This window comes from Ruegeria sp. A3M17 (genome assembly GCF_003318255.1).
GTDB lineage: Bacteria > Pseudomonadota > Alphaproteobacteria > Rhodobacterales > Rhodobacteraceae > Ruegeria.
The window spans coordinates 114,750-172,420 of record NZ_QOCF01000002.1 but is presented as its reverse complement, the minus strand read 5'-3'; the positions used below and the strand labels follow the sequence as shown (position 1 = coordinate 172,420).

Genomic DNA, 57,671 nt, shown 5'->3' with positions numbered 1-57,671 from the left:
GATGAAACAGGCGCACCCAGAGTTTCTGAAATCGCCACTTCGATACGTTGCCGGGCGGCCCCTGCATGATAGATTCGGGATTTGCGACTTGTCGCTTCGACTTTGACCGGCACATCGGGACGCAAAAAATCGGCCCAGGGAAATTTTCGAGCCCGTTTATCCAGTTGTGCCAAATGAACTGCGGGAAACCCGCCCAATCGCACCAGAACTTTGTTCGCGCCGCGCAGACACAGGTTCGCGCGCCAGACTTCAGGCCAGCCTCCGCGACAGGTGACGCCGCCGGGTCCGGACTTTGCATCTGCGAATCCCTGCTCGACTGCTTCGGCATGCAGCGGGGCTTCGAGGCCGGGCGTTGCCACCAGAAAAATCTCAAAATCGTTGTTTCGTTCCATCCCGGGTGCTTACACTGGAAGCGTTGCAGGTGCGATATGCAATTTCAACAGGCCCAAAATGCTGCCCTTCAAGTTAAATTGACAAAATTTCGGCAATTTAGGCGGCAACGGGTTTGCCTTTGGCACCATCCCCGCGTAAAGGGACCGTGATCAAAACGAAGCTTGGAATGAAAACAGGTGCCATGCGCCTTTTTTGCTCTCAGGCTCCCACATGCAGATCGTTTTGTGCCACTATGCTGTGGTGGGAACGATGTGTTGCAGGAAAGAGGCTTGGAAGACAGTAGCGACATGCAAACTTTCAAACTGAAAAAAGGGTTGGAGCTGCCGGTGCAAGGCGCGCCAGAGCAGACGATCCAACCGGGTCCTGAATTCAGGTCTGTCGGGGTTTTGGGGGCTGATTATCTGGGCCTGAAACCGCGCATGCTGGTTCAAGAGGGTGAAGAAGTTCAGCGGGGCACACCGTTGTTTTGCCACAAGGACGTGCCCGAGGCGATGATGGTCGCCCCGCTCAGCGGCAAGATCGTGGCCATCAACCGTGGTGCGCGTCGGGTGTTGCAGAGCGTCGTGATCGAAGTCTCGAACGTCAATGACACAGGGCTGGATTTTTCGGCAGTGGGCAACGCCGATACCGCCGAAGGCGTGACCGAACGTCTATGTGCGGCTGGCTTGTGGACAGCTTTCCGCACGCGGCCCTATTCCAAGATGCCCGCACCGGGTACCAAGCCCACGGCAATTTTCGTGACAGCGATGGATAGTGAGCCTCTGGCCGCTGATGCCGCGATCATTATCCAGGATGCAGGTGACGCCTTTGCTGTCGGCCTGAGCGCAGTTGCCAAGCTGACCGAGGGCAAGACGTATCTGTGCCAAAATGAGGGTGCAGCCCTACCGGGCGCCGACGTTCCGGGTGTTGAAGCCGCAGCATTTTCCGGACCGCACCCAGCAGGTCTGGCTGGAACACACATCCACTTCCTTGAGCCGCTGGGCGGCGAAAAGCAGGTTTGGACAATCGGCTATCAGGATGTCATCGCGATTGGCCGTCTGATGCAAACGGGCCATCTGAATCCGAACATCGTTGTTGCCCTTTCAGGCCCCGGCGCGCGTCAACCCCGCCTGATCCGCACTGTCATGGGGGCATCGACCGATGATCTGACCCGCGACGAAATCAATGTGGACGGGACTGCCCGCGTAATCTCGGGCTCGATCCTGTCGGGCCGTCATGCTGAGGGGCCGCAAGCCTATCTGGGACGTTTTGCGCGGCAGATCAGCATCATCCGCGAAGATCATGATCAGCATACGCTGGGTTGGATTCTTCCGATGCCGTCGAAGTATGCGGTTCAGCCGGTTCTGGGTTCGGCTTTTGCCAAGAAACTGTATGCATTCACGTCGAATCTGAATGGTGGACGTCGTGCGATGGTTCCGACCGGTACGTTCGAACAGTTGATGCCGCAGGACTATTTGCCGACGCAACTGCTGCGCGCATTGCTGGTGATGGACACGGATTCCGCACAGGCGCTGGGTGCGCTCGAGTTGGACGAAGAGGATTTGGGCCTTGTAGGCTTTGCCTGTCCGGCGAAATATGAATATGGGCTGGCGCTGCGCGACTGCCTTACAAAGATTGAAAAGGAGGGCTGATCCGAATGGGTTTGCGCAACTTCTTTGACCGGATCGAGCCGAACTTTACCAAAGGCGGCAGGTACGAGAAGTATTTCCCCATCTATGAGATGGTCGAAAGCTTCATCTACACTCCGAAAACCGTAACCTCCGTTGCACCCCATGCGCGGTCCTACGTGGATATGAAGCGGATCATGACCTATGTCGTGATCGCCACGATCCCCTGTATCCTGTGGGGAATGTACAATACCGGCTTTCAGGCAAATTCGGCCATTGTCGCGCTTGGACCCGATTCAGCCACCGGCTGGCGGATCGCCATCCTGCAGATGTTCGGCATCTCGCTGAACCCTGCCAGCATCTTTGCCAATGTGATGCACGGGATGATGTATTTCCTGCCGATTTACATCGTCACTCTGGTTGCGGGCGGTATCTTCGAGGTCATCTTTGCGACTGTTCGCGGCCATGAGGTGAACGAAGGTTTTCTTGTAACCTCAATGCTTTACACGCTGATCATGCCCGCATCCACACCGCTTTGGCAGGTTGCGTTGGGCATCATCTTCGGTGTGGTTATCGGCAAAGAGGTCTTTGGTGGCACAGGCAAGAACTTCCTGAACCCAGCGCTTGTCGGTCGTGCATTCCTGTACTTTGCCTATCCGGCGAACATGTCGGGTGACACGGTCTGGACTCCGGTTGATGGCTTTTCAGGCGCGACGGCGCTGTCGGTATCCGCCTCGGAAGGATATCAGGCGTTGGCCACCGAGGGGCTGACATGGTGGAATGCGTTTCTGGGTCAGATGCAGGGCAGCTTTGGTGAGACATCAACGCTGGCCTGTATGATCGGCCTGGCATTCCTGCTGACGACCCGCATCGCCAATTTCCGACTGATTGTCGGCTGTCTGGCTGGGACCATAGGTCTGACGCTGCTGTTCAACCTCATTGGGTCGGATACCAACCCGATGTTCGCGATGCCATGGTACTGGCACGTCGTCGTCGGCGGTTACGCTTTCGGTCTGGCCTTCATGGTGACCGAACCTGTTTCAGCCAGCCATACCAACATGGGCCGTTATATCTACGGTGCTCTGATCGGTATCATGGTTGTGTTGATCCGTGTGGTGAACCCCGCTTTCCCCGAAGGCATGATGCTGGCAATCCTGTTCGGTAACGTCTTTGCACCGCTGATCGACTACTTCGTCGTTCAGGCAAACATCAAACGGAGGGCGCGTCGCCATGTCTGATACGCAATCCCCAGAACCCAAGGGCGCGATTGCCAAGTTTCTGGCGGCCTCGCCAGACTCGGTCGGTAAAACGATCTTTATCGCCGTTGCCGTCTGTCTGGTGGCCTCGATGGTTGTATCCGCCGCAGCCGTTAGCCTGCGCCCGGTCCAGGAAGCCAACGCGCTGAAGGACAAGCAGATCAACGTTCTGCAGGTTGCTGGTGTTTATGAACCCGGCACCGACGTGTCTGAGGCGTTCGCCGCATTCGAGCCGCACGTTGTTGAACTTTCGACGGGTGAGTTCGTCGACGACCGGTTCGATCCCGCAACATTCGACGATCTGGCTGCCGCAAGCGATCCAGAGCTGAGTGTCGCGCTGGACGATGACCCGGCTGGTATCGGTCGCAAGGCGTTGTACCGTGTTGTCTACCTGCTGCGCGACGAATCCGGCGGGTTGGACAAGGTGATCCTGCCGCTGCACGGTTATGGTCTGTGGTCGACGCTCTATGGCTTTATCGCGCTGGAAAACAACGGCAACGACATCTACGGTCTGCAATTCTACCAGCACGGTGAAACCCCCGGTCTTGGCGCCGAGGTGGACAATCCGCGTTGGAAAGCGTTGTGGAGCGGCAAGAAGCTGCGGGACGATGCCGGTGATCTGCAGATCACAGTATCCAAGTTGCAACCCGCCGCAGGCCCCGACTTCTACGTAGATGCGCTGGCCGGTGCCACGCTGACTTCGGTTGGTGTTGATAACCTGGTGAAATTCTGGATGGGTGATGCGGGCTTCGCTCCGTTCCTGGCCAAACTGCAAGCAGGAGAGTTCTGATGTCCCAGACCAAGAGAGAGATGCTGATCGACCCGCTTGTCGACAACAACCCGATTACGCTGCAGGTGCTGGGTATCTGTTCGGCGCTGGCGGTAACCTCTTCGCTGCAGGTGTCCTTCGTGATGGCGCTGGCGGTTACCTTCGTGACCTCGTTCTCGTCCTTTTTCATCTCATGCCTGCGCAATCAGATCCCGGGCTCGATCCGGATCATCGTGCAGATGGTGATCATCGCCTCGCTGGTGATCCTCGTGGATCAAGTTCTCAAGGCTTACGCCTTCGAGATCTCGAAAACCCTGTCGGTTTTCGTTGGCCTGATCATCACCAACTGTATCGTGATGGGCCGCGCCGAAGCGTTTGCGATGAAGAACCCGCCCGTCGCGTCCTTCATTGACGGGCTCGGCAACGGAATGGGCTACGGTCTGATCCTGCTGCTGGTCGGTTTCATTCGTGAGCTGTTCGGCAATGGATCACTGTTCGGCGTCACCATTCTGGAGACCGTGAACAATGGTGGCTGGTACGTGCCCAACGGCATGCTGCTGTTGCCGCCGTCCGCGTTCTTTATCATCGGTCTAATCATCTGGGCCTTCCGCACATGGAAGCCGAACCAGGTCGAAGAACGTGAATACAAAATTCAGCAGGTAGAGGCCCACTGATGGAAGGTCTGATTTCACTGGCCGTAAAGGCCATCTTTGTTGAAAACCTCGCGCTCAGCTTCTTCCTCGGGATGTGTACATTCATCGCCGTGTCCAAGAAGATTTCGACCGCGCTGGGTCTGGGCATCTCGGTCATGGTCGTTCAGGCGATCACCGTTCCCACGAACAACCTGCTGCTCAGCTATCTGCTGAAGCCCGGCGCGTTGGCCTGGGCGGGTTTCCCTGATGTGGACCTGACCTTCCTTGGTCTGATCTCCTATATTGGTGTGATCGCGGCGATGGTGCAGATCCTTGAGATGGTTCTGGATAAGTATTTCCCGCCGCTTTACAACGCGCTTGGGATCTTCCTGCCGCTAATCACAGTGAACTGCGCCATTCTGGGTGGATCGCTGTTCATGGTCGAGCGTGACTATAACTTTGCCGAAGCAGCCACTTACGGTGTATCTTCGGGCTTTGGCTGGGCACTGGCGATCACCGCGATGGCGGGCGTTCGTGAAAAGCTGAAATACTCTGATATTCCGGATGGCTTGCAGGGTCTTGGCATCACCTTCATCACCGCGGGACTGATGGCGATGGCCTTCATGTCTTTCTCGGGCGTGAAGCTGTAAGGAGGGACGAATGGAAACTTTTAGCCTGGGCGTCGTCCTTTTCACCCTGATCGTTGTCGCTTTGGTGGCCCTCATCATGGCCGCCCGTTCGAGACTGGTATCGACCGGCGATGTGAACATCACAATCAACGGCGAAAAAACCATTTCTGTGCCCGCAGGAGGCAAATTGCTGCAGACTCTGGCGGCTGAAAAGCTGTTTGTGCCATCTGCTTGCGGCGGTGGTGGCACCTGTGCGCAGTGCCGCGTGCGTGTGCATTCCGGTGGTGGTTCAATTTTGCCGACGGAAGAAAGCCATATCACCAAGCGCGAAGCCTCTTGCGGCGACCGCCTGTCCTGTCAGGTTGCGGTCAAGCAGGACATGAACATCGAAGTTCCTGAAGAAGTCTTTGGTGTCAAGAAATGGGAATGCACGGTTCGCTCGAACGAAAACGTGGCAACCTTCATCAAAGCGCTGACGCTGGATCTGCCCGAGGGCGAGGATGTGAACTTCCGCGCTGGCGGATACATCCAAATCGAAGCCCCTGCGCATGCGTTGAAGTACACTGATTTCGACGTGGAAGAGGAATACCGCGAAGATTGGGACCGCTTCAATCTGTGGCAGTATGAATCGATTGTGAACGAACCGATCGAGCGCGCGTATTCAATGGCCAACTACCCGGACGAAAAAGGCATGATCATGCTGAACGTCCGCGTTGCCTCGCCACCTCCGGGTTCCGAGGGTATTCCAGCCGGTCAGATGTCGTCGTACATCTTCAACCTGAAACCGGGTGATAAGGTCACCATCTCGGGCCCGTTTGGTGAATTTTTTGCCCGCGATACCCAGAAAGAGATGGTCTTTATCGGCGGCGGCGCCGGTATGGCGCCCATGCGCAGCCACATCTTCGACCAGCTCAAGCGTCTGGAAAATCGCGACCGTAAAATTAGCTTCTGGTACGGCGCACGGTCCAAGAAAGAGATGTTCTTTGTTGAGGATTTCGACACTCTGGCCGGGGAATTCGACAACTTCGAATGGCACGTGGCCCTGTCGGATGCGCAGCCAGAGGACGATTGGAAAGGCTACACCGGCTTTATCCACAATGTTCTGTTCGAAGAATATCTCAAGAACCACCCCGCGCCTGAGGACTGTGAGTTCTATATGTGTGGCCCGCCAATCATGAACCAGTCGGTCATCAACATGCTGCTGGATATGGGCGTGGACCGCGAAGACATTATGCTCGACGATTTCGGCGGGTAAGAATCAAAGAACCGGCGCTTATAGCGCCGGTTTTCTTTTGGGCTCAAAGACGAAGGTCGCTGGCCTCTATCGGTAGGACCGACTTGACGTCGAAGACCACACTTGTGTCTTTTCCGTACGCTCTGATTTGCGCGGGTTTGACATCCAGAAATTCCCGATGTGCGACGGCTAAAACGACGCCGTCATAGGCGCGTTCCTTGGGGGCGGCAACAAGGGAAATGCCATACTCGACCTGTGCTTCGGAGGCATCGGCGTGCGGGTCATGCACATCGACCTCAATACCGTAATCCTTCAGTTCGTCTATGATGTCGACGACCCTGGTGTTGCGCAGATCGGGACAGTTTTCCTTGAATGTCAGCCCCATGACCAGCACACGCGCCGATCCGACGTCAATCCCGACGCGGGTCATCCGCTTTACCAGTTGCGACACAACATAGCCGCCCATGCTGTCGTTCAGGCGTCGCCCGGCCAGAATGATCTGTGGATGATGGCCGACCGCCTCTGCCTTATGTGTCAGGTAATAGGGGTCGACGCCGATGCAGTGTCCGCCGACCAGGCCAGGACGGAAGGGCAAAAAATTCCACTTGGTGCCAGCTGCGCGCAGAACGGCATCGGTATCAATGCCCAGGCGTCCAAAAATCATCGCCAATTCATTGACCAGCGCGATGTTCAGGTCGCGTTGTGTGTTCTCGATAACTTTCGCGGCTTCGGCTACGCGGATGCTTTCCGCTTTGTGCGTACCTGCCGCGATAATCCGGCCATAAAGCGCGTCTACCAGATCGGAAACTTCGGGTGTCGAGCCCGAGGTCACTTTGCATATGTCAGAAATCCGATGAGCCTTGTCACCGGGATTGATCCGCTCTGGGCTGTATCCAGCAAAGAAATCCGTGTTGAATGTAAGTCCTGAAACCCGCTCGAGGACCGGCACACAGTCTTCCTCGGTTGCGCCGGGATAGACCGTGGACTCGTAAACCACCAAGTCACCCTTCTTCAAAACACGTCCGACCGTCTCGGACGCACGCAGCAAGGGCGACAAATCCGGTTGTTTGCCCGCCGTGATTGGCGTTGGAACCGTCACGATAAAGGTATCACATCCCGCCAGATCGGAAGGTTCCGAAGTAAAGGTCAAACCTGTCGCGGCGGTCAGATCTTTAGGTTCAACTTCCTGAGTGTTGTCACGCCCCTCGCGCAACGCGTCAATGCGTTTGGCATTGATATCAAACCCAACTACCGGGCCTACCCCGGCAAACGCCACAGCCAGTGGCAGGCCGACATATCCCAAGCCGATGACGGCAATTTTACGGGAATTGGGGTTTGTTTCGAACATTCGGGAAATCAGCTCATTTTCCGTGATAATCGCGGAACCATTCCACGAACTGGGCAATCCCGACTTTGAAATCGGTTTGTGGACGATACCCGGTTAACCGCTGCAACAGATCGGTATCGGCCCAAGTGGCCGGGACATCGCCCATCTGTATGGGCATATAGTTTCTGATTGCTTTCTTGCCGACAGCTTCTTCGATCGCCTCGACGAAATCCAACAGACGCACTTTGTCGCCATTTCCGATATTGACCACGCGCCAGGGCGCTACGGGCGAAAGGCTGTCGCCTTCTTCGATGTCATCTTTGCTGTCGGGGCGCACGGGCGGACTGTCGATCAACAGCCGGATTCCGCGGACAAGATCATCCACATTGGTAAAATCGCGATACATGTCGCCATGATTGTAGATATCGATCGGACGGTCATCCAGAATGGCATCCACAAACTTGTACAGCGCCAGGTCGGGCCGCCCCCAAGTGCCATAGACGGTAAAAAACCGAAACATCGTTGTGGGCAGGTTCCAAAGATGCGCGTAGGAATGACCCATGGCTTCGTTGGCTTTTTTGGTAGCTGAATAGATGGTCAGAGGCGTGTCGGCCTTTTCGACCTCGGTGAAGGGCATCACCTCATTTGCGCCATAGACCGACGAGGTGGACGCCATCAACAGGTGTTCAACCTTATGTTCGCGGGCAACCTCCATCACGTTGAATGTGCCCACAATATTCGAGTCGATATAGCTGCGCGGATCCTCCAGGCTGTAACGCACGCCCGCCTGACCGGCGAGGTGCACAATCACATCAGGCTGAAACTCATCACCAACCTGTTTGAGCTTTTCGTGATTTTCCAACAAATCCTCGGTGACGGAAAACCCAGGGTTTTGCAGCAGCATCTGATGCCGGCGGTTTTTTAGTGCGACATCATAGTAATCGGTCATCCCGTCATAGCCGTGCACCCGGTACCCTTCCGAAAGCAACAGTTTTGCAAGATGGAACCCGATGAATCCCGCTGTACCTGTTACCAGAACGCGCTTCATTTTACCCTCGACCTATAACCGAACCAATTTTGGCATCAAGGATACTGTCAGTCAGCCAAGGTCAAGGGATTTCTGCCGGAAGGATCAGCCTACGATCATTTGTTTCATACGTAACGCTTCATACTCTAGCTCTTTCAGCCGGAAATGAACAACGTCACCGATTGTGACGACGCCGCGCAGTTTGCCGTCGCCAACAACGGGCATGTGGCGAAAACGTCCTTCGGTCATGGTTTTTAGGACATCATTTAACAGATCGTCTGGTGAACATGTCTTGACCTCGCGCGTCATCAGATCCTCGACGGATTGTGGCAAGGTCTGGCCGGGCGTGTCAGCCATGCGTCGGACGATGTCGCGTTCGGACAGAATACCCTGAAGGGTGCCGTTCTGGTCAGTCACGACCACGGCACCAATCCGCTTTTCACTGAGGGTATTCACGACCGAATGGATCGTGTCATTTGGGCGCACCGCAAATACAGCATCTCCTTTACCCGCAAGCAATTTTGCCACCGTCGTCTGCGAGTGCGAAAGATTGGATTCAACCGATTGGCTGTGCGTGCTTGTATCGGTCTTGTCGCCGCGGGTAGGGGGCTGATATGAGGTTGGGGCCATTGGCAATCTCCTCTTATTTTTGAGATGGCTTCGCTTACACCTTACCGCAGCAATGCGGTCTGTATAGGGTGCAAATGCCCAAACCGGGGAAAACTGCCGCTAAACAAGGATATCCCGCCTGTTGTCTGACCTGTACCTTACCCCACCCGTCGCAGTGCTGATTTTTTTTGCTGTGGTCGTGTGCGGGCATAACTTTAGAATGGCCTGGAAACAGCAGGCGGTTGGTTGGCAAAAGAAAGCCTGGTTGTTCGGTGTGCCTGCCGGCATCGGGCTGCTTATGTTGGGCTTCCTGCCGCTAAAGCTGTGAAGTCGGTTTGACTCTGCAGGGGGCCGCTGGCATATGCCGGGCACGGTTTTCCTCTGGAGGTCTCTCGATGCGCCTTTTGCCTGTTCTGGCTGTTGCAACACTTGTTTCCGGATGTCTCTTTGACAAAGAACCCGAGGTTGTACGCCTGTCCGGTGAGACCATGGGTACCACATTCAACATCACCGCTATCGGCACGGATGTGGATGAGACTGCATTGGGCTCTGCCGTCGAAGAGACGCTGGCAGACGTGAACGCCAAGATGTCCAACTGGGACCCCAACTCAGAGGTTTCGACATTTTCGGCGTCGTCCAGCACGGAACCCACCGAGGTTTCCGAAGAATTTGCGTTGGTTTTAGGTGCAGCGAATGACGTGCACGATAAATCGGGCGGCACGTTCGACGTAACGCTTGCCCCGCTGATCGAACTGTGGGGCTTTGGTCCGCGCAAGCCAGAAGATCCGGTGCCAACAGATGCCGAGATTCGGGCGGCGTTGGAAAGCGTTGGCCAGGAACGCCTGCTGACGTTGGACAGCGACAACGGAACATTGGCCAAATCAGATGCTGGCGTGGGCATCAACCTGTCAGCAATCGCCAAAGGATATGGCATCGACGCGGTGGCTGCGACGCTGCGCGACGCTGGGATCAAAAACTATATGGTCGAGATCGGCGGTGATTTGGTTACCATGGGCCAGAACGACAAGGGTGAGGCCTGGAGGATCGGTATCGAAAAGCCCGAAGCAGGGGCCCAAAACCTGCAGTTGGTAGTTCAGTTGGACGACCTCGGTATGGCCACGTCGGGCGACTACAAGAATTTCTTTGAACAGGACGGCGTGCGGTATTCGCATATCATCGACCCAACAACAGGTCGTCCGATCACGCATCGCACGACCTCGGTCACAGTTCTGGCCGAAAATGCGATGATGGCGGATGCCTGGGCGACGGCAATGCTGGCGCTGGGTCAGGAAAAGGGCCTGGAACTTGCCGAAGAACATAAACTTGCCGTGTATTTCATCTCGCGGGATGTGACAGGCGGCGATGATGCCTATATTACGGTCCACAGCACTGCGTTCAAAGACGCACTGGGCACCAACTGACAGGTAGGAACCGGGATGAGCACCTTTATCATAGCCTTTTTTCTGCTTTTGATCATCGTGGTCGGCATGTCGCTGGGTGTCATGCTGATGGGCAAGACGATCAAAGGTAGCTGTGGTGGTCTGAATGCGATTTCAGGCGCGGACAAGTGCGTGGTCTGCCAAAAGGATGTCGACCCGGACTCGCCTCTGCGCGATCAATTGCAGTGCAAACGTGCCAAAAAGATGCTTGAGCAGATGGAGCGTCAGGCCTAAACGCAGTTTGCGCTTCGCTATAGTGATGGGAATAGCTAAATAGACCCCTGAGGCATCTTGGGGGAGGGCGCGGGTTTGGCCAAAGCCAAAAACATCCTGTTTATCATGTTCGATCAGCTGCGCTGGGATTACCTCAGCAGTTACGGGCATCCGCATTTGCACACCCCCAACATTGACCGGCTGGCATCCAAGGGTGTGCGCTTTGACCGGGCCTATATCCAGTCCCCGATTTGCGGCAGCTCGCGCATGTCGACATATACCGGTCGCTATGTGCATTCACATGGTGCCTCATGGAATGGCATTCCGCTGAAGGTCGGTGAGGTCACGATGGGGGATCACTTGCGCAAGGCCGGGATGAACTGCTGGCTGGTCGGAAAAACCCATATGCGCGCAGATGCGGAAGGCATGGAGCGGTTGGGGCTTGAGCCCGACAGCCTGATCGGCGCGCGCGTCGCGGAATGCGGGTTCGACGTGTTTGAACGCGACGACGGCATGCTGCCCGAAGGGCCCGACGGATTTTATGATCCGGATGGCGCACAGGAATACAACAAGCATCTGACTGCAAAAGGGTATGAGAGTGACAACCCCTGGCACGACTTTGCCAATTCGGGGCTGGATGAGGACGGCAATGTCCTGTCCGGCTGGTTTTTGAAGAACTCAACCGAGGCGGCCAACATAGCGGAAGAGGACAGCGAAACCCCTTATCTGACCGGACGTGGCATCGAATTCATGGAGACCCATGATGGCCCGTGGTGCTGCCATCTGAGCTTTATCAAGCCGCATTGGCCATACATCGTGCCGGAACCTTATGCCTCGATGTACGGGCCGGAACATGTTCTGCAGGTGGTGCGCTCCGACGCGGAACGTCAGAATGCGCATCCGGTGCTCAAGGCATTCATGGCTACTAAAGTCGGGCAAGCTTTCTCGCGGCGGGATGTACGTGATGCGGTGATCCCGGCCTATATGGGGCTGATCAAACAGGCCGATGACCAGATGGGTCGACTGTTTGACTGGATGGAGAAAACCGGCCGGATGGAGGACACGATGATCGTGCTGACATCCGATCACGGCGATTTTCTGGGCGATCACTGGATGGGAGAGAAAACGTTTTTTCAGGACGCCTCAACCAAGGTGCCACTGATCATCTATGACCCGTCACCCGAAGCAGGCGGAACGCGTGGCACCGTCAGCGATGCACTGGTCGAATCCATCGACCTTGCTCCGACGTTTGTGGATGTGGCGGGCGGTGAGATCGCAGGGCATATCCTTGAGGGGCACTCCTTGCTTCCGATCCTGCATGGGCAGCAGAAAGAAACACCCCGCGATGTGGTGATTTGTGAGTACGATTATTCTGCATCACCAATTGCAGACATGCTGAATGCCTCTGTCCGGGACGCAGTCATGTTCATGGCAGCCAACAAAAAATGGAAGCTGATACACTGCGAAGGCGGCCATCGGCCTATCCTGTTTGATCTGGAAAATGACCCTAACGAGCTTGTCGATCTGGGGAACAGTGCCGATCACGCCGATATTATTGCCAAAATGTACGACCACCTGTTCGTTTGGACACGCCGCCAATCGCAGCGCACGACCCGGTCGGAACAACAGCTGATTGAGATGCGGAGCAAAAGCCGGGGCAGGGGGATCGTGGTCGGGGTCTATGATGAAAACGATGCGCCGCTGGACCTGACCGTCAAGTATCGCGGTCGCACGGCGCGTCCGTATACGGATTTGATAAACAAGGGTTGAGCGGACCAAGTATAAAATCTGCACAACCGCGCACAAAATAAGGTTCAATTGCCCGAGGGCAGGCGATACAAGACCGACCAGAGCAGAAATCCGGAGAGCCGCAATGACCGCCCCCAAACCCGTCGTCCTGTGCATTCTTGATGGTTGGGGTCTGTCTGAAGACACGCGGTCTAACGCGCCATTTCTTGCAGATACTCCGACCTTTGATGCGATCATGACCAATAGGCCGCACGCGACCATAATTACGCATGGCCCGGATGCAGGCTTGCCCAGCGGCCAGATGGGCAATTCCGAGGTTGGCCACACCAATATTGGCGCGGGCCGTGTTGTTGCGATGGATCTGGGGCAGATCGACCTGGCAATTGAAGACGGCAGCTTTTTCGACAATGCCGCATTGCAGACCTTCATCGCAAAGGTGAAGGCAGCAGGTGGAACGGCGCACCTGATGGGTTTGGTCTCGGACGGCGGTGTCCACGGCCATTTGAACCACATCGTCGCGGCTGCAAAGGCTATTACTCATGCAGGCGTTCCGGTGGCGTTGCACGCCATGACGGACGGGCGCGACGTCGCTCCGAAATCGGCATTTACCTACCTGTCGGAGCTTGAAGATCGTTTGCCCGACGGGGCGCGTATCGTCACGGTCTGCGGTCGGTATTTTGCAATGGATCGGGACAATCGTTGGGAACGCGTCAGCGAGGCTTATGATGCGATGGTCAAAGGCCAGGGTCGGGCAGCCACAACCGCGCATGGCGCTGTGGACCACGCATATAACCAGTCTGAAACCGATGAATTCATCGCTCCCACTGTTCTGGAAGGCTACGACGGCATTCAGGATGGTGACGGGGTTTTCTGCCTGAATTTCCGTGCGGACCGGGCGCGGGAAATCTTGCGTGCAATTGGCGAACCGGGCTTCGCCGAATTCGATACCGGCCCGCGCCCGCAGCTTTCCGCCCTGTTGGGAATGGTCGAGTATTCCGAGGGTCACAATGCCTATATGACATCCGCGTTCCCCAAGCGGAAGATCGTGAACACTTTGGGTGAGTGGGTTGCCAAGAGGGGGCTGCGTCAGTTCCGTCTGGCCGAGACCGAAAAATACCCCCATGTCACCTTCTTCCTCAATGGTGGTAAGGAATCGCCCGAGGAAGGCGAAGACCGGTTTATGCCGAAATCGCCCAAAGTGGCCACCTACGACCTGCAGCCCGAGATGTCTTCGGCCGAAGTGACGGCGAAGTTTGTCGAGGCGATCGAGGCGGACTATGACGTGATCATCACCAATTATGCCAACCCCGACATGGTTGGTCACACGGGCGATCTGCAAGCCGCAATCAAGGCATGTGAGGCCGTCGATCAGGGCTTGTCGCAGGTTGTCGCGACGCTGAACAAGGTTGGTGGTGCGATGATCGTCACTGCGGATCACGGCAATTGCGAGGTCATGGTTGACCCCGAAACCGGCGGGCCGCACACCGCGCATACTCTGAACCCGGTTCCCGTGGCGCTGGTCGGTGGACCAAAAGATGCATCACTGCGAAACGGCCGCCTTTCCGATCTGGCCCCGACGCTGCTGGACCTGATGGGTCTTGAGCAACCGCCCGAGATGACGGGGAAGAGCCTGCTGTCATGAGGATGCGCGCGCTTATCTTTGCGATATGTCTTACGTCGCCTGCCAGCGCGCAGAATGATCCGTCCACAGCGGCCTTGAATGCGGCGCGCATGCTGGAACAGGCTTCGATCAACCTGACCGAAGCGGATCGTGCCCGCGATCGCGTGCGCGCCCTAACCGAAACTATCCAGGCTTATGAGGCCGGGCTTTCGGCGATGCGTGACGGATTGCGCATGGCGGCGACACGCGAGGCACAGCTGACGGCAGAATTGCGGTCGCGGGAACAGGAGGTCGCGCAGCTGCTGGGTGTACTGCAGACTATTGAAACCACAGCACCACCCGTTCTGATGCTGCATCCGTCCGGGCCCCTTGGTTCCGCGCGGGCGGGCATGATGCTGTCCGAAGTCACTCCCGGTCTGAACGCGCGTGCGCAAGCACTGGCCCATGATCTGCAAGAGGTTCAGACCCTTCGAAAGCTGCAGCAAAGCGCTGCAGACACCCTGGTCGAAGGGTTAACCGGTGTGCAAAACGCGCGCACCAGCCTAAGTGAGGCCATCGCCGACCGCACGGATTTGCCGCGTCGCTTTGTCGAAGATCCGGTGCGCACCGCCATCCTGATCTCATCAACCGAGACGTTGGACGGGTTTGCCAGCGGATTGTCCGAAATTTCGGAAGGCGAAATTGCCGAAACGGACGCAGATGTCTCTGACCGCAAGGGGCGGATTGAATTGCCGATCCAAGGCGTTGTTTTGCACCGCGCGAATGAGACTGACGCGGCTGGTGTGACGCGCCCCGGTGTGGTTCTGGCCACCCGTCCGCGGGCGATTGTTACAGCGCCAACCGCGGCAACGATCCGGTACCGTGGACCCTTGCTTGAGCTTGGGAACGTCATGATCCTCGAGCCGCAACCGGGATTGTTGTTCGTGTTTGCAGGCCTTCAAGATGTTTACGGAGACATGGGCGAGGTGATCCCCGAAGGTACTCCGGTAGGTTTGATGCCGGGTGAATCGCCCGAAATCGGCGCAATTTTGTCAACAAGCAGTGATGGTACTGGAACTGACCGGTCAGAAACGCTCTATATAGAGGTAAGACAGAATAATAGCCCCGTGGACCCGGAATCATGGTTTCGGACCGACAAGGATGGATAAACGAGTATGAAGAAATTTCTGATGGCCGGTCTGGCCGGAACCGTGGCAGGTATAATCGCAACGACACAAATCGCCGGTCCTTTGCTGGCGCAAGAGGCTGACCGGAAGGCCAGCGTGTACGAGCAATTGGATCTGTTTGGCGATATTTTCGAACGTATCCGCGCCCAGTATGTCGAAGACGTCGAGCCGGAAGAGCTGATTGAGGCGGCCATTGACGGCATGCTCACGTCACTTGACCCGCATTCCAGTTACCTTTCGCCCGATGATGCCGAGCAGATGCGCGTGCAGACACGTGGCGAATTTGGCGGGTTGGGCATCGAGGTCACGCAAGAAGAAGGCTTTGTCAAAGTTGTCTCGCCGATCGACGACACCCCGGCAGATGAGGCGGGGATCGAAGCGGGTGATTTTATCACTCATGTCGATGGGGAAAGCATCCTTGGCCTGACATTGGACAAGGCCGTCGATCTGATGCGTGGCCCGGTCGGGTCAGAAATCGTGATCACCGTTGTCCGTGAGGGCGAGCAAGAGCCATTTGATATCACTATCATCCGCGACACCATCAAACTGACAGCCGTGCGTGCCCGGACCGAAGGCACCAGCGTAGTCCTACGCGTCACCACCTTCAACGATCAGACATTCCCGAACCTGCAAGAAGGCCTGAATGAGCAGATCGAAGAAGCCGGTGGGCTGGACAAGGTCAATGGTGTTGTCCTTGACCTGCGGAATAATCCCGGCGGGTTGCTGACCCAGGCGATCAAAGTTTCGGACGCATTCCTGAACGAAGGCGAGATCGTGTCCACGCGTGGTCGCGACCCAAGCGATGGTGAGCGGTTCAATGCAACGCTGGGTGATTTGGCCGAAGGCAAGCCGATCGTTGTACTGATCAATGGTGGTTCGGCATCAGCTTCGGAAATCGTAGCTGGCGCGTTGCAAGATCACCGTCGTGCGATCGTTGTCGGCACCAAGAGCTTTGGCAAAGGATCGGTGCAAACGGTCATGCCGCTGCGTGGCGATGGTGCAATGCGTCTGACGACTTCGCGCTACTACACGCCCTCGGGCCGGTCAATTCAGGCACTCGGCGTTAGCCCCGACATCATCGTTGAACAGCCGCGCCCGGCGCCGGATGCCGAGGAAGAGGAAGCCAACGCCCGCACGCGGTCCGAAGCTGACCTGCGCGGCAGCCTGAACAATGACAGCCTGAGCGAAGATGAAATCCGTCAAATCGAAGAAGATCGCGCCAAGGCCGAAGCCACGGCTGAATTGCGGGAAGAGGACTATCAGCTGGCCTATGCCATCGACATCCTCAAAGGTTTGTCGGCGTTCAATCCCAACGGACCGTCACAGTAAAACAAATAGGGTCGCCGATACCGGCGACCCTTTCTGCAAAGGGCGGGATCAGACCTCAACTTTGTGCAGTTTATCTTCGTCAAGCATCATCGCCAGAACAATACCTATCGAGACCGAGATGGCCGCGAAAACAAAGGCCATGTTCATACCTGCATCAAATGCGGCGCCGATAGCGAATTTGACCTTTTCAGCCTCTTCCGTGCTTAGCTTTTCCATAACAGCGCGGGCGGCACCGGTCGCAAGCGTTCCACCGTTGATCGCCTTTTGATCGGTTGCAGACATGTTGATCCCATCCGCAACCAGCTGTTTGCTGAGGCTGGACAGGCTGACGACATACATAATTGCGGTCGCGAAGGCGACGGATATGGCACCATATACCAGATGGGTCATAAAGCTCAGCCCGCCGACAAGGCCAGCGCGTTCAGGTTTGACGGCGCACAAGGCAGCAGTGCCTGACGGCCCAACCGTCAGTGTTGCGCCCAGCCCGATCATCGCCATGCCGGGCAAGATCTGGAAATAGCCCAACCCCGCCGGCAAGATGATAATGCTGAGAGCGCCAGTCGTTGCGATCAAATACCCCCAGAACAGCAGGCGCTTCGGCCCGAAATCATTATAAAGAGTACCCGAAACAATCGAGCCGACGGCCAGCAGGAGTGTCAGCGGGGCAAGCCCAATCGCGGATTCAAACACGGACCAACCAAGGACCTTTTGCATGTATTGAGGGAAGTATAGCAGCCCGACAAAGGCCGCCGACACGTTGAACATGTTCAGTCCCAGCGTGATCCGAAACTCGCGGTTCTGCATCATTTGCGGCAGTAAAAGCGGCTCTTTTACGCGCTTCTCGACCTGCGGGAAAAAGAAGAACAGCGCGGCGCTAACGAAAAACAACATCAGCAGCGGGACAGACGTCCAGCCCCAGTCCGCACCGATGTCCAGCCCGTAAAGCAGCAAAAGAACGGCAAACGAAAGAATACCTATTCCGGCGAAATCGATATGTTCGCCCTGTTTGTGTTGAGTTTCCCGCTCCATAAGAATCAGGGCCGTAACCATCGAAATGGTCGAAAACAACACGTTTGCAAGAAAGAACAAGCGCCAGTCGCCAAAGCTGACTGCGGCACCGCTGATGAGCGGACCAAAGACATTACCGCTGGTCACACCGGCAAGGATCATACCCATGATCATGGCGCGGTGTTCAGGACGCGAAACTTTGGTGGCACCAAAAGCAAGTGTGCAAGGCCAGACGCAACCTGAACCAATCCCCTGCAAAGCACGCGCGGCGATCAGGAAGTCGAGACTGGGAGAGACGAAGCACATGACGGACGCAAATAGAAAGATCGCCAGCCCGATGATCATCATCTTGCGATGCCCGAACATGTCCCCCATGCGCCCCCCGGCGACCATGGTCATGGCAAAAAACAAGGCGTAGATGTTCAGAACCCACTGGGTGCTGGTAATATCAGCGTCAAAGCTGTTTTCGATGGCCGGGACAAGAATAAGAGCGCCGGTAAAGTCGATACCGATCCCGAACCCTGTAACCATCAGAGCGATGACCTTGACGATACTGCTGCGGTCCATTTTCGCACCCGGGTTGCTTCGGATGACATTTATGATGCACGGATTCCGCCTGAAAGATAGACAAAGGCTTGGAAACGAAGAAAACCCGGATCAGTCCGAAGGTGCCTGGGACCGTCTAAACGCCCGTTTCAACAAGTCGAGTTCCGCCCGCAACGAAGCGATTTCGGTCCGCAAATCATCCGCGGTTGATGCGCCCGCAATGATTGTGAATTCACCGATCTTCTGTGATGTGTTTGCATCGGCTATTACAAAGCAATGAACCCCGTCGGCGATCGCGGTTGATGGCACCGGCACACTCAGTTCCCAACCACCATCGGTGGCGGTCATGAGCACACCCTCCAGCGCCTGGCCCATATAACGGACTTCGACGTGCGGTTCAGTGTCGGCCTGCAGGTACCCGCGCCAGATGCCGTTTTCAAACAGGGTTGGGGTTAAGGTTGGTTGTGTCATGGCCAATGCTCTCACATGTCGGCGCGGTGGTGGCGGCAAAGGGTCAGGTCCCGCAGAACTATGCTGTTCATAGCCGGATTGGTCAGAACCAGGTCCAGCCAAATCTTGTCTATACGCCGTTCATTCAGCGGCAAATTGGCAAGATCGAAGTCCAGAGCATTCGAATTTGCCGATAAGTCCAGAGACCGTGGAACGGAATCGGTGTTTGGACCGTGCTGGATGTTCAGTCGCGCAGTCACGTCCATCGGACGTTCTGTTTCAACCTGCGCATCAACCCGCATAAGGTGTTGCCGTGTCAAGCCTTGCACAGCCTCAGGCGGCAAATCCAACGACACAGACAGGAATGACCCTGAAAAACCGAACACTTCGATTCCAAGCCCAAAAGCGGCCAGATCCTTTTTGTCCATGTTTCGCGCCTGTCGCACACTGATCTCGGATAGAGCGCAGTCATGGAAAATCTTTACCTGTTGATCCAACTCGACCTTACGCGGGATTGAGGCGAGACCGGGCCGAGGCAAGGGACCCCGCCACAAATCAGGTCGCCAGCACCAGTCAGTACCAAGCGGTTTGGGGAATTGCTTTGATCCAATCAAGGGCAGCGTCAGTCTTTCGTTTGCTTCCTGCAGCAAACAATCCAATTGCGCACGCAGTTTGCGTGCCTCGTCGCGCTGTTGACGCAATTGAGGGTTCGTGGCCCCGGCCGCGTCTTGAACAGCTCGTTGCCAACGCGCAATAGTTTTGCGGTGTAGATATCGTTCGAGAAGTTTGCCCATGATCCCATCGTCTGAACTTGACCTTCTTTAGTCAAAGACAACGGCGAGGATAAGGCCGAATTGGTGAAATCCGCATAAAACTATCCGACACTAACGTGGTTGTGACTGGGCGGTTTTGGTTGTGTCTGCTAAGGCCCCCATCGCCGTTCTTGCAATCATCTGGGACTGTGCGTACCGTCCGGCACCTGATTGCTGTGGATTATCCGAAAAACCGCGTACTAAATTCTTTGAGGCAAGGCCGGGGCATGGAACCCACACTATTTTCGTTCATCTGGAAACACTCGAAAAAGCAGCAGCTTGTGCTGTTGTTTTTGACGGTATTGTCATTTCCGTTTCTCTACGCCTCGCTCGAGCTGCCAAAGCAGATCATCAACGACGCAATTGGTGCGCCCAACGATAGCGTTACGCTTTTTGGGTTCACCTTCACGCAGGTCCAATATCTGCTAATCCTCTGTTTTGCATTTTTGGCCACTGTAATCGCCAGCGGCTTGATGAAGATGCGCATCAACACGATGAAGGGCATATTGGCCGAGCGTATGCTGCGCCGGCTTCGGTTCACGCTGATTCACCGTGCGATGCGATTCCCGAAGTCGTATTTCGCCACCACCAGCCAGGGTGAACTTGTTTCAATGATCACCTCAGAGGCCGAACCGATGGGCGGCCTGATGGGTGATGCGATTGCCCAGCCGGTGTTTCAGTTCGGTCAGATGATGACCATTGTCACCTTTCTGTTCATGCAAAGCGTTTGGTTTGGCCTGGCCAGCATCGCGTTGATTCCGTTGCAGGCATGGCTGATCCCAAAACTGCAGCGCCAGATCAACCTGCTGAACAAGGAACGTATTCAGCAGGTCCGCCACCTCAGTTCGGAAATTGGCGAAAGCGCGGCGGGCATCAGCGATTTGCGGGCCAATGGTGGCTGGCGCTATCGGTTGGCACAGTTCAGCCATCGGTTGGGAACCTTGTTCGAGATCCGGTTCAAGATCTACAACAAGAAGTTCTTTATGAAGTTCCTCAACAATCTGATCACTCAGATGACGCCGTTCCTGTTCTATTCGGTCGGTGGCTATCTGGCGATCACGGGTGAGGTGACAGTGGGCGCGTTGGTCGCGGCGCTTGGGGCATACAAGGACCTCAGTGGGCCATGGAAAGACTTACTGACCTATTACAACCAGGTTCAGGATATGTCTTTGCGCTGGGAAATCGTGATTGAACGCTTTGCCCCGGACAACATGATCCCTGAAGAGCTGTTTGTGGGTGAGCCAGAATCCATTCCGCATCTCAGCGGCGATATCGAACTGCGCAATGTAACAGTGCGCGATGATGACGGGAAAACTATCCTTGAAGATATCGATCTGACCATCCCCAAGGGTGCCCGCGTTGCTATTCAATCCTCAAACGCCGCCGAGCGCGGCGCGTTGGCGCAACTGCTGACACGAGAGCTTTTGCCGATACAAGGCAGCGTCACAATTGCGGGTCATGATCTTCTAAAGCTCCATCAGACGGTAATTGCGGCGCGGATCGGCTATGCCTATTCGCGGCCCTATCTGTTTGACGGGACTTTGGGTGACAACCTCTTGATGCCGTTGCGAACCCATCCACAACACGAACGCGACGCTAAGAAGGCCCCTAGCCGGTGGCAGATCGAAGCGGTGCGGGCCGGGAACCCTCCGGATTCCCTGTTGGATGAATGGATCGATCCCGGCCTGGCAGGGCTGGAAGACATCGAGGATATCCGTAACTGGTGGTTCCAGCTGGTCGAGGCGATGGGCATCGACGAGTTCATGTTCCGACGGACATTACGTACCCAGTTCGATCCAGTGCAACATTCTGCCCTGGCGCGTGATATCGTAAATCTGCGCGATACGGTCGCGCAGAGGTTGGAAGAAAAAGACCTGGCGCGGTATGTCTATCGGTTCGAACCGGACCGCTTTAACCCGGCTGTTCCGCTGGGGGGCAACCTGCTGTTTGCCGCTCCGTCTCGCGATATCTCACCGGATATTCTGGCGGGCGATGATCGGTTCATGTGGATGCTGCGCCATCACGATCTGGACGACGACGCAATGAGCATTGCAAGCGCGGTGCTGGAAACACTGCTCCAGACGTTTGGGCGGGACGGGGCAGATCACCCGCTGTTCCTTCGTCTGGGTATGGCTAAGGAAATGTTCCACCGTCTGCTTGATATCGAGGATCGGCGCAAAGCCAAAGGGGATGATGCAATCAGCGAGGGCGAGCGTGCCTTGTTGCTGACCGTTCCGTTCCTGCTGACGGCGGAACAGATCGGACCTGATTTTCCGGACGAGTACAAAGATAAGATCTTGGCCATTCGGAGGGGGCAGGCGGAACAGCTGCGTGCCTCGATGGACGGGATGTTCGTTCCCGTCACGCCAGATGCATATATTGAACGCATGACTGTCATGGAAAATGCCCTGTTCGGGCGTGTTTCTTTGATGGCCGGGGCACACGCGGATGAAATCGAAGACGTCGTCGCCGAAGCGATGAACGAAGCTGGTCTGCGCCGCCGGGCAGCGGCCATTATCTATGACCTGCCCTCTGGTCTGGGCGGGAATAACCTGCCGACAGTGTTTCAGGAACGCGCGGCATTCTCGCGCGCTGGAATCAAGCGTCCTGATGTGTTGATCCTGGACAAAGCTCTGGCCAGCCATGATTCCGAGAGCAGGCTGAGGACTCGGCTGAAACTGCGGGAATTGTTGCCGGACTCCATCATGGTCTTCATGGAGGATTACTTTGCCCATCCCGAAGCCTATGATCTTTTTGTCGAGATCAAGGATGGTCGAATTGACGGCGTCTCGCGAACCCGTCCAGAAGAAGAGGCCAGCTCAACGGATGACCTGAGCCGCAAGCTCAAGATTATCTCGTCGACCGAGCTGTTTTCCGGGATTGACGGTCGTAACCAGCGCCTTCTGGCGTTTTCAGCGCAATGGTACGATGCCGCAGCCGGGCAGATCATCTTTTCCGAAGGGCAAACGCCAGATGCCGCTTACCTGTGTATTTCGGGCGAAGCCGACTTGATCTGGAATGAAGGGAACGGAACCGCGCGTACGATCTCGGTCATCGAGCCGGGGCGTCTGATCGGAGACTTGTCGATTATCACGGGCGAAATTAGGCAGTTTGATTTGGTTGCGGTCAAGAATTGTTCGTTCCTGCGCATTGGGGCCGAGGAATTGCGCGCGGTTATTGAAAGTGACGCAGGTGTTGCAATGCAGCTGCTGCAAACGGTTGCCGGCTATCTGACTACGATTTCCCAAAGGCTGAACGCCGCCAATGCAACCTCATTGATCTTCGATGATGACGAGCCGAACCGGGATACGGCCGACAATGCCTGACGCCCGCCCCGGCAGATACACAGCGCATGAACGACTGGTTGCACCTTCGCGCGCACGGCCAGAGCTGTGGCGCCTGCTGGTCGGGCTGACCATTGTTGGCGTGGTTGGCATCCTGCTGAACTTTCTACTCTTTGGATTGGTTGCGGGCCTTGGGTCCGTAGAGTGGGCTCAAGACTTGCTGACTGGCGCATCCCCGATTGCACTTTTGGTGCTACTGGCAAGCTTTGGCTTCATCACATTGGGCGTGTCCATCGCCGCAAAACGCCTACAGCATCGAACCTTTAGCTCAATCTGTGGCCCATGGCGCGAGGGCATTAGGCAATTCTGGAGTGTTTTTAAGGCATTGCTGATCGTTGGGGTCGTCGTGGCCATCTTGCCGCCATATGGCATGGGCGCAACGCTGACGCAGAATTTGGCACTGTCGACCTGGCTGTTGTTTCTGCCTTTCTCGCTTTTGGCAGTGCTGATTCAGACAAGCGCTGAAGAGGTGCTTTTTCGGGGATACATTCAGCAAAGTCTGGCAGCGCGATTCCGATCACCGGTTATTTGGTTGGGCGTACCGTCGATTTTGTTCGCGGCAGGTCACTATGCCCCCGGCGCAGCCGGAGACAACGCGCTATTGGTTGCTGTGTGGTCCGGTATGTTTGGACTGATGGCGGCGGATCTGACGGCACGGTCAGGGACGTTGGGGCCTGCTATCGCATTGCATCTGTTCAATAATATGGTCGCGCTGCTGTTTGTTTCCTTACCCGATGGCTTAAGTGGTCTGGCATTGTATCTGCTTCCTTACGACATGTCGGATACCGGGGCGCTGCGGCAATGGCTGTATGTGGATTTTGCTGTGATGATCGTCAGTTGGCTAACAGCGCGGGTTGCGCTCAGGCGTTGATTGCATTTCTTTCCGTTGCGTCTTATTTGACGTCAAAGCCGCACAAGCCAAGGTTCCGATATGAACTGGATTACAAACTACGTCCGCCCACGGATCAACTCGATCTTCTCGCGCCGAGAAGTGCCTGAGAATCTTTGGCACAAATGCGATGAATGCGGAACCATGCTGTTTCACCGTGAGTTGGCTGAAAACCAGAATGTCTGCACCCAGTGCGATCATCACATGGCGATCACACCGCGCGAGCGGTTCGATCATCTGTTCGATGGTGGGATCTTTACCGAGGTCGAGGTTCCCGCGCCCAAAGACGATCCGCTGCAGTTCCGCGATCAGAAAAAGTACCCCGACCGGATGAAAGCCGCCCAAAAGAAAACGGGCGAGAAAGAGGCGATGCTCGTCGCCCTGGGTGAAATTGGGCGAACCCCGATTGTGGCGGCTGCGCAGGATTTTTCGTTCATGGGCGGATCCATGGGCATGTATGTCGGCAACGCGATCATCGCGGCCGCGCAAGAGGCGGTAAAGTTGAAACGCCCGCTGATCCTGTTTTCCGCCGCTGGTGGCGCGCGGATGCAGGAAGGTATCCTGAGCCTGATGCAGATGCCCCGCACAACCGTGGCAGTAGAAATGCTGAAAGAGGCAAATCTGCCCTACATCGTTGTGCTGACTCACCCAACGACAGGTGGTGTGACCGCCTCATACGCGATGCTGGGTGATGTCCATATCTCGGAACCCAATGCGCTGATCTGTTTTGCCGGTCCGCGTGTGATCGAACAGACGATCCGGGAAAAGCTGCCCGAAGGCTTCCAACGCGCGGAATATCTGTTGGACCACGGCATGTTGGACCGAGTGACCAAGCGGACCGAAATGCGCGATGAGTTGATCACCATCACGCGGATGTTGATGAACCAGCCTCCGGCGGTCAAAGGCGATCTGCCTGCGCCTGAACCCGAAGATGCAGTGGCAGAAGCCCCGGCTGAAGACGCGGAAGAAAAATGACCTCTCAGACATCGGACATCATTCTGGAGAGGATGATGGCGCTGCATCCCAAGATCATTGATCTGACCTTGGATCGTGTCTGGCGTCTGCTGGCCGCGCTGGACAATCCGCAAAACAAACTGCCCCCGGTGATCCACATCGCCGGAACCAACGGCAAGGGCTCGACCCAGGCCATGATCCGCGCGGGTCTGGAAGGGGCAGGGCTGTCCGCCCATGCCTATACCTCGCCCCATCTGGCACGGTTTCACGAACGTATCCGTTTGGCGGGTGATCTGATTTCCGAACCGGATCTGACTGCGGTTTTGGACGAATGCTATGCCGCCAATGGTGGCGAGAACATCACGTATTTTGAGATCACGACCTGCGCGGCCCTGCTGGCTTTTGCGCGGTCCAAGGCCGACTACACGTTGCTTGAGGTCGGGTTGGGTGGTCGTTTGGATGCGACCAATGTCATTCATGACCCTGCGGTAACGGTCATTACGCCGGTTTCAATCGACCATGAGCAGTTTCTCGGCGATACCTTGGGCAAGATCGCAGCGGAAAAGGCCGGCATCATCAAACCCGGTGTTCCCTGCATTGTCGGCCCGCAACAGGACGAGGCGTTGGAAGTCATTGAATACACTGCTGCGCGTCTGGGTGCACCTTTGTTGGTGCATGGCCAACACTGGCACGTCACCGAAGAAAACGGGCGGCTCGTCTATCAGGACGAAACTGGCCTGCGCGATCTGCCGTTGCCAAATCTGTTGGGCGCACATCAGTATCAAAACGCCGGTGCAGCGCTAGCGGTCTTACGTCATCTGGATCTTGGGGACGACGCCTATGAGGCTGCGGTGACCAAGGCCGAATGGCCAGCCCGAATGCAGCGATTGAAAACCGGCCCGCTGGTCGAACAGGCCCCCGAGGCCGAGCTTTGGCTGGATGGCGGGCACAACGCGGCAGCGGGGGAGGCATTGGCCGATCTTCTGGCAAAACTGCCTGCACGTCCAACCCACATGATCTGCGGGATGTTGAACACAAAGGACGTCACCGGGTATTTGGCTCCGCTTGCCGCACAGGCGCAAAGCCTGACGGCAGTCTCTATCCCGGGCGAGATCAATACGCTGAGCGCTGACGATACCGCTGAAGCCGCCTCTCGGGTTGGGCTAGCAGCGTCTACTGCCAATAGTGTGGCCGAGGCCCTGAAAAACATTACTGAAAATGACCCGCAGGTCCGGGTTCTGATCTGTGGATCACTATACCTGGCCGGTAATATTCTGCGCGAGAATGGCTGAAAAAGGCGCATCCGCACAGCTTCATCTGGCCAAAATATCCCGGGGGAGTCGCGCAAAGCGCGGCGGGGGCAGCGCCCCTATTGCCCCCAATCCTGATCCTGCATCTCGCGCAGGCGCGACGCGGTGCGTTCAAACTCAAATGTGCCTTCACCTTCGACATACAGCATCTCGGGCTCTGCCGCAGCTGAACAGATCAAGCGGACTTTTCCCTCATACAGTGCATCGATCAGCGTTACGAACCGTTTGGCTTCGTTAAAATTATTGCGCGACAGGCGCGGGATGTCCTCAAGGACCAGAACTTTGACCTCTTCCGCGATAGCAAGATAATCCGCCGGGCCCAGCATCCTTCCACAAAGGTCGTAAAAACTGGCCCGCGCCACGCCATTTCGAAAGGCGGGCAGTTCTACCGCACGACCGTTGACCTGCAGGATCAGCGGATCCGCCGTCCCCCCGGCCAGGTCATTCCAGACGCTGCGAATGCTCGCGCGTGCTTCGGGACCTATGGGTGTAAAGTAAACAGGTGCGCCTTCCAACCGGTTTTGCCGGTAATCCGTGGGTGAGATCAGCTCCCACACCTCAAGCTGTTCCTTGATATGTGCGATGAAGGGCAAAAAGAGCTGACGGTTCAGCCCGTCCTTGTACAGGTCATCCGGATGGCGGTTCGATGTCGTCACGACCACGGTGCCACCTTCATGCAGCAGATCGAACAGACGACCAACAATCATTGCGTCCGTGATGTCGGTGATCTGCATTTCGTCAAACGCCAGTACGCGCGCGGACTTGACCACAGAGGCGGCCACAGGAGCCAGCGCGTCTTCGACACCGTCTTTTCGGGCCTTGTGCATGCCGGCGTGGATTTCCTGCATGAAGGCATGAAAATGTACCCGGCGGGCGGGGATGTCTGCCAACGAGTCGACGAACATATCCATCAGCATGGATTTTCCGCGTCCGACTCCGCCCCACAGATATAGACCTTTGGGCGGCGGCGGGGCCTTTCGAAAGAACCCGCGCTTCACAGGTTCGGCCAATGCCGCCCGGATGCGTTCGAAATGAGGAAGAACAGCCTCTTGCGCGTCGTCTCTGGTCAGGGTGCCATCGGCCACCTGCGTGTCATAAAGCGATATCAAACCCGTCATGTTTTGAGGCATAGCGCCCGGTTTGCCCGTTGAAAAGCAGCCATTTCTCGGACGCATCAATTTTGCTGATCCGTGACCGCAAAACTCCTGAATTGACGCACAACTTAAACGCGGTAACGTCTGGTTCTTGAACGCCCGAGGACCTAATGCCCCAACACACGCGCTTGCTGAACCCCATCCTGATCGTCGGATGTATCATCATCACCGTCAGTTTTGCCGTCCGCGCATCGTTTGGCGTGTTTCAGATCCCCATCGCGGATGAGTTCGGCTGGCTGCGCTCGGACTTCTCGATGGCAATCGCGATTCAGAATTTGGCCTGGGGCATCGGACAGCCGATTTTCGGAGCCATCGCCGAAAAGGTTGGCGACAGGCGCGCGATTATCCTGGGTGCGCTGATCTATGCGGCGGGCATGGTTCTGTCGGCCTGGTCCGTCACGCCGTTCGAACACCAGATGTACGCATGGCTGGTGGGGTTCGGTATCGCGGGCACAGGTTTTGGCGTGGTCCTTGCCGTGGTGGCGCGGGCATCGTCGGACGAAAACCGCTCTATGTCGCTTGCGGTTGTCACAGCTGCGGGCAGTTTCGGTCAGGTCTTGGGGGCGCCTACAGCCGAATGGATGCTGAGTTTTATGCCCTGGCAGCAGGTGTTCATTGTATTCGCCGCAGCGATCTTGGCACTGGTGCTGACACTGCCGTTCATGCGCGCCCCACAGGTTGCCAGCAAGGCAGAGATCGAAGAAAGCATGAGCCAGATCCTGACCAGGGCATTCCGCGATCCATCCTATACGCTGATCTTTCTGGGCTTTTTCAGCTGCGGTTATCAGCTTGGCTTCATCACCGCACATTTCCCCGCTTTCGTGACCGAGATGTGCGGACCCATACAACCCGGTGGCGTTCTGCATTCGATCGGCATCACAACCACATCAGCACTGGGAGCCGTGTCAATTTCATTGATAGGTCTGGCCAATATTGCGGGCACGCTGCTGGCGGGTTGGGCTGGAAACCATTTCCCCAAAAAATACCTACTGGCAGGAGTCTACACCGCGCGAACACTCGCCGCGGCTGCCTTCATTGTGTTCCCAATCACGCCGCTGTCGGTCATTGTTTTTTCGCTGGTCATGGGCTCACTGTGGCTTGCCACTGTTCCGCTGACCTCGGGGCTGGTAGCGCATCTCTACGGATTGCGTTACATGGGAACGCTGTATGGGATCATCTTTTTCAGCCATCAGGTCGGTAGTTTCCTGGGCGTCTGGTTGGGCGGGCGCATGTATGACCAGTACGGCGACTACACCATGGTCTGGTGGATCGGAGTCGCGATTGGGGCGTTCAGTGCCATTGTCCACCTTCCCATTCGCGAAAACCGCCCAACGCCCGTCACCGCCTGAGCTATAGCGCCTCTTCGGCCGTCAGCAGACCTTCTTGCAGCAACCGGTCCGCCCAGCCCTGTGGGCCGGTAAAGTGGTGCGTCTGCCATCCACGGCCGCGCGCCGTTTCGATGTTGTCGATCCGGTCGTCGGTGAACAAAAGCGCCTCGGGTGGCAGACCACAATCTGCTTCGACCATTTCATAGATTGGAACATGCGGTTTGACCGTCTGCATCCGCCCCGACACGTATTGTTTGTCGAACTCGTTGAGGAACGGGTAGACCGTTGTTGCATAGTTAAAGTTTTGCACCCCAAAATTGGTCAATGCGAAAACTGGCACGCCTTTGGCGCGCAAGGCCCGTTGCAGACGGACCGAGTGGGGGATCTCGGGGGTTGCAAGTTCGATCCACTTGTCGTGCCACATTCGGATTTCATCGCGCCATTCCGGGTATTTCTCGGCCCAGTCATATATCGTGTCAGTAAAATGATGACCCTGATCGACAAGGTCATTCATCCCGTGTAGGTCAACTTCCGAGAACATGGCGCGACGGCGCTCTTCTCCGATGACCCGGTCGTAATAGCGTTCGGGTTGCCATTCAATCAGAACGTTCCCGATGTCAAAAACAACAGCTTTCACCGACATGTTGGTACCTGTCTTCTTGTTCTCGCGTTGGTGCCACTGAACCAAGCGCGACGGCATTGTTCAAGGCACAACCGCAGCGCGCAGCGCTGCTCGGCCCAATTGTCAAAGACGCATCTTTGATGCGTCGCTGGCAAGCGGGAGGATTAGCCCCGCTGCGCAGCCCTCAATTCCCGTTCCAGGGCGTCCAAAAATCGGGATCGGTCAGCTTTGCCAAAGGGTTTTCCGCCGTCACCCGCGCCTAATGGGTTGGATGCGCGCAAGTCGGCCATCAAATCACGCATAGCCAGTTGCTGGCCGATATTGGCCGCGGTAAAGACTTCGCCGTTTGGCCGCAGGACCCGGGCACCAGCCTCGACACATTTTGCGGCCAGCGGGATATCGGATGTCACCACAACGTCCCCTGCGCCGCTTCGTTCGGCAATCCATTTGTCTGCCTCATCCGCACCCTCGGACACGATGACCACCTGAACCAATGGGTTTGCAGACGGCCGCAAGCCACCGTTTGACACCAATGCCATCGGAACTTTGTGCCGGGTTGCAACCCGTTCAGCCTCAGCTTTCACGGGGCAGGCATCGCCATCGATATAGAGCGTCGTCACGCTTTCCCGGCCTTCTTCTCGGTCTTTTCAGCGGGTTTCTTGCGCACTTTGAACTCGTCCGGGATTGGCATCCGATTGAATGCATCCAAACCAGCGATCTTATAGGCCTCGGCCAGGGTTGGATAGTTAAATGTATTCTGCACGAAGTAATCCACCGTGCCCTTCAGATTCAGGACTGCCTGCGCGATATGGATCAACTCGGTCGCGCCTTCACCCACGATCTGCACACCCAGCACCCGGCGGGTTTTCAGTGAAAACAGCATTTTCAGCATGCCGTGCTCCAACCCCATGATATGCCCGCGCGAGGTCTCCCGGAACCGCGCCACGCCGACTTCGTATGGGATGTCGCGTTCTTGCAGTTCCTCTTCGGACATGCCGCAAGTTGAGATCTCGGGGACTGAATAAATGCCGTAAGGGTACCACGGACTTTCCGGCAGGGTGGGGGTTTCCAGCGCGTGACATGCAGCCACGCGGCCCTGTTGCAGCGAGGTTGAAGCCAATGATGGGTGCCCGATCACATCGCCAGTCGCGTAGATATGCGGCACTGCAGTTTGATACGTCTTGCGATCCACGTCGATCCGGTTGCGATGATCGGTTTCCAAGCCAACGGCCTGCAGGTTCAATGCCGATGTCGCCCCCATGCGCCCGGCGGCGAACAACAACATCTCGGCACGCACGTGGCGGCCATTTTCGAGAGTCACTTCGACATGGCCCCCAGCGTCTTCTATCTTTTGAACGGCTGAGCCCAGACGTAGGTCCACGCCGTTTTCGCGGATCTGATGGGTGAAATCATGGATTAGGCGGGTGTCGATGAAATCCAGGAAGGTTTCACGCGGTTCGATTAACGTCACCCGAACGTCCAAAGCCGAGAACATGGTGGCGTATTCCACGCCAATCACTCCGGCACCTATCACGACCAGCGAGCGCGGAATCTCTGCCATCTCAAGAAAGTCGTCACCGTCCACAACGGTCTTTCCGTTGAATGGCACATAATCCGGGCGATAGGTTTTTGTTCCGGTTGCGATCAGGAACTTGGCCGCCGTAAGTCTCGTGGTCTCACCGGCATCAGTGGCAACCTCAATCTCGTGAGGCCCAACGAATTTGGCCAACCCGTTCAGGGTCTCCACATGGTTGCGGTTGAATTGGTGTTCCAGCACGTCAACTTCATGATCCAGCGTCATATGCAGACGTGCCTTCAGGTCTTCGGCCCGGATCTGATCTTTGACCCGGTACGAGCGGCCATAGAAGCTGCGCTCGCGCCAGCCGGACAGGTTCAGTACCGTTTCACGCAGGGTCTTTGACGGGATCGTTCCGGTGTGGACGGACACGCCGCCAAACCGATCCTTGCGATCAATCACCAGAACACGCCGTTGCAGCTTGCCCGCCTGTATCGCGGCCGATCGACCCGAGGGGCCGGACCCGATGATGATCAGGTCATAATCGTACTTACTCATGCCTCAGTCTCCGTACAGTGCCTCGGCGTGGAAGGTGATGTGGTCTTCCATGAAGGTCGACACGAAGAAGTATGAGTGGTCATAGCCCGGCTGCAGGCGGAAGATTGCCTGCTGACGACGTTCGGCAATCGCCTGCGCCAAAGTTTCGGGGCGCAGCAAGTCGATGAATTGGTCACTGGCACCAGTGTCGATCAGGATAGGGCCATCAAAGCCGACTTCTTTCATCATGACCGAGGCATCGTGTTTGGCCCATGCCGTCTGATCATCGCCCAGGTAGGCGCTGAGTTGCTTGCGACCCCAATCCGCACCCGTCGGGTTTGAAATGGGTGCGAAGGCGGACACAGACCGGAAGCGCCCCGGCAGGTTCATGGCCAATGTCAGCGCCCCGTGACCTCCCATCGAATGTCCGGTTATGGCCTGACGCTCCGCGTCGATCGCGAAGTTTTCGGTCAGCAAAGCAGGCAATTCTTCGGCCACGTAATCCCACATATTGAAATGAGGGGCCCAGGGCTGCTGCGTGGCGTTCAGATAGAACCCGGCGCCCTGGCCCAGATCGTAATCCTCGTGATCCGCGACACCCTCACCGCGCGGCGACGTGTCCGGGAAGACCACCGCGATGCCTTGCTCCGCCGCCCAGGCCTGAGCACCTGCTTTGGTCATCGCATTTTCATGGGTGCAGGTCAGGCCTGACAGATACCACAAAATCGGAACCGGGCCGTCCTTGGCCTCGGCCGGCAGGAACAGGCCAAAGGTCATGTCGCACTGGCAGGCAGGCGAGGCGTGGCGGTAGACGCCCTGAACGCCTCCGAAACATGCATTTTCCGAAAGGGTTTCCATTTGGTTTTGTCCTTACGTTAGGTTTGCGACATGGCTATCCTTACACGCTCGATACGTAAAGGCTGAGCGGCTTTGGTGTGCCATTTTTCACAAGGCTTAGATCAGGGCGTTCCGACCCAGGCGATGACCAATGGCACCGTCAGAATGCTGGCCGCAGTGGACAGAAGTATCGCAGCTGATGCACGGTGCGGGGCCACCCTGTAATGGGCGGCGAGCATGTAGACGTTACCCGCCACCGGTAGTGCCGCGGCAGCGATGGCGACAGAAGCCGGAAATGCCGCGACAGGCAGAACCCAAAGCAAAACAACTGCAACACAAGCAGGGTGGACGACCAATTTGCAAAAGCTCAGCCAGCCTGCAATGTGAACGCGTTCCGCGGATTTGCTGGCCAGAGAAGCTCCGATAGCGAACAGGGCACCCGGTGTGGCTGCCCCGCCCAAAATTGTCAAGAAATCATTCAATGGGACAGGAACGGGAAGCTGCAAGGCGGACCAAAGCATTCCTGCCGAGATCGAAACGATCATTGGATTCTTGAGCAACCCTATCCCGATCAGTCGGAAGGTTGCAGGCGTCAACCGCCCGTCACGCCCGCCATTTATTAAGATGACAATCAGGGATGAAAACACCACAAGATCAACCGTCAGAACCAGCATTACGGGGCCAATCGCGGCCTCGGCAAACAGCAGCGCCAGCATGGGCAAACCCAGAAAACCGACATTGCCGATGGCCGCGCATTGCGCCTCTACCGCTGCGGTCGGGATATCAAGCCGACGTATCCATGCGACAACCATCGCCAAGACGTACACAGCGGCAGTTCCGATCAAGTATCCAACGACTAGCCTTGCATTGAAAATATCAGCAAAGGGCAGGGTGGCGGCAAAGCGAAACAGCATGGCCGACAACGCAAAATAGAAAACGAATTTCGTCAGATAGGCGGTGGCCTCCTCCGAGAAAAACCGACTACGCCCGGCCCAGTATCCCAGGCCGATGATCGCAAAAAAGGGTAGGGTACGCAGGAAGATATCGACCATCCGCAAATTGGTAACACGGATAACGCGGGTCGCAAGCCATGTCGGACCGGATGTTCGGCATTGCAGTCTTGCGTTGCCAATTTACTTAACTGGTCAATCTAAAACCTAACGTCATCTGTGTTGCCAGGCGGCTGCAAATCGTGCGAATTGTGGTATCTGAGCTGAACGGTTTATACATTTGTCACCCACACCACCCAAGGAGAGCACATGACCGAAGCAGCCGCCATCCTGCGCACAGGCCGAAAATTTGATCAGGTCCTGCGCGGAGCCCGCGAGGTTTTCATGGCGGATGGTTTCGAAGGTGCAAGCGTCGACGATATCGCGCGCGCTGCGGGGGTATCAAAGGCGACGCTATACAGTTACTTCCCGGACAAGCGTCTACTGTTCATGGAAGTGGCACAGGTCGAATGCAAGCGGATGGCGGAAAACGTCGTCGCCATGGTCGATGACCGTAAGCCAGCGCGCGAAGGTCTGACAATCGCCGCAACCGAGTTGACGACTTTTTTGGTCTCGGATTTCTCGCAACAAATGTTCCGCATCTGCATCGCCGAGCGTGACCGGTTCCCGGAGTTGGGCAAAACATTCTATGAGGCCGGGCCGCAGAACGGTCAGCGCCAAATGGTCGAATATCTGGAAAAGGCGGTCAACAAGGGTGAGTTGGCCATCGACAACCTGCAATTGGCAGCCGAACAGTTCAGCGAACTATGCAAGGTTCGGATTTGGACCCGCGCTGCCATTGGTGTTCAAAAGAACTTTTCCAAAGCAGAGTTGGATGCAATTGCGACGCAGGCCGTCGATATGTTCATGGCGCGATACGGCGCCTAGCCTGCTGCATTTAATCACGAGAAAGATGTGAACGACCCGCATCCGGCAAGCCGGATGCGGGCAAAACAAATCACTCGATAAAAGTCTTGGCCAGCCGGTCACTGATTGGTTGTGACAGGTAGCTGATTACTGCGCGCTCGCCGGTTTTCACGAACAAATCCGCGGGCATTCCTGGCAAAAGATCCAGGGCGGCGACTTCGGTGGGTTGATCGGCATCCAGTTTCACCCGGGCTTTGTAATAAGGCTCGCCGGTGCGGTCATCTTCCAGCGCGTCGGCTGAGATGTCAAAAATTCGGCCGCTGGCTTCGGGCACATCGGTCTGCGTAAAGGCCGACAGGCGAATGCGCGTTGCTTGACCGATCTGCAGCTTGTCGATATCGGCGGTTTTGATCCGCGCTTCGACGATCAGGGCTTGATTGGCGGGAACAATATCCATGATCGCCTCTCCGGGGCGAATGACGCCGCCGGTTGTGGATACTGCCAAATTAACGACCCGCCCGCTGGCAGGGGCCAGGACCTGTGTTCGTTTCAACCGTTCCGAGGCCCCTGAATATTGTGAGTGGATCAGATCCAGCTGAGCATCCACAACCGCAAGCTCTCCGGCGATCACCTCGTCGCGCAGCTTTTGTTGGCTGAGCAGGGACAGCTGCAACTCTTGCACCTGATCCTGGGCCTGCGCGATCTGGGTGCGCAACGACGCGTCGATGCCGCCCAGACGTTCCATTTCGATCTGGCGCGCGCTGACCCGTGTGACGGCCAAAAGCCCTTTGTCCAGCAAGGATTTTAGATTGGACAGCTCAATCTGCGTGATGTCCTTCTGGTTTTGGGTCGAGAGCCGTTGTTCGTTCAGGCCGGCGATTTGATTGCGCAGCCCCTGAATGCGTTGCGCGTTGATTTGAGCCTCGGTCCGGCGGGCGCGGGCTTCGGCATCAAATAGTTGTTTCTGCGTCAAGTAAGGCGACAACCAATGCAGCCGCTGCATACCATCGCTGAAACCGGCCAATGCTGTTGGCTCGTCAAACCTGTCCGTGCCGTTGATCTGCGCCCGCAAGCGGGCACGGCGGACCGACAACTCGCCCAATTGGCTGCCCAGAATGCTCAGATCTACGTCGATGTCCGAGCTGTCAAGCCGCACAAGGGGCTGACCTGCCTGGACAAATTCACCGTCCGTGACAAGGATCGAGTCAATGATGCCACCATCCAGATGTTCGACCGTCTTGCGGTCACCTTCCACCACAAACGAGGCCGGCGCGACCACCGCCCCGTCCAGTTTCGAGGCGAAGGCCCAATAGGCGCTGCCGCCAACGAAGGCCATCAGGGTAAACATCCCGAACAGGACATAGCGTTTGATCTCAGAGGTCTCGGTCGTGATGTCCAAGGCTTGTACATCGTGGGCAGCAAGCGCGTTCTGAGATTGCGAGCGTTTCATCAACTGGGTCATTGGGCAGCTCCGCTGATCTGAGTTTCATCGGCAGTGGTCGCGTCGTTTTTTTTCGCCGCGGATTGGGTAGGGTTGTCCAGAACGTTCCGGCGATTGACCTTCAGAACGTCTTCCTTATTTCCGAACTGAGATTGGGCACCGTTTCGCAGGACCATGACCTTGTTGGCAGCCTGCAGCGTTGCCGGACGATGGGTCATAACGATGGCAATTGCGCCGCGGGTCTGCGCCGACATGATCGCATCGCGCAGGGCCTGTTCGCCTTCCGCATCCAGATCCGAATTCGGCTCGTCCAAAATCAACACAAACGGATCGCCATAAAGCGCCCGGGCCAGTGCCAGCCGCTGACGTTGACCACCTGACAGGAAGAATCCCCGACCGATGCGCGTTTCATATCCATCAGGAAGGGCGCTGATCATTTCGTGCACACCGGCCTCGCGGGCGGCACGCAGCACCTCTGCATCATCTATGGCGACCGAGAAGCGCCCGATGTTTTCGCGAATCGTGCCGTCGAACAGCTCGATATCCTGTGGCAGATAACCGATCTGCTTGCCTAGATCCTCGTGGTTCCATTTGGACATCGGGCTGCCGTCCAGCAGAACCTCGCCCCGCTGCGGGTGCCAGATACCAGCCATCATCTTGCCCAGAGTGGTCTTGCCCGAGCCGCTATGCCCGATAACCGCCAGCACGTCTCCGGGCACAAGGCCAAAGTCGATCTGGCGGAGCGAGGCGTTGACGGCGCGCGGGGGGCCTGCCTGCGCAATCTTGACGTCCAGAGATTTGAACGCGCGTGGCAGGTGCAGATTGGGTGGGGCTTCGGCGAACTCTTCAGTTAGTTTGGTCAGCTTGGAATACGATCCGCGCGCGGCCAGAAAGCTGCGCCACTGACCGATCAGTTGGTCAATTGGCGCCAGCGCGCGGGCCAGCACAATGGTTGCCGCGATCATGACGCCAGCGGTGGATTCTCCGGTGATGGCCAGTGCCGCACCAAGTCCCAGAATGGCCGACTGCAAACCCATCCGAACGGTCTTGGACACAACAGAAAAGCTGGCAACCCGGTCAGCGGCACGGGTCTTGTGCTGATGGGCCTCAGCCTGAAGCGAGGTCCAGCGACGCAGTAAATCGGATTTCATGCCAAGCGCCTGAACAAGCTCGGCGTTTTTGTCACTGATGCTGAACAATGCATCTGAACGACCGCGCGCCTGCGAAGCCGACCACATCGGTTCCCGGGCGCGCGAGTTGTTGATCAGGGCCATGATCGTCAGCATGACGGCCCCGGCCAGACCAAGCAGACCCAGATAGGGGTGAAGGGCATAAAGGACCAGCAGATAGAGCGGGATCCACGGCGCGTCGAAAAACGCGGTCAGCGTGGTTCCCGAGATGAATTCGCGAAAGCCGTTCACGTCTTCGACAAGGTTTTCGCCAGCCTCGGCTTCGCCATGGACACGGCGGCGCATCGCAGCGCCGAGGACCGGGGCACCAACGTTCAGCTCAAAGCGGGCGGCCAGACGTCCCAAAATGCGCATCCGCATCAGGTCAAGGCAGGCGACCACGACGAAAACACCGGCCAGCAATGCAGACAGCGCGATCAAGGTGTCGACATTTTGACTGGTCAGAACGCGGTCATAGACCTGCAGCATATAAAGTGGACCAGCCAGCATCAGAAGGTTCAGAAACAAGCTGAAGAAGGCAACTGCGACAAAACCCTTGCGCAACGACCCCCAGGCGGTTTTTACGGGATTGGTTTGCTGGGACATCAAGGAACCCTTTCCGGTTTGACAAACGGGGCGACCTAGGCCGCCCCGCCGTTGATTGGTTAAACGATGAAGTCGTTTTCGGTCAGGTCAGCAGCATCGACACCGGTCAGACGGATGGACCCTGCGTCGCCGAAGCTGATCACAGTGTCCTCACCATCCTGAACAGGGTTCGGACCACCGGCGAAGTCGGGATCCAGATCTCCGATCTGAATTCTGTCCACGCCCGTTTCAAAGTCCAAGATGGTATCGTCACCGAAGGTGCCCTGGAACAGGAAGGTGTCAGCGCCTTCGCCGCCGATCAGGACATCATTGCCGCCCTCACCGTTCAGCAGGTCGTCGCCATCCGCGCCGTTCAGAACATTCTCCAGATTGCTGCCGATGATTACGTCACCATCATTGGAGCCGATGACATTCTCGATTGAGACCAGCACGTCGGTTTCAACCTGATTGTCGATCACGTCCAGCCCGACAACACCGGTGCCGCCTGTTGCGTCAACATCCAGAGTTGCGCCCGCATCCACCAGCGTGTCCTGCACGACAGGGCCGTTTACGCCCGCTGGTGCATTGTGCAGATGGATCGCCGATACAGCACCGGGGATAGGTGTGTTTAGGTCGGCTTCGTTCAGGCCCACAACGCTCAGTTCGCTCGAGTAGGTCACTTCGCCCGTTGCCAGGTTCTGAGCGATGACAACGGTTGCGTTGCCGGAGGCCTCGCTGTCCGATGTCGGCCCAGGCTCTTGCGCCGCGTCCAGACCGCCGCTCAGCGTGACTGTGCGGATTCCGTTCTCGGTGACGTCGCCGTCGACCAGAAGCTGCCCGCGAACTTCCCCACCAGGGAAGTCGGCGGTGTGGATGTTGTAGTACAGGTTGCCCTGCGCCGCTTGCTCCACAAAGGCAGTACCGTCCGCGATGTTCGAACCGAACTGACCCGGCGCCGCAACAACTGCATCCACGACCGAGACGTTAAAGCCGGTATCGCGTGTGGCCGTGCCGTTGCCATTGGCGTCCAGACGGACCTCGACCGCAACATCCAGATCCGAGAAATCGGCTGTATCGGTGCCTTCTCCACCGTCGATGAAGTCATTGCCCAGACCACCGGTCAGCACATTATCTGCATCCCCAGCGATCAGAACGTCATCACCTGCGCCACCGTTGATGTCACCGTTGGTGGTACCCAGATCAACAAAGATGTCATTGCCATCGCCCAGCAGGACGTTGCCGTTGATCACACCTTCGTCGTCGTTGACGATGGTAACGTCACCAGCATCCGATGCATCGATAGCATTGACCGTACCGCGGATTTCGCCTTCGTTCAGGATCGCACCCAGAAGGTTCAGACCGCCGTCGATACGAATACCGGCTGCGGCGTCCGACTGCTCGGACCCGGCAATGAGACCTTCGTTGATGACAACTCCGGCAAAGGACGCGTCTTCCTGACCCGTGAACAGGCGCAGACCATCGCCAACCTGGTTGCCCTCTGTGGCATCGCCGTTACCCCGGAAAGTTCCTTGGTTAACGATGGTTGCCGAGACGACATCGCCATCAACATCACCGGTTTGCAGCGATACAGCTGAACCGTTGGTCCCGTCATTGACGCTGACCGTACCAGTGTTGGTGAAGGTATAGTTGTCAGCGGTTCCATCGGCATAAACCGCGCCGTTGCGCTGATTGCCCGCACCGACAATCTGGCCTGAGTTGAAGACCTCCAGGCCTTCGCCATCGATGTTCAGCGCGCGGCTTGCCGAGGCGACAATGCCCGCGTTCAGGAACGAACCGCCAGTGTGATCACCAGTGCCAAAGTAGACACCGTTCTGAGTGCCAATAATGAAGCCTGTGTTTTCCAGTGTACCCTGAAAGTTCACGCCATTGACGACACGAAAGCCAGCAACTGTGCCATTGGTACCTCTGGAGATAATATCCCCGGTATTCAGGATTGTCGCATCAGTGGTGCCAGTGTTGCCAACATTGCCGATCCGAACGCCATCACCAGCAAGCGACGTGGCAGCAGCACCGTCGCCGCGCCCGTCAATCCGACCCGTGTTTTCCAGCGTGAATGTGTTGGCACCGTCTTCCGCGCCACCAATTTCCACAGCAAAACCAGAACCCTGGTTACCGTCAATTGCATCGATCCGACCAGAGTTGATGACCGAGAAGTCATCGGCAGTGCCATCGGCATAGACCGTCCCATTGCGCTGATCCCCGGTACCGAAGATGACCCCAGAGTTCTCAACAGCCAGGCCGGTACCATCGATGTTCAGGGCGCGACTGTCAGAGGACACGTTGCTCCTGTTGATGAATGATCCACCTGTGTGATCGCCATTACCAAAGTAAACACCGTTGCGCACACCGGAGATGCCGCCGAGGTTAACAAACTCACCCTGAAAGTTCACTCCGTCGACAATACGGACGCCGGCGACGGTGCCATTGTTCCCTTCTGACGAAATGATGGTGGCATTGCCGATCGACCCGTCGACGGTACCGGTGTTGCCAACGTTACCGATGCGAATGCCGTCACCGGCCAGCGACGAGGCCGCATCAGCGTTTCCGCGTCCAGTAACAACACCGACATTACCTAGCACAAAGGTATTTGCACCGTCTTCTGCGCCACCGACTTCAATTCCGATGCCTGAACCCTGATTGCCCTCACCTGCGTCAATCAGACCGGAGTTCTGCACCGAGAAGTCATCCGCGGTTCCGTCAGCATAAACCGTCCCGTTGCGCTGATCGCCGGTGCCGAGGATCTCACCCTGGTTGGAAACCTCAAGACCGATACCATCAATGTTGAGTGCGCGGCTGTCAGAGGAAACAACACCGCCTGCTTCGTTCACAAAGCGACCGCCCGTATGATCCGCGTTGCCAAAGTAGACACCGTTTTGAACACCCGAGATCGAGCCAGAGTTGGAGAATTCGCCCTGGAAGCTCACGCCATCCACAATGCGCGCACCCGCAACAGTACCGTTGGCTCCTTCCGAGCGTACTTCGCCGCGGTTGACAATGGTCGCGTCAGAGACGCCCTGATTGCCCGGGTTACCGATACGGATACCATCACCCGCCAGGCCTGTGCCTGCCGCACCGTTGCCGCGACCCTGGATCAGGCCGTCGATTTCCAGCGTGAATGTATTGGCACCGTCGGTTGCACCACCGATTTCAGCAGCAAAACCTGAACCTTGGTTGTGCTCGCCTGCGTCAATTGTGCCATTGGCCAGATTGCGGACCGAGAAATCGTCGGCTGTGCCATCGGCATAAACAGTGCCGTTGCGCTGATCGCCGGTGCCCAGAATGTCACCGCCGTTGATCAGGTTGACACCCGAGCCGTCGATGTTCACTGCGCGGCTGCCGGATTGGATGGTGCCAAAGTTCAGCACGTCCAGATCATGCTCGCCATCACCAATGTAAAGGCCGTTACGCGGGCCTTCGATCACACCGGTCGAGGTGTTCAGGATCTCACCTTCGGCGTTTACACCATCCGCGATGCGGATACCGGCGGCTGTGCCTTGATTGCTTTCGGTCGAGATGAGGCCGCTGTTGATGATTTCGGTTTCCAGCGTGGCCCCTTCGGCACCGTCGTCAATGCGGATGCCGTCCCCGGCCAGCCCGGTATTGGCCGCACCTTGACCACGGCCTTGGATTGTGGCGCCAAAGCCGTTGAAGATGTCGGTTTCCACACGGTCGCCAACCTCGTCACCGATTTGCAACGAAATACCAGCGCCCTGATTGCCTTCACCGGCGTCAATCGTGCCACCCACAAAGTTCGAGATCGAAATGTCTTCGGCAGTGCTGTTGGTGTAGATCGTTCCATTGCGCTGATCGCCGGTGCCAATGATGTCGCCAAAGTTGCGCACATCAATGCCTTGGCCCTGAATATCCACCGCACGGCTGTCCGAACTGATCACACCACCGCTGAAGTTATCCAGACCGCCCGAGCTTTGAGCGCCGGCAAACTGCACACCGTTGAACTCACCCGCGATCTCGCCAAAGTTGCGAACGCTTGCGCTGCCGGTGACCTGAACGCCGGTGGCCAGTGCGTCGGGGCCGTTGTTCGCCTCGATCCGGCCCGAGCGGAAGTTGAACACGTCAACATCCTGGCCCTGCGCCTGAACAGCAGCGACGGCGTTGTTGGTGATGATCTCGCCAAAGTTCAGCAGACGCGAGAAGTCGTTAGCCAGAACGAATGCCGGGGTGTCATCGACGACTGTGCTTTGGAAAAAGTTATTGAAAAGGGTTTGACCGTCGCGGGTAGTCTCTTGCGCTATTGTAGACGTGGTCAAGAGACGAGCGCGCAGGCTTGTCAGAAGTTGGGACAGCATGGGGTACTCCGTCAAAAATTGTTACGTTTGGCAGTTCGCCCGGTGTTTCGGGCATTCCACGTAGCAAAGGGGTAGACGGCACCCCGGGTCAGCTGAAATTCATCCTGCAAATCGGTTGTATAACCAATGCTAATAATCACGGTTTCCGTGAAAACCTGGAAAGTTCACCTTATATAAATCAATATGTTACGGCGCATTCGCCCCACATGACGTTCTATTCGAAAGCGCTGGTTAACAGTTTTGTCAGCGAAATTGATCAGTATTTCATGCACCTTTCCCCGCTTTACGGTAGAGAAGGGAACGGTCCAGTGCCGTCTTTTGTATGACCGCAGAGAGATTGGGCGGATGAATTTCAGAGATTTGGAATACGTGCTTGCCATTGCGAAGCATGGCAAGTTCAGCCAGGCGGCGGTTATGTGCAACGTTTCACAACCGGCGCTGTCGAACCAGATCAAGAAGCTGGAAAAGGAACTGGGTGTTGAACTGTTCCTGCGGCTGAATAACGAAGTGCGGCCAACCGCGTTTGGTCAGAGCATCCTGAGTATCGCTGAATCCATTCTGTCAGATGCGCAAAAGATCCGCGACTCCGCCACGCAATTTCGCGACCCCGAGGCCGTTGCATATAGGATTGGCATGACGCCAACACTTGCGCCGTACCTGACACAGTATTTCTCAGAGCTGTTCAGCGATATTTTTCCACGTATGCGCGTGACCATGATTGAGGATCTTCCGCAAAACATGTTGCAGATGGTTGAAGACCATCAGCTGGACATGGCGCTGGTGGCTCAGGTCAACAACAGCAACGCTCTGGCTTTCACGTCGATCTGGACCGAGCCCCTGTTTCTGGCGATGCGGGAAGGGCATCCGCTGTGTATGCTACCCTCGATCGCGCCCGAGGACGTACCCCCGCACGATTTTATCCGTCTTCCGCACAGTTTCGGCTATGAGCTTGAAGACCGTCTGCCCAAAGCTGATCCCGCGATCCGTGTCGCCAAGCGGTTTGATCTGAGCGCGCTCAGGTTTGATACGATTTGTCGGTACATCTGCCATTCTGATGATTGCACGATAGTGTCGGCCCTGGCTGCCGAGCAATTCAAGCGGGACAAATGGCCCTTGTGTTTTGTTCCGTTTGAGGGCCCGGGAAACCTGCGCAACCTTGGTGCGGCGACACGCCCGGGGTGCCCCAGAAGCCCTGTGTTGAACCGTGTCGGTACATATATTCAGGACCGACCACCGGTTGGTGTGACCCCAACTTTCTCGCAATAAATACCCGTCGATTCCTTTGGTCAGCCAACGCAATGAAGATAGGCAGTCTTTCGGCTGCTTCCTTTGCATTTGGTCAAGCTGTGCAACAGCACTCAAAGTGAGTTGACAATGGATTTTGTATTTTGGATACATTGGGCACAGATTTCGCGGCGATGAGAGTCGTCAGAAATTGCTTGGTCAACAAAAGCAACGCGAAAGCCGATTGATAATTTTTCTGGGAGACAATCATGAAACTCAAATTTTTGGCTGCAACAGCGGCAATTGCCCTGTCCAGCGCAGCCGCGCAGGCCAACACGCTGGTTTATTGTTCAGAAGGCTCACCCGAGGGGTTCGATCCCGCACTGTTTACAGCCGGAACCACATTTGATGCCTCATCGCACCCGATCTACAACCGCCTGCTGGAATTCGAAACCGGCACGACCAACGTTATCCCCGGTCTGGCCGAAAGCGTCGAAGCCAATGATGATGGCCTGGAGTACACATTCAAGCTGCGTCAGGGCGTGAAGTTCCATTCGAATGACGAATTCACACCGACCCGCGATTTCAATGCGGATGACGTGATCTTCTCGTTCATGCGCCAAAAGGATGACAGCCATCCGTATAATCAGGTCTCTGGTGGTACGTGGGAATACTTCAAGGGTATGGGTATGCCCGATCTGGTCGAGTCCATTGAAAAGGTCGACGACTACACCGTCAAATTCACGCTGACCAAGCCTGAGGCGCCGTTTGTTGCCAACATGGCGATGGATTTCGCTTCGATCCTGTCTGCAGAATATGCAGATGCGATGATGGAAGCCGGAACACCTGAAAAGTTGAACACCGCACCCATCGGCACCGGCCCGTTTTCGTTCTTGGCTTATCAAAAAGACGCCGTGATCCGGTACGCCCAGAATGCCGACTACTGGAAGGCACCTGCGGATGTCGAAAACCTGATCTTTGCGATCACTCCGGACGCATCGGTTCGGTACCAAAAACTGAAGGCCGGTGAATGCCACATCATGCCTTATCCGAACCCCGCTGATATCCAGGCAATGCAGGACGATGCTGACATCAACATGTTGGAGCAGGAAGGCCTGAACGTTGGCTATCTGGCCTACAACACCACAATGGAGCCGTTCGACAACCCGAACGTCCGCAAGGCGTTGAACATGGCAATCGACAAGAACGCGATCATCGACGTGGTGTTCCAGGGCTCGGGTCAGGTTGCAAAGAACCCGATCCCGCCGACCATGTGGGGCTATAACGACGCGATCACCGACGATGCCTATGATCCAGAAGCGGCCAAGGCGATGCTGGAAGCCGAAGGTGTTTCCGACCTGTCGATGAAGGTATGGGCAATGCCGGTACAGCGTCCGTACAACCCGAATGCGCGCCGTATGGCCGAACTGATCCAGGCGGATTTCGCGAAGGTTGGCGTGGATGTAGAGATCGTGTCCTACGAATGGGGCGAGTATCTGTCGCGTTCGAAAGATCTGGACCGTGACGGTGCCGTTCTGCTGGGCTGGACCGGTGACAATGGCGACCCAGACAACTTCCTGGCGGTTCTGCTGGGCTGTGACGGTCGCGAAGCGTCGAACCGGGCACAATGGTGCCATGAGCCGTTCGAAGATCTGATCCTGAAGGCCAAGCAGTCCACGGATCAGGCTGAACGCACCAAGCTGTATGAAGATGCCCAGGTCATCTTCAAAGAGCAGGCCCCGTGGGCAACCATTGCGCACTCGGTCGTGTACATGCCGATGAACAATAAGGTTCAGGGCTATAAAGTGCACCCGCTGGGCGGCCACATCTTCTACGGTGTGAGCGTCGAATAAACCACCACTCAACGACCGGAGCCGCCCAATTGGCGGCTCCGGTTTTCTTTATTGGGAGGTCGGCGCGAATGCCGGATTTGTCCGAGTACCAACAACTGGCAAAGGACATGTCAGTAGATGCCGTGGCGCTGGTGCCTGGCCCGAATTTTACCCGCGCTTTGGGAAAACCCTTCATGAGCCACGAGCGGCCTTTTGTGGTCGTGATCCCGGCCGAAGGTGAACCAGCCGCGATTGTACCGAACCTGGAATTGGGCTCTTGGGCTTTAGTCGGGTTTGACGGCGCTGTCTTCGACTGGCGCGACCAGACGGGCTATGACGACGCCTTCGCGGCGCTGGCTGAACATTTACCGTTGCGATCTCTGGCGGTCGAAGGGCAGGTGATGCGCGTCTTTGTCTCCAAGGCCTTTACCCAAGCCCTGCCCAACTTGCGGATCGCGGATGCTGAGCGCGAGATTTCCGGCCTGCGCATCATCAAGACGGACGATGACATTGCAGCGCTGCAAGCGGCAATTGATATCTCGGAACGAGCGCTGGAGCGGGTCATTGCGGATGTTCGCGTGGGTCAGACAGAAGTACAGATTGAACAGGCCTTGATCCAAACGCTGTTCGCCGAAGGAGCCGCGTCGCTGGCCTTTTCACCTATCGTGACGGCCGGAGGAAACTCGGCTCAACCGCATGGTAAAGCGCGCGCGGATTATCAGATCAAAGCAGGCGACGCGCTGCTGTTCGATTTCGGCGCACGCAAACACGGGTTTGCCGCCGACATCACACGCACCTTTTTTGTCGCCGAAGCCTCGGATGAGGGCAGGGCGGTCTACGACACCGTTCTGCGCGCCAACCTGGTCGGGTTCGAAGCTTGCCGACCTGGCGTAACGGCCCACGATATTGACGACGCGGTGACCAGGGTTCTCGAGGCCTCGCCCTTTGCGGATCGTATCCGCACCAAGACGGGTCACGGGCTGGGCCGGGACGTGCATGAAGCACCTTATATCATGCGTGGAAACGACCAGATCATGCGCGCGGGCATGGTTTGGACCAACGAGCCGGGCCTCTATGATCTGGACAATTTCGGCGTTCGGATCGAAGATGACGTACTGGTGACCGAAGACGGTTGCCGGTCGCTGACCAGCTTTCCCAAAGAACTAACAATCATAGGCCGCTGATGTTTGGCTATTTCCTTACCCGTCTCGGCATGTTCATTCCGACATTTCTGGGCGTAACACTGATCTCGTTTATGTTCATTCGGGTGCTTCCGGGCGATCCGATCATCGTCATGGCCGGTGAACGCGGAATGTCCGAAGAACGCTATCAGGAAATGGTCGAGAAGCTGGGCTTCGACAAACCGGTGCTAGAGCAGTACTGGGACTATCTTGTTGGCGTGTTGCATGGTGATCTAGGCGAGAGCTTTGTCACCAAGAAGCCGGTTTGGGACGAATTCTTTGCCCTGTTTCCCGCCACGCTGGAACTGTCGATCTGCGCTATGATCTTTGCAGTGGCTTTGGGGCTGCCTGCGGGCGTTATTGCCGCTGTGAACCGGGGCAAATTCTTCGACCGGGCGCTGATGTCGTCCGCACTGATCGGGTATTCCATGCCGATCTTCTGGTGGGCGCTGTTGTTGATCATCGTGTTTTCCGGCAACCTTGGTTGGACGCCTGTCTCAGGCCGGATCGACTTGCTGTACTACTTTCCGAGCGTCACAGGCTTCATGTTGATCGACAGCCTACTGTCTGGGCAGGAGGGGGCGTTTGGATCGGCTGTACGCCATCTGATCCTGCCGACCATCGTTTTGGGCACAATCCCTTTGGCCGTAATTGCGCGCCAGACCCGTTCGGCCATGTTGGAAGTGTTGGGTGAGGATTACATCCGCACGGCCCGCGCCAAAGGCCTCGCCCCCGCACGGATCAATGGGCTGCATGCGCTGCGCAATGCGCTGATCCCGGTGATAACAGTGATTGGCCTGTCAGTCGGCACATTGCTGGCCGGGGCGATCCTGACCGAGACAATCTTTAGCTGGCCCGGTATCGGCAAGTGGATGGTCGACAGCATCTTCCGCCGCGACTACCCGGTGGTGCAGGGCGGCCTGCTGATGATCGCCGTGATCGTCATGCTGGTGAACCTGCTGGTCGATGTCCTGTACGGCGTCATCAACCCCAAAATCCGGAGGCGATGATGGCTGAATTGTCCGCGACCCCACCAAAAACCGAAGACCGCCCCAGTGCCCTGCGAGAGTTCTGGTTCTACTTCAGCGAAAACCGCGGTGCGGTGATGGGCCTTTGGGTCTTTGCAGCTTTTGTTTTCTGTGCGGCTTTTGCACCTTTGTTGGCCCCCTACGACCCGACTGAACAGTTCCGCAATCACATTCTGCAGCCCCCTGCGTGGCAAGAAGGCGGCAGTTGGGCCTTCCCGTTGGGCACCGATCCGCTGGGCCGGGATATGCTTTCGCGGCTGATCATGGGATCGCGTTATTCCTTCTTTGTCGGCATCGTGGTGGTGTGTGTGGCCGTGACGGGCGGGGTGATTGTCGGCCTGCTGTCGGGTTTCGCGCCCAAATGGGTCGATACGATGATAATGCGGGTGATGGATATCATCCTGTCCTTCCCCTCGCTACTGCTTGCGCTGGTTCTGGTCGCCATCCTTGGCCCCTCGTTGACCAACGCGATGATCGCCATCGCCATTGTGTTCCAACCGCATTACGTGCGTTTGACACGGGCATCTGTGTTGGCAGAGCGGCAAAAGGACTATGTGACCTCTGCTCGCGTTGCCGGTGCCAGCAAGGCCCGGCTGATGTTCAAGACCGTGCTGCCGAATTGTCTGGCTCCGATCATCGTTCAGGCGGCGCTGTCGTTTTCGACCGCTATTCTGGATGCCGCAGCCCTTGGCTTTCTGGGCATGGGCGCGCAGCCGCCCACACCGGAATGGGGCACCATGCTGGCCGAAGCACGCGAATTCATTCTGCGCGCGTGGTGGGTGGTGACGTTCCCCGGTCTGGCCATCTTGGTCACGGTGCTGGCCATCAACCTGATGGGCGACGGTCTGCGCGACGCGCTGGACCCTAAACTAAAGCGGAGCTGACGACATGAGCCTGTTGGATATCCGAAACCTCACCGTTGAATTCGCAACTGCCTCGGGTCAGTTCCGGGCTGTGGATGGTGTTGACCTGTCGGTCGACAAGGGCGAGTTGATGGCCATCGTCGGCGAAAGCGGCTCGGGCAAATCGGTGTCGATGCTGGCATTGATGGGTCTGCTACCCTGGACGGCCACGATTACGGCCGACCAACTAAGCTTCGAAGGCATTGACCTGACCAAAATCTCGGCCCGTGAACGGCGCAAGATCATTGGCAAAGACATTGCCATGATTTTTCAGGAACCGATGTCGTCGCTGAATCCTTGCTTTACCGTTGGCTTCCAAATCAAGGAAGCCTTGCGCATCCACCTGGGCCTGAACCGGAAGGAACGCCACCAGCGCGCCATAGAGCTGTTCGATCAGGTCGGCATCCCCGCGCCGGAAAGCCGCCTGAACACTTTTCCGCACCAGATGTCTGGCGGCATGAACCAGCGGGTGATGATTGCGATGGCCATCGCCTGCAAACCCAAACTGTTGATTGCGGACGAGCCGACGACGGCATTGGACGTGACCATTCAGGCGCAAATCCTTGATCTGTTGGTTCGCCTTCGGGACGAACAGGGCATGGGTTTGGTCCTTATCACTCATGATATGGGCGTTGTCGCCGAGACCGCCGAGCGGGTTCAAGTCCAATACGCCGGCCAAAAGGTCGAGGAGCAGGCAGTCAAAGACCTGTTCCGCACCCCGCGCCACCCCTACACAACGGCGTTGCTCAACGCGCTTCCGGAACGGGCGACGTCAAAGATGCTGCCTACCATTCCCGGCGTCGTTCCAGGGCAGTTTGACCGGCCAAAAGGGTGTCTGTTCAGTCCCAGATGCCAATATGCAGATGATCTTTGCCGATCATTGCCCCCAACCCCGCACAGTGCGGAATTCGGCAAGGCTCGTTGTCATTACGTTGAAAAGATAACAACTGGAGAGCTGGCATGACCGCCCCCATTGTTCAGGCCAGTGAATTGGCCAGATTTTATACCGTAAAAGGCGGGTTGTTGTCGAAGGCCGCAACGGTCAAGGCCTTGTCTGGCGTGGACTTCGAACTGCGGCCGGGCAAAACGCTGGCGATCGTGGGAGAGTCTGGTTGTGGGAAGTCCACCCTCGCAAGGGTGGTGACGATGATCGAAGAACCGACCTCGGGTAGTCTGACCATCGATGGCGTTGAAATAACTCCGTCGAAATGGGCCCAGATGCGTGAAACTGTACAGATCGTGTTTCAGGATCCCTATGGCTCGCTCAACCCGCGCCAACGGATTGGTCAAATCCTGCAAGAACCTTTGATCATAAACCGCCGCGAGATGTCCGCAGCCGACCGCGAAGCGCGCGCGCGTGAAATGATCGACCTTGTGGGGCTGCGCCCCGAACATTACGACCGCTACCCACACATGTTTTCGGGCGGGCAGCGGCAGCGGATTGCAATCGCCCGCGCCCTGATGCTGAACCCCAAGGTGCTGGTGCTGGATGAGCCGGTTTCAGCACTGGACGTCTCAATCCAGTCGCAAATTCTTAACCTGCTGGTCGAACTGCAGGAACGCCTGAACCTCGCCTATTTGTTCATTTCGCATGATTTGTCGGTGGTAAAGCATTTTGCCGACGATGTAATTGTCATGTATCTGGGCCGCGCGGTTGAGAAAGCTCCGAAAGAAAAGCTGTTTGCTGCCCCTCGACATCCTTATTCCAAGGCTCTTTTGTCGACGACGCCCCGCGCAGATCCCGACGCGCGAAAGGATCGGATCAAACTGGAAGGCGAGCTTCCGTCCCCGATGAACATCCCCAAAGGCTGCGCCTTTGCACAACGGTGTTGGCTTGCAACCGAAGAATGCCGCGCCGCGCCGCCTGAACTGAGCGGGTCGGACCACAAAGTGGCGTGCCTGCATCCACTGGGGTAGGAATGCCGACGTTCAGCCGGCGTCGCCTTTCCGTGTCTTGATAACCATCGCCAACAACTGATCCTTGGTCCGTTGAATATGCTTGGTCAGCAGATCGCCTGCGGCATCAACCTGACGTTTGCGTGCCAGCGACAAAAGCTGTCGGTGATCTTGCTTGGCGGGCTCGCGCTGTTCCATGACGCTTAGATGCATACGGACATAGCGGTCCGATTGCAGATTGACCCTTTGCAGGATCTCATTGGTCAGCCCACGATCAGCAGCCGCATAAAGGGCTTTGTGGTATTCATAATTCAGGCTGCCCCACCGCCCGACATTATAAGCTTCGTAAGACCTCTCCATGTCATCGAGCAGCTTCTCGCATCTGGCGAAATCAGCTTCGGTCATCTGCGGAATAGACCGTTTGAACAAGTCGACCTCCAAAAGAACGCGAAGGTCAAAAATCTCGCCAATTTCCGAAAGCGAATGCGAAGTCACCGATGCACCTCGGTTGTTGGTCAACTGCACAAGGCCTTCGGCATCCAGCCGTTTCAGTGCTTCGCGGATGGGCATACGCGAAACATCATAATCCTCGGCAAGGGCCTCTTGCCGGATGGTTTCACCTTCGGCCATCTCTCCGCTTAGGATACGTTCCCGCAGATCATTTGTGATGACTTCTGGAAGACTTTGACGTGCGATCGCGCGGGTTCTGGGCATAAGAGTGGTCTCGGTCGGTGTAAGTTGTATCCAAAATACAAAATGAGCGTTCGATTTCCAAGGGTCTTACATCTATTGATAACTTAAAGTTGCTCGAGCGTTTCAGCAGGCCAGAGGCGACGTGCTGAAAAAAGTGACAATGCGGTATTCGAACGCGAAGGAGGGGTATAGTGGACAGCCAACGTTTCCTGCCCAAGGGGGCGATTTCCGTCGACGTTCCCTATGATGGACCACCCAAGGCCTTTCATTTCCTGTTGTTGCCTAATACCACGATGTTGGCGTTTAGCGCTGCGATTGAACCTTTGCGTATTTCAAACCAACTGGCCCGAAAGCAATTGTTTGAATGGTACGTTTTGTCTGCAGATGGCGCACCGGTCACGTGTTCGAACGGAATCCGCATTCAAGCTGACCAACCCATGCACGATCTGGAGCAGGGGGCCTATACTTTCGTGTGTTCCGGCACCGAGCCGATGACCTCGTTTGACACCCGGGTTCTGAATTGGATCCGTAGGCAAAAGGCACATGGATCCGATTTTGGCGGTATCTGCACCGGAGCTTTTGCCTTGGCAAAGGCCGGCCTAATCGGCGACAAGAAGTTCACCGTTCATTGGGAAAACCGCCCTGGGTTTTGCGAGTATTTTCCGACAATGACGCCAACCCAGAGCCTGTACGAGATTGACGGCAAGCTGCGCACTTGCGGGGGAGGGCACGCCAGCACCGATATGATGCTGGAAGTGATCGAGGAATTGTTCGGCAACGCCCTGGCCATCAACGTGTCCGAGATGTGTCTGCATCGGCGCGTCGGTGAAAGTGGCAGCAATCAGGTTTCGCCCGTCTCGGCCCTTTTGGGGACGCGCAACGGCAAGCTGGTCGAAGCGGTCCAGATCATGCGAGATAACATTGAATCGCCGCTCAGTCTTGAGGCGGTGGCGTGTCAGGCGTCACTGTCCAGACGCCATATGGAACGGCTGTTCCAACAGCACACAAAGATGTCGCCCGGCCAGTATTACAACAACCTCAGGCTGGATCGCGCCTTCGCCCTATTGAATGAAACCGACCTCAGCGTATCCGAGATTGCCTTTGCATCCGGGTTTTCCAGCACGGACAGGCTTTCGGTTCATTTCCGAGGCAGGTACAAGGTTTCGCCGTATAACTTCCGCAGATCGTGGTCGCACGAAAGTGGCAGCTAAGACTATTGGTGTGACTTGGATATCGAGGTGCATTCCAGCACTGGACTGACACAGTGGTTTGCTCTGGCTTTCGACCCAACGCGGAAATTTTGCAATTCTGTGATCTATGGCTGGCATTAGAACGGGCGCACTTAATCCAAGGCTACGAAGATGATGATGCAAAACCAGATCACAGCCCATCAGCGGGTCTATTCAATCCCGAATGTTCCGGTTGAGAATACCTACACAAGTACTTCCCTAAACTGTCATGATCTGGCCGCGCTGGCGGTCGACTTACGCTGCCACGGTGGATTGACCGAGCGGGAAGTTCTCTTCATCGTCAGTCGCGTGATCGACACTTCGCTGCGCCCGCTATTGCGCAATTTTGAAGCACTGCTTTTTGCCACCGCAGCGGCGGCCCTTTAATCATGGACGGTATCATGAACACATCCGGTATCCGCAACGAAGGTATGCGTATTGGCGGCGAGATTATCTTTACCGATACTAAAATCCCCGTCCACTACCCTTACACGAGTGAGGTTGTTGGTACCGTCCCCGCTGGCACTTCTGAACATGCACGCAAGGCCTTTGGGATCGCCGCAAATTACACGCCCAAATTGACGCGTTACGAACGCGGCGAGATTTTACGGCGCACCGGCGTGTTGATTGGTGAAAACCGCGAATACCTCGCAAAATGGCTGACGCTTGAGCTTGGCATCTGTCATCAGCACTCGATCTATGAAACCAAGCGCGCGCAGGACGTTTTTCAGTTCGCTGCCTCCGAGGCGCTGAAGGATGATGGTGAGGTTTTCTCGTGTGATCTGACCCACAACGGCAAGGCGCGCAAAATTTTCACCAAACGCGAGCCGGTCAGAACCATCAGCGCGATTACACCGTTCAATCACCCTCTGAACATGGTCAGCCACAAGATTGCGCCGTCCATTGCCACCAATAATTGCATGGTCTGCAAACCGACCGAGCTGACCCCACTGACGGCCTTGACGCTGGCGGACATACTGTACGAGGCAGGGCTGCCGCCCGAAATGTTTCAGGTCGTGACAGGTTGGCCGAGAGATATCGGCGATGAGATGATCACCAATGAACACATCGACATAGTCACCTTCACGGGCGGTGTGCCGGTGGGCAAGATGATCGCGTCCAAGGCCGGTTACAAACGGCAGGCACTGGAATTGGGCGGCAATGACCCTCTGATCGTGCTGAATGATCTGAATGACGCCGATCTGGACAAGGCCGCCAGCATAGCTGTGGCCGGGGCCACAGGGAATTCGGGGCAACGCTGCACCGCGATTAAACGCATTCTGGTTCAGGAAAGTGTGGCAGATAGATTTGTGCCACTTGTCCTGGAAAAGGCCAAGGCGATCCGGTTTGGTGACCCTCTGGACTCGGAAACGCAATTGGGTTGCGTTATCCACGCACAAGTCGCCGAGTTGTTCGAAAACCGCGTGCTGAAGGCTGCACAAGAGGGCGCGGAAATCCTCTATCACCCCGGTCGCGTCGGTGCACTGTTGCCACCGATCGTCGTCGACAAGGTGCCCCATGGCAGCGAGTTGGTAATGGAAGAGACATTTGGCCCAATCGTGCCAATCGTTCGTGTTCCAGATGACGATGCGCAAGTCATGGAGATCTCAAACGGCACCGCATTTGGTTTGTCGGCGGGTGTCTGTACTAACGATCTGAACCGGGCGATTTCCTACATCAACGGATTGAACGTCGGCACCTGCAACATCTGGGAACAGCCCGGCTACCGGATCGAAATGTCTCCTTTTGGCGGCATCAAGGACAGCGGCAACGGTGTCAAGGAAGGCGTGATCGAGGCGATGAAATTCTTCACCAACGTCAAAACTTATTCACTGCCCTGGCCCGAGTGACTTTTCAGCCCTCTGTCTGTTGCGGGAAATTGTGGCAATTGCACAAACAAGGGGCTCAGCCCTGCACAACGTTCTGCCGTTGCACGCCCAAGCCTTTGATGCCCAGCTCCATCCTGTCGCCTGGTTTTAGATAGGTCGGCGGATTTTGGCCCATGCCCACGCCCGGAGGGGTGCCTGTCGAAATCACATCTCCCGGCTGTAGCGACATGAACTGCGACAGATGAGAGATCACCGCCGCGACGCTGAAATGCATTGTTCTGGTCGATCCATCCTGAAACCGTTGCCCGTTCACCTCAAGATACATCGGCAGATCCTGCGGATTGGACACTTCATCCCGTGTCAAAAGCCATGGACCTATAGGGCCGAACGTATCGGCGGATTTACCTTTGACCCACTGGCCCGAACGGAGCAGTTGGAAATCGCGCTCTGATATGTCGTTGACGACGCAATAACCGGCAACATGGTTCAAGGCTTCGGATTCCCAGACGTATTTAGCCTCTTTCCCGATCACTACACCCAGTTCCACCTCCCAATCTGTTTTGACCGACCCGCGTGGGATTTCGACCGTATCGTTGGGGCCAATGATGGCTGATGTCGCCTTTAAAAAGATCACCGGTTCCTACGGCAGCTCCATCCCGCTTTCGGCCGCGTGATCGGCATAATTCAGACCTATGCAGACGAACTTGCCGACCTGACTAACGCAGGGGCCAATCCGCGGCTGGCCATCCACCAGAGGCAGGCTTTCTGTATCCAACCCGCGCAATCGGTCCAGAACCTCATCGCCAAGCGACTCGCCTGTGAGATCATCAACCACGCCCGACAAATCGCGAATTGCGCCTTTGGCATCCAAAAGACCAGGCTTTTCCGCGCCCTTGGGGCCAAACCGCAGTAATTTCATCGATGGTTTTCTCTCTGCCCAAAGCATCCTGGGCCATCATTAGCAATCAGAGGTGTGGATGTGAAATTCATGTTGCATTTGACCGGGACAAACCGCCACTCACCGCACTCTTATTGACCCACCGCATCAAAAACTCAAATCTTGCAGTTATTTTATCAGAGAGGCAGGGATACTGTAATCTCATTTCGTAATTCAAAGATTTTTGTGCTAGTGTCCCAACAGATTTTACTGATTTCTTTCAAAGGTACTATTTATCGTGAGCAACAATTCACAAAACACGTTCAGGTTGCGTCCGATGGAAAGGGCAGATCTGGATTCCGTTCTGAGTTGGTTTCAGGACGTCGAAGACCTTGCGCGTTTCGATCGTACGACGCGCGTGCCCCTCAATACATCGCATGCCGAAGAATTTTGGAGAGATTCATTTACGTCTTCCGATGCCAGCCGCAAATGTTGGTTTATCGTCGAGTCGTCCGCAGGTGAGGCAGTTGGGCTGGCCGGGCTCGAGTCTATCTCGAACATCAATCGCGATGCAGTGGTTGCGGTTTTTGTCAACAAGGCAATGCGCAGATCTGGCGTAGGGCTTCGGGCATCCGCTTTGGTGCTGGATCTGGCATTTCGACAGCTGGGGCTGAACCGCATAACGTCTTATTATCGTGAGGACAATCATCACAGCCGTGATCTTGTTGCCAAGATAGGATTCCAGATTGAAGGGACGATGCGTCAAGCGTGGTTCGCTGAAGGTGAGTTTCAGGATATGGTTGTTGTGGGCATTCTGAAATCCGAGTGGATGGTTCGCCGAAACGTTCTGGCACAAGAACTGGATGCGAATCCGATCGTGACATTGGGGCCGAATGATTGCGCCGCCTGGTCATGGCCGCCTCAGATCGCAAAGGTGTGATCAGTTCCGATCAAAACTGCTTCGGTCGTCAAAAACGTTTTTTGATATATGTTGGTTACGGGTCCGCTATGAATCCGAAAAAAGAGTAACACTTGTGAGTACGACAATTTCTGACATTCCAATTACACAACGGCTTGGCGCAGTATTGTTCGCTGATGTCGTAGGATACTCCCGGCTTATGAGCGAGAATGAGCTGGATACCTATAATGAATTGAAAGCATTGATTTCTTTGCTTGAAACCTCGTGCGCAAAATACAACGGCCGAGTGGTTGAGGTACGTGGGGACGGGATTTTGGCCCTGTTCGAAACTGCCACCAGCGCGGTGGAATTCGGGGTCGAATTGCATCAAATCGCAAGCGATCAGAATAAAACTCGCGCGCAGGATCAGCGAATCAAGTTCCGGGCCGGGATTCACCTTGGTGAGATACTGATAGACGAGCGGGGCATTCATGGCGACAACGTCAATATCGCGGCCCGGTTGCAAGAGATAGCCGAGCCTGAACGGGTCTATGTCAGCTCTGCCGTGTATGATCAGGTCTGCAATCGCCTGCGCTTTGGGTACGAGTTTCTGGGGCCAAAACAGCTCAAAAACATTCTGACGCCTGTCTCGACCTACTGTGTCCGCAGCGAAGTGGCCGGCGCGACCATGGCCGGCACGATGCGCCCCGATCTGAAAGGCGACATATTCGAACGGCCGGATACGCCGTCGGTGGCCGTTCTGCCGTTCAGCAGCTCTGGCGGCGATGAGTCCGACAGCTGGATTGCCGAAGGTCTGACGGATGACATCATCATGAATCTGTCCAAATTCCGGAACCTTTTTATCATCGCCCGGAACTCGTCATTTTTCTTCAGGACACAGTCGATGCCTCCGAAAGAGGCCGCGCAAAAGCTGAACGTCCGCTATGTCGCGCGCGGCAGTGTACGTCGGTCAGCCAGTCGGATCAGGATTTCCGCCGAGTTGATTGATGCCAACACCGAGCGCACGATCTGGGGCGAACGGTTCGATCGCAAGATCGACGATATTTTCGACATTCTTGATGAGGTCACAGAGTGCATTGTGGCGGCCACTGCGGTGATGATCGAGTCGCATGAAAAGCAGCGCATGATTCAGGCGATTCCAAACGATCTTGAGGCCTATGGTTCGGTCCTGCAAGGCCAGCACCACATCTTCAAATATACCCGAAACGACAACCGCAAGGCACAGAATTTCTATCAATCAGCCCTTGAACGGGACGAAGGATATGCCCGTGCTGCAGCAGCGCTGTCGCGAACTCTAAATATCGACTGGCGTTATTCCTGGGCCGAAGAGCCGTCACAATCGCTGGAAAAGGCGCTGATGTTGGCGCAGCGCGCGATTGAGCTGGACCCGACCGACGCGCGTGGTTTCGGCGAATTGGGCTATGTGCACCTTTACCGCAAAGAGCATGACGCAGCCATCCAATCCTATCAGAGGGCGCTGGCGTTAAACCCAAATGACGCGGATATGCATTCCGACTTTGCCGATGCTCTTGCCCATTCGGGTGACAACGAGACAGCCATAACGCATCTTCAGCAAGCAATGCGTCTAAATCCCTATTTCCCGGATCAATACCTTTGGCACCTGGGCGGAGCGTATTACAACCTTAGACGGTATGAGGATGTCATTGAGACGGTCAACAAGATGAACAATCCGACCGAGGGGCAGCGTATGCTGGCCGCAAGTTATGCTCAGCTGGGTCAAACGGACATGGCCCGCCTGATAAGGGAAAAGCACCGCGAGGCGCATCCGAACTTTTCGCTGGCCCGGTGGACAACCGTTCAACCGGATCGGCTAGAGGAAGATACGCAGCACTTTGTGGAAGGTCTAAAAAAGGCCGGGTTCTAAAACGCAAAGGGGCACCGCGTTCCGGTGCCCCTGAGTTTACTTTCGAAAACTGGATTTAGTCGCCGCCGCGTACCTTTGCGCCGCTGACTTTGGCACCGCTCACCTTCGCGCCACTGACTTTGGCACCGCTGACCTTGGCCCCACTTACTTTCGCGCCACTGACTTTGGCACCGCTGATAGCCGGGCTGTCAAAGCCGAAATAGATGTCCAGCAGGACTTGTTCGAACTGGCCGGTCATCACGTCCATACGCATGGTCTGGTCAGATTTGTCGTATCGCCAGACGCGGATACCATCGGCGACCTGATAGTCGGCCGCTGCGACGCCGCCAATACTCGGGTCTTGCGGCGCTCGGGATGCGTCGTCTGCAGGCTTATCGGGATCAGCAACCAGCTCACCTTTGCCATGAACCAGAAAGATCACCGGCTCCGGCATATCGTAATAAGTGCCCTCAAAGGCAAAGCCATAAATCTTGGCGAACCGAGGTCCTTT

Annotated in this window: 49 protein-coding genes and 1 pseudogene (2 of these 50 cut by a window edge); 31 read left to right on the top strand and 19 right to left on the bottom strand. The window is 56.4% G+C overall.

What is annotated here, in order from left to right; all coding sequences use genetic code 11:
* A protein-coding gene (locus DS906_RS00955) for a class I SAM-dependent RNA methyltransferase (protein ID WP_113788390.1) crosses the window boundary here: on the bottom strand, positions 1-392 show its start. The gene continues 724 nt to the left of window position 1, outside the view; the window shows 392 of its 1,116 coding nt (coding positions 1-392); its start codon is at positions 390-392; its stop codon lies beyond the left edge, outside the window.
* A 288-nt stretch (positions 393-680) separates the two neighbouring features.
* Between DS906_RS00955 and DS906_RS00950 the strand changes: the two genes are divergently transcribed.
* From DS906_RS00950 to nqrF, 6 genes are read left to right on the top strand one after another with little or no spacing between them, the layout of a single operon-like run.
* The gene (locus DS906_RS00950) at positions 681-2,024 is read left to right on the top strand and encodes a Na(+)-translocating NADH-quinone reductase subunit A (protein WP_113788389.1); all 1,344 of its coding nucleotides are present in this window, start codon (positions 681-683) and stop codon (positions 2,022-2,024) included.
* Between the two features lie 5 nt (positions 2,025-2,029).
* Positions 2,030-3,238: an NADH:ubiquinone reductase (Na(+)-transporting) subunit B gene (locus DS906_RS00945; RefSeq protein WP_113788388.1), complete on the top strand. Its 1,209-nt coding sequence runs from the start codon at positions 2,030-2,032 to the stop codon at positions 3,236-3,238.
* Positions 3,231-4,046, top strand: a complete 816-nt coding sequence (locus DS906_RS00940) for a Na(+)-translocating NADH-quinone reductase subunit C (protein WP_113788387.1) — start codon at positions 3,231-3,233, stop codon at positions 4,044-4,046. Before DS906_RS00945 ends, DS906_RS00940 begins: the two co-directional genes overlap by 8 nt.
* Positions 4,046-4,699 (top strand): NADH:ubiquinone reductase (Na(+)-transporting) subunit D, encoded by a 654-nt coding sequence (locus DS906_RS00935; RefSeq protein WP_113788386.1) that lies wholly within the window; start codon positions 4,046-4,048, stop codon positions 4,697-4,699. The genes DS906_RS00940 and DS906_RS00935 overlap by 1 nt, the downstream gene beginning before the upstream one ends.
* A complete protein-coding gene (nqrE, locus tag DS906_RS00930; RefSeq protein ID WP_058272100.1) occupies positions 4,699-5,307 on the top strand; it encodes an NADH:ubiquinone reductase (Na(+)-transporting) subunit E in 609 nt (202 codons plus the stop codon). The genes DS906_RS00935 and nqrE overlap by 1 nt, the downstream gene beginning before the upstream one ends.
* 10 nt (positions 5,308-5,317) lie before the next feature.
* Entirely contained in the window at positions 5,318-6,541 is a 1,224-nt protein-coding gene (nqrF, locus tag DS906_RS00925) for an NADH:ubiquinone reductase (Na(+)-transporting) subunit F (RefSeq protein WP_113788385.1), read from the top strand.
* Positions 6,542-6,584: 43 nt separating this feature from the next.
* Here the strand turns inward: nqrF and tviB are convergent, their stop codons facing one another.
* The 3 genes from tviB to DS906_RS00910 all read right to left on the bottom strand — a co-directional run bounded on the left by tviB (position 6,585) and on the right by DS906_RS00910 (position 9,504).
* Entirely contained in the window at positions 6,585-7,868 is a 1,284-nt protein-coding gene (tviB, locus tag DS906_RS00920) for a Vi polysaccharide biosynthesis UDP-N-acetylglucosamine C-6 dehydrogenase TviB (protein WP_113788384.1), read from the bottom strand.
* Between the two features lie 13 nt (positions 7,869-7,881).
* On the bottom strand, positions 7,882-8,895 hold the full coding sequence (locus DS906_RS00915; RefSeq protein WP_113788383.1) for an NAD-dependent epimerase/dehydratase family protein: 1,014 nt from the start codon (positions 8,893-8,895) through the stop codon (positions 7,882-7,884).
* An 84-nt stretch (positions 8,896-8,979) separates the two neighbouring features.
* Positions 8,980-9,504 carry a CBS domain-containing protein gene (locus DS906_RS00910; protein WP_058277144.1) on the bottom strand — a complete coding sequence of 175 codons (525 nt, stop codon included), beginning with the start codon at positions 9,502-9,504 and terminating at the stop codon, positions 8,980-8,982.
* Between the two features lie 374 nt (positions 9,505-9,878).
* Here DS906_RS00910 and DS906_RS00900 point away from each other — a divergent pair, with 374 nt between their 5' ends.
* The 6 genes from DS906_RS00900 (at position 9,879) to DS906_RS00875 (ending at position 17,000) form a co-directional block, all read left to right on the top strand.
* Positions 9,879-10,904: an FAD:protein FMN transferase gene (locus tag DS906_RS00900; protein ID WP_113788382.1), complete on the top strand. Its 1,026-nt coding sequence runs from the start codon at positions 9,879-9,881 to the stop codon at positions 10,902-10,904.
* 15 nt (positions 10,905-10,919) lie between these two features.
* Positions 10,920-11,156: a (Na+)-NQR maturation NqrM gene (gene nqrM / locus DS906_RS00895; RefSeq protein ID WP_058277146.1), complete on the top strand. Its 237-nt coding sequence runs from the start codon at positions 10,920-10,922 to the stop codon at positions 11,154-11,156.
* Positions 11,157-11,231: 75 nt separating this feature from the next.
* A complete protein-coding gene (locus DS906_RS00890; protein ID WP_113788403.1) occupies positions 11,232-12,905 on the top strand; it encodes a sulfatase-like hydrolase/transferase in 1,674 nt (557 codons plus the stop codon).
* 103 nt (positions 12,906-13,008) lie between these two features.
* Complete coding sequence (gene gpmI / locus DS906_RS00885; RefSeq protein ID WP_113788381.1) at positions 13,009-14,526, top strand: 2,3-bisphosphoglycerate-independent phosphoglycerate mutase; 1,518 nt, start codon at positions 13,009-13,011, stop codon at positions 14,524-14,526.
* A complete protein-coding gene (locus DS906_RS00880) occupies positions 14,523-15,653 on the top strand; it encodes a murein hydrolase activator EnvC (protein WP_113788380.1) in 1,131 nt (376 codons plus the stop codon). Before gpmI ends, DS906_RS00880 begins: the two co-directional genes overlap by 4 nt.
* Before the next feature lie 6 nt (positions 15,654-15,659).
* Complete coding sequence (locus DS906_RS00875; protein ID WP_113788379.1) at positions 15,660-17,000, top strand: S41 family peptidase; 1,341 nt, start codon at positions 15,660-15,662, stop codon at positions 16,998-17,000.
* A gap of 48 nt (positions 17,001-17,048) precedes the next feature.
* Here the strand turns inward: DS906_RS00875 and DS906_RS00870 are convergent, their stop codons facing one another.
* From DS906_RS00870 to DS906_RS00860, 3 genes are all read right to left on the bottom strand, one after another.
* A complete protein-coding gene (locus DS906_RS00870; RefSeq protein WP_113788378.1) occupies positions 17,049-18,575 on the bottom strand; it encodes an MFS transporter in 1,527 nt (508 codons plus the stop codon).
* A 90-nt stretch (positions 18,576-18,665) separates the two neighbouring features.
* A complete protein-coding gene (locus DS906_RS00865; protein WP_113788377.1) occupies positions 18,666-19,025 on the bottom strand; it encodes a hypothetical protein in 360 nt (119 codons plus the stop codon).
* Between the two features lie 11 nt (positions 19,026-19,036).
* A complete protein-coding gene (locus DS906_RS00860) occupies positions 19,037-19,798 on the bottom strand; it encodes a DUF6478 family protein (RefSeq protein WP_113788376.1) in 762 nt (253 codons plus the stop codon).
* A 245-nt stretch (positions 19,799-20,043) separates the two neighbouring features.
* On the opposite strand from DS906_RS00860, the gene DS906_RS00855 reads away from it, so the two are divergent.
* The 4 genes from DS906_RS00855 to DS906_RS00840 are packed head-to-tail and all read left to right on the top strand — an operon-like array spanning position 20,044 to position 26,295.
* Positions 20,044-23,142: an ABC transporter transmembrane domain-containing protein gene (locus DS906_RS00855; protein ID WP_113788375.1), complete on the top strand. Its 3,099-nt coding sequence runs from the start codon at positions 20,044-20,046 to the stop codon at positions 23,140-23,142.
* Entirely contained in the window at positions 23,135-24,031 is an 897-nt protein-coding gene (locus DS906_RS00850; RefSeq protein ID WP_113788374.1) for a CPBP family intramembrane glutamic endopeptidase, read from the top strand. Before DS906_RS00855 ends, DS906_RS00850 begins: the two co-directional genes overlap by 8 nt.
* 60 nt (positions 24,032-24,091) lie before the next feature.
* Complete coding sequence (accD, locus tag DS906_RS00845) at positions 24,092-25,024, top strand: acetyl-CoA carboxylase, carboxyltransferase subunit beta (protein WP_113788373.1); 933 nt, start codon at positions 24,092-24,094, stop codon at positions 25,022-25,024.
* Complete coding sequence (locus DS906_RS00840; RefSeq protein ID WP_113788372.1) at positions 25,021-26,295, top strand: folylpolyglutamate synthase/dihydrofolate synthase family protein; 1,275 nt, start codon at positions 25,021-25,023, stop codon at positions 26,293-26,295. Before accD ends, DS906_RS00840 begins: the two co-directional genes overlap by 4 nt.
* Before the next feature lie 77 nt (positions 26,296-26,372).
* On the opposite strand, the gene zapE is transcribed toward DS906_RS00840, so the two are convergent.
* On the bottom strand, positions 26,373-27,431 hold the full coding sequence (zapE, locus tag DS906_RS00835; protein WP_113788402.1) for a cell division protein ZapE: 1,059 nt from the start codon (positions 27,429-27,431) through the stop codon (positions 26,373-26,375).
* Positions 27,432-27,577: 146 nt separating this feature from the next.
* Here zapE and DS906_RS00830 point away from each other — a divergent pair, with 146 nt between their 5' ends.
* Complete coding sequence (locus DS906_RS00830; RefSeq protein ID WP_113788371.1) at positions 27,578-28,816, top strand: MFS transporter; 1,239 nt, start codon at positions 27,578-27,580, stop codon at positions 28,814-28,816.
* 1 nt (position 28,817) lies between these two features.
* On the opposite strand, the gene DS906_RS00825 is transcribed toward DS906_RS00830, so the two are convergent.
* From DS906_RS00825 to DS906_RS00805, 5 genes are all read right to left on the bottom strand, one after another.
* A complete protein-coding gene (locus tag DS906_RS00825) occupies positions 28,818-29,438 on the bottom strand; it encodes an HAD family phosphatase (RefSeq protein WP_113788401.1) in 621 nt (206 codons plus the stop codon).
* Between the two features lie 143 nt (positions 29,439-29,581).
* Positions 29,582-30,037, bottom strand: coding sequence for a YaiI/YqxD family protein (locus DS906_RS00820; RefSeq protein WP_113788370.1), 456 nt, complete (start codon positions 30,035-30,037; stop codon positions 29,582-29,584).
* On the bottom strand, positions 30,034-31,491 hold the full coding sequence (gene sthA, locus DS906_RS00815; protein WP_113788369.1) for a Si-specific NAD(P)(+) transhydrogenase: 1,458 nt from the start codon (positions 31,489-31,491) through the stop codon (positions 30,034-30,036). Before sthA ends, DS906_RS00820 begins: the two co-directional genes overlap by 4 nt.
* Before the next feature lie 3 nt (positions 31,492-31,494).
* Positions 31,495-32,328, bottom strand: a complete 834-nt coding sequence (gene fghA, locus DS906_RS00810; protein WP_113788368.1) for an S-formylglutathione hydrolase — start codon at positions 32,326-32,328, stop codon at positions 31,495-31,497.
* Positions 32,329-32,429: 101 nt separating this feature from the next.
* Positions 32,430-33,359: an AEC family transporter gene (locus DS906_RS00805; RefSeq protein ID WP_113788367.1), complete on the bottom strand. Its 930-nt coding sequence runs from the start codon at positions 33,357-33,359 to the stop codon at positions 32,430-32,432.
* A gap of 207 nt (positions 33,360-33,566) precedes the next feature.
* On the opposite strand from DS906_RS00805, the gene DS906_RS00800 reads away from it, so the two are divergent.
* Entirely contained in the window at positions 33,567-34,184 is a 618-nt protein-coding gene (locus tag DS906_RS00800; RefSeq protein ID WP_113788366.1) for a TetR/AcrR family transcriptional regulator, read from the top strand.
* 70 nt (positions 34,185-34,254) lie between these two features.
* Here the strand turns inward: DS906_RS00800 and DS906_RS00795 are convergent, their stop codons facing one another.
* From DS906_RS00795 to DS906_RS00785, 3 genes are read right to left on the bottom strand one after another with little or no spacing between them, the layout of a single operon-like run.
* Positions 34,255-35,625, bottom strand: coding sequence for an HlyD family type I secretion periplasmic adaptor subunit (locus tag DS906_RS00795; protein ID WP_113788365.1), 1,371 nt, complete (start codon positions 35,623-35,625; stop codon positions 34,255-34,257).
* Positions 35,622-37,379 (bottom strand): type I secretion system permease/ATPase, encoded by a 1,758-nt coding sequence (locus DS906_RS00790; RefSeq protein WP_113788364.1) that lies wholly within the window; start codon positions 37,377-37,379, stop codon positions 35,622-35,624. Before DS906_RS00790 ends, DS906_RS00795 begins: the two co-directional genes overlap by 4 nt.
* A 59-nt stretch (positions 37,380-37,438) precedes the next feature.
* A complete protein-coding gene (locus tag DS906_RS00785) occupies positions 37,439-41,686 on the bottom strand; it encodes an S-layer family protein (RefSeq protein ID WP_113788363.1) in 4,248 nt (1,415 codons plus the stop codon).
* Between DS906_RS00785 and DS906_RS22385 the strand changes: the two genes are divergently transcribed.
* From DS906_RS22385 to DS906_RS00750, 8 genes are all read left to right on the top strand, one after another.
* A complete protein-coding gene (locus tag DS906_RS22385) occupies positions 41,665-42,012 on the top strand; it encodes a hypothetical protein (protein ID WP_233494642.1) in 348 nt (115 codons plus the stop codon). The two genes, DS906_RS00785 and DS906_RS22385, sit on opposite strands and share 22 nt — an antisense overlap.
* Before the next feature lie 19 nt (positions 42,013-42,031).
* On the top strand, positions 42,032-42,952 hold the full coding sequence (locus DS906_RS00780) for a LysR family transcriptional regulator (RefSeq protein ID WP_113788362.1): 921 nt from the start codon (positions 42,032-42,034) through the stop codon (positions 42,950-42,952).
* A gap of 227 nt (positions 42,953-43,179) precedes the next feature.
* Entirely contained in the window at positions 43,180-44,763 is a 1,584-nt protein-coding gene (locus DS906_RS00775; protein WP_113788361.1) for an ABC transporter substrate-binding protein, read from the top strand.
* A 68-nt stretch (positions 44,764-44,831) separates the two neighbouring features.
* Entirely contained in the window at positions 44,832-45,926 is a 1,095-nt protein-coding gene (locus DS906_RS00770) for a Xaa-Pro peptidase family protein (protein WP_113788360.1), read from the top strand.
* Positions 45,926-46,933, top strand: coding sequence for an ABC transporter permease subunit (locus DS906_RS00765; protein WP_058277167.1), 1,008 nt, complete (start codon positions 45,926-45,928; stop codon positions 46,931-46,933). Before DS906_RS00770 ends, DS906_RS00765 begins: the two co-directional genes overlap by 1 nt.
* A complete protein-coding gene (locus DS906_RS00760; protein ID WP_082649183.1) occupies positions 46,930-47,835 on the top strand; it encodes an ABC transporter permease subunit in 906 nt (301 codons plus the stop codon). The genes DS906_RS00765 and DS906_RS00760 overlap by 4 nt, the downstream gene beginning before the upstream one ends.
* Positions 47,836-47,839: 4 nt before the next feature.
* Entirely contained in the window at positions 47,840-48,817 is a 978-nt protein-coding gene (locus tag DS906_RS00755) for an ABC transporter ATP-binding protein (RefSeq protein WP_113788359.1), read from the top strand.
* Positions 48,814-49,770, top strand: coding sequence for an ABC transporter ATP-binding protein (locus tag DS906_RS00750; RefSeq protein WP_113788358.1), 957 nt, complete (start codon positions 48,814-48,816; stop codon positions 49,768-49,770). The genes DS906_RS00755 and DS906_RS00750 overlap by 4 nt, the downstream gene beginning before the upstream one ends.
* Before the next feature lie 12 nt (positions 49,771-49,782).
* Here the strand turns inward: DS906_RS00750 and DS906_RS00745 are convergent, their stop codons facing one another.
* Positions 49,783-50,463, bottom strand: coding sequence for a GntR family transcriptional regulator (locus DS906_RS00745; RefSeq protein ID WP_113788357.1), 681 nt, complete (start codon positions 50,461-50,463; stop codon positions 49,783-49,785).
* Between the two features lie 170 nt (positions 50,464-50,633).
* On the opposite strand from DS906_RS00745, the gene DS906_RS00740 reads away from it, so the two are divergent.
* The 3 genes from DS906_RS00740 to phnY all read left to right on the top strand — a co-directional run bounded on the left by DS906_RS00740 (position 50,634) and on the right by phnY (position 53,521).
* Positions 50,634-51,653 (top strand): GlxA family transcriptional regulator, encoded by a 1,020-nt coding sequence (locus DS906_RS00740; protein ID WP_113788356.1) that lies wholly within the window; start codon positions 50,634-50,636, stop codon positions 51,651-51,653.
* Positions 51,654-51,803: 150 nt separating this feature from the next.
* Positions 51,804-52,058, top strand: coding sequence for a hypothetical protein (locus tag DS906_RS00735; protein WP_113788355.1), 255 nt, complete (start codon positions 51,804-51,806; stop codon positions 52,056-52,058).
* A gap of 2 nt (positions 52,059-52,060) precedes the next feature.
* On the top strand, positions 52,061-53,521 hold the full coding sequence (gene phnY / locus DS906_RS00730) for a phosphonoacetaldehyde dehydrogenase (RefSeq protein WP_233494641.1): 1,461 nt from the start codon (positions 52,061-52,063) through the stop codon (positions 53,519-53,521).
* Positions 53,522-53,576: 55 nt separating this feature from the next.
* On the opposite strand, the pseudogene DS906_RS00725 reads toward phnY, so the two are convergent.
* A pseudogene (locus tag DS906_RS00725) lies at positions 53,577-54,419 on the bottom strand (fumarylacetoacetate hydrolase family protein).
* Positions 54,420-54,675: 256 nt separating this feature from the next.
* Between DS906_RS00725 and DS906_RS00720 the strand changes: the two are divergent.
* Positions 54,676-55,317, top strand: coding sequence for a GNAT family N-acetyltransferase (locus tag DS906_RS00720; protein WP_233494640.1), 642 nt, complete (start codon positions 54,676-54,678; stop codon positions 55,315-55,317).
* 94 nt (positions 55,318-55,411) lie between these two features.
* On the top strand, positions 55,412-57,181 hold the full coding sequence (locus DS906_RS00715; protein WP_255415353.1) for an adenylate/guanylate cyclase domain-containing protein: 1,770 nt from the start codon (positions 55,412-55,414) through the stop codon (positions 57,179-57,181).
* Between the two features lie 55 nt (positions 57,182-57,236).
* Here the strand turns inward: DS906_RS00715 and DS906_RS00710 are convergent, their stop codons facing one another.
* On the bottom strand, positions 57,237-57,671 hold the 3' portion of the coding sequence (locus tag DS906_RS00710; RefSeq protein ID WP_113788352.1) for a pentapeptide repeat-containing protein. It continues 141 nt past the right edge of the window; 435 of the gene's 576 nt are visible here — the last part of the coding sequence; the start codon falls outside the window, past its right edge; its stop codon occupies positions 57,237-57,239.

Excerpts from the sequence above, each read along its gene's own strand:
- DS906_RS00770 (WP_113788360.1), top strand. The coding sequence starts at position 44,832 with ATGCCGGATTTGTCCGAGTACCAACAACTGGCAAAGGACATGTCAGTA.
- DS906_RS00775 (WP_113788361.1), top strand. The coding sequence starts at position 43,180 with ATGAAACTCAAATTTTTGGCTGCAACAGCGGCAATTGCCCTGTCCAGC.
- nqrF (WP_113788385.1), top strand. The coding sequence starts at position 5,318 with ATGGAAACTTTTAGCCTGGGCGTCGTCCTTTTCACCCTGATCGTTGTC.
- gpmI (WP_113788381.1), top strand. The coding sequence starts at position 13,009 with ATGACCGCCCCCAAACCCGTCGTCCTGTGCATTCTTGATGGTTGGGGT.
- DS906_RS00865 (WP_113788377.1), bottom strand. The coding sequence starts at position 19,025 with ATGACACAACCAACCTTAACCCCAACCCTGTTTGAAAACGGCATCTGG.
- DS906_RS00860 (WP_113788376.1), bottom strand. The coding sequence starts at position 19,798 with ATGGGCAAACTTCTCGAACGATATCTACACCGCAAAACTATTGCGCGT.
- DS906_RS00880 (WP_113788380.1), top strand. The coding sequence starts at position 14,523 with ATGAGGATGCGCGCGCTTATCTTTGCGATATGTCTTACGTCGCCTGCC.
- nqrE (WP_058272100.1), top strand. The coding sequence starts at position 4,699 with ATGGAAGGTCTGATTTCACTGGCCGTAAAGGCCATCTTTGTTGAAAAC.
- nqrM (WP_058277146.1), top strand. The coding sequence starts at position 10,920 with ATGAGCACCTTTATCATAGCCTTTTTTCTGCTTTTGATCATCGTGGTC.
- accD (WP_113788373.1), top strand. The coding sequence starts at position 24,092 with ATGAACTGGATTACAAACTACGTCCGCCCACGGATCAACTCGATCTTC.
- DS906_RS00870 (WP_113788378.1), bottom strand. The coding sequence starts at position 18,575 with ATGGACCGCAGCAGTATCGTCAAGGTCATCGCTCTGATGGTTACAGGG.
- DS906_RS00745 (WP_113788357.1), bottom strand. The coding sequence starts at position 50,463 with ATGCCCAGAACCCGCGCGATCGCACGTCAAAGTCTTCCAGAAGTCATC.
- DS906_RS00830 (WP_113788371.1), top strand. The coding sequence starts at position 27,578 with ATGCCCCAACACACGCGCTTGCTGAACCCCATCCTGATCGTCGGATGT.
- DS906_RS00915 (WP_113788383.1), bottom strand. The coding sequence starts at position 8,895 with ATGAAGCGCGTTCTGGTAACAGGTACAGCGGGATTCATCGGGTTCCAT.
- DS906_RS00855 (WP_113788375.1), top strand. The coding sequence starts at position 20,044 with ATGGAACCCACACTATTTTCGTTCATCTGGAAACACTCGAAAAAGCAG.
- phnY (WP_233494641.1), top strand. The coding sequence starts at position 52,061 with ATGGACGGTATCATGAACACATCCGGTATCCGCAACGAAGGTATGCGT.
- DS906_RS00755 (WP_113788359.1), top strand. The coding sequence starts at position 47,840 with ATGAGCCTGTTGGATATCCGAAACCTCACCGTTGAATTCGCAACTGCC.
- DS906_RS00850 (WP_113788374.1), top strand. The coding sequence starts at position 23,135 with ATGCCTGACGCCCGCCCCGGCAGATACACAGCGCATGAACGACTGGTT.
- DS906_RS00785 (WP_113788363.1), bottom strand. The coding sequence starts at position 41,686 with ATGCTGTCCCAACTTCTGACAAGCCTGCGCGCTCGTCTCTTGACCACG.
- DS906_RS00750 (WP_113788358.1), top strand. The coding sequence starts at position 48,814 with ATGACCGCCCCCATTGTTCAGGCCAGTGAATTGGCCAGATTTTATACC.
- DS906_RS00790 (WP_113788364.1), bottom strand. The coding sequence starts at position 37,379 with ATGTCCCAGCAAACCAATCCCGTAAAAACCGCCTGGGGGTCGTTGCGC.
- DS906_RS00840 (WP_113788372.1), top strand. The coding sequence starts at position 25,021 with ATGACCTCTCAGACATCGGACATCATTCTGGAGAGGATGATGGCGCTG.
- DS906_RS00795 (WP_113788365.1), bottom strand. The coding sequence starts at position 35,625 with ATGACCCAGTTGATGAAACGCTCGCAATCTCAGAACGCGCTTGCTGCC.
- DS906_RS00875 (WP_113788379.1), top strand. The coding sequence starts at position 15,660 with ATGAAGAAATTTCTGATGGCCGGTCTGGCCGGAACCGTGGCAGGTATA.
- DS906_RS00765 (WP_058277167.1), top strand. The coding sequence starts at position 45,926 with ATGTTTGGCTATTTCCTTACCCGTCTCGGCATGTTCATTCCGACATTT.
- DS906_RS00735 (WP_113788355.1), top strand. The coding sequence starts at position 51,804 with ATGATGATGCAAAACCAGATCACAGCCCATCAGCGGGTCTATTCAATC.
- DS906_RS00780 (WP_113788362.1), top strand. The coding sequence starts at position 42,032 with ATGAATTTCAGAGATTTGGAATACGTGCTTGCCATTGCGAAGCATGGC.
- DS906_RS00805 (WP_113788367.1), bottom strand. The coding sequence starts at position 33,359 with ATGGTCGATATCTTCCTGCGTACCCTACCCTTTTTTGCGATCATCGGC.
- tviB (WP_113788384.1), bottom strand. The coding sequence starts at position 7,868 with ATGTTCGAAACAAACCCCAATTCCCGTAAAATTGCCGTCATCGGCTTG.
- DS906_RS00900 (WP_113788382.1), top strand. The coding sequence starts at position 9,879 with ATGCGCCTTTTGCCTGTTCTGGCTGTTGCAACACTTGTTTCCGGATGT.
- DS906_RS00825 (WP_113788401.1), bottom strand. The coding sequence starts at position 29,438 with ATGTCGGTGAAAGCTGTTGTTTTTGACATCGGGAACGTTCTGATTGAA.
- fghA (WP_113788368.1), bottom strand. The coding sequence starts at position 32,328 with ATGGAAACCCTTTCGGAAAATGCATGTTTCGGAGGCGTTCAGGGCGTC.
- DS906_RS00940 (WP_113788387.1), top strand. The coding sequence starts at position 3,231 with ATGTCTGATACGCAATCCCCAGAACCCAAGGGCGCGATTGCCAAGTTT.
- DS906_RS00945 (WP_113788388.1), top strand. The coding sequence starts at position 2,030 with ATGGGTTTGCGCAACTTCTTTGACCGGATCGAGCCGAACTTTACCAAA.
- DS906_RS00935 (WP_113788386.1), top strand. The coding sequence starts at position 4,046 with ATGTCCCAGACCAAGAGAGAGATGCTGATCGACCCGCTTGTCGACAAC.
- DS906_RS00950 (WP_113788389.1), top strand. The coding sequence starts at position 681 with ATGCAAACTTTCAAACTGAAAAAAGGGTTGGAGCTGCCGGTGCAAGGC.
- zapE (WP_113788402.1), bottom strand. The coding sequence starts at position 27,431 with ATGACGGGTTTGATATCGCTTTATGACACGCAGGTGGCCGATGGCACC.
- DS906_RS00760 (WP_082649183.1), top strand. The coding sequence starts at position 46,930 with ATGATGGCTGAATTGTCCGCGACCCCACCAAAAACCGAAGACCGCCCC.
- DS906_RS00910 (WP_058277144.1), bottom strand. The coding sequence starts at position 9,504 with ATGGCCCCAACCTCATATCAGCCCCCTACCCGCGGCGACAAGACCGAT.
- sthA (WP_113788369.1), bottom strand. The coding sequence starts at position 31,491 with ATGAGTAAGTACGATTATGACCTGATCATCATCGGGTCCGGCCCCTCG.
- DS906_RS00800 (WP_113788366.1), top strand. The coding sequence starts at position 33,567 with ATGACCGAAGCAGCCGCCATCCTGCGCACAGGCCGAAAATTTGATCAG.